Source organism: Pseudoalteromonas obscura (assembly GCF_030135505.1).
Taxonomy (GTDB): Bacteria; Pseudomonadota; Gammaproteobacteria; order Enterobacterales; family Alteromonadaceae; genus Pseudoalteromonas; species Pseudoalteromonas obscura.
Window position 1 is genome coordinate 115,343 of sequence record NZ_JASJUT010000004.1, and the last position, 57,671, is coordinate 173,013.

The window sequence follows — 57,671 nt, forward strand, 5'->3', positions numbered from 1 at the left end:
ATTTAATGAAAAATATCAATAAACTTACCGCTTTTGCTCTGCTCATGCCGACAGTCGTTTTTGCCACAGAGAATAACTTTTCTGGTGACTATCAACTTCATTTAGATACTGTTCATGATGGACAGCTTGTTAACGAAACAACAGTTGATCTGGCCGTGAAGGGCACTAGAGCGCACTTTGTGGCGAGCGAGTCCGAACTGATCCTGTCAGGAGAAGCCAGTGTCAATGCGCTCAATATCAAATTCCAAACCAGTGATTTACTTTCTGGTGAATTGCGCTACTTTGCAGGATCGCTCAGCGACTCTGGTGTTTACCAAGGCAGCTGGCATAGTAATACCGGAGCCAGTGGTGATTGGCGTTTCAATCATAATCCGGCAGCGAGTTTTGAGACTTGCAAGCAAGTTTTAGATGCAGGTTATAGTGTCGGTGATGGTGTGTATAAATTGCTAAATGAGTCTGGTGAGCAACAGTCATTTTATTGTGATATGACCACAGATGGTGGTGGCTGGACATTAGTCGGTAGTTACCCTAAAACTCAGCCCGGTGGTATTGCTCGCATCTCTGATTATGGCACAACACCTGAAACCAGCCCTAATGACCCAAGCTCACTATTTCTCTATCAGCAAGACTTGAGCAAGTTTCGTGATACTAGAGAGCAAGTTGCCTGTGCTGGTGCAAATTGTGTAAGTGGCAAGACTGTTTATGCTGACAATTTATCAACCTATGATTTGAATTTGATCCGAAGTGCGTGGGGCTATTTAGATCGTGTGGAGCATATGCCTAAGGTTGCAGATATTCCAAGTTGCAGAACAGATTACAACGACACAACAACGCTAGTGTCGAGCTGCGTTTTACCTACTTATTTAACGTGGGCAAACAACTCTCATCAAGTTGGCTGGCAGGTTGACCCGCACGGTCCAACTCATTGCTGGGTTGCACGAGGTACCTATGCGTCTGGAGCAATTGGCTCTGGTTTATGTGCAAGTAAAGTGGAGCCAAATGGCACCCGCTTTGCGCTATTGTGGATGAGGTAAGTAATTACCTATGATCAAAGGGGTCAGAGTCATTGATCCCTTCCAATCAATAGGGTCAGAGCTATTCTTTCTGAATAAGTAGCTTTGAAACCCTCATTGGGCTTTATGGTATAGCGACGAATAATGATTATAAAATCTGAACAAAGTGAGGGGTTTTATTGAATGCAGGTGATCGATCCTTATGGCAACTTAGCTGTTTCCATATGGGCTTAGCTTGTATCAATATACTTGTGGAATGTAAGAACAACTCGCCCCTGGGAACAGAGGTATTTGACCTCTGCACCAGTTTTGTCTTACCGACAATGGTTTTTTTGGGGCGTCTAAATGCTATGTGTGATATGAAAAGTAATAAATCACTGCGCCTTGACTTTAATTTCACTTCTGATGGAATGCACTACCATAGAAAGCAATGTTCCACAGGTCAAAGCCCATGCTAAATAGATTAAAGTCTCGTGACTGCTATAAACTAAAATAAGAGATGGGAGTTCAAATACATTTCTCAAGGTGTATTCAATCATCGCAGCAAGGTAAACGAGCGATGTATATAAAAATATCCAGTGAAATATCCCATCAAAATAAGTGAGCTCAACCTTCGCAGACTTTGATATTTTCCTTGATATTTGTACTCGAAATATAAATATTGCTACGGCAGTTAAGCTAATAATCATCTGTATACCATATATGAGTATTCCATGAACGATTTTATTAATGTCGATGGCTTTAAGGCTGATTATTCCATAACCAAATATTATGTATTCAGATAAATTAATTAGTATCAAAAATATTGAAACGTGAATAATGTTGGGGTCTTTTTTAATAAATCCATATAAAAGAGCCGGTAAAATAGTTATTAGATAGATTTCCGTAACTACTTTTGGATTGCCGATCAATGTGTAAAATACTGAAATAGATATAATTGTCAGAACAATTAGTTGCGAAGGCTTCATACTAATTACCTTTTTTCTCCTGTTTTGGTTTTTTGGGAGAGAGAAGATCAGTGCTTATTTTGGCTGAAGAAGGGTCAACTGGCTTCCAAGGGCCGCCACCATGTATTTGCGTACACAATTCTAATTTAAGGGAGGAAAACCGCTGACTGGCTGAACATACCTTTTTGCTCATAATAAAATTTATCATCATTCTTCATCCTGTAACTTTGATTCAGTTTGGCCATTTACTTCATCATGTATCATCTTTATTTGATTTAGCAATGATTTCGAGTCTATCTTACAATACATAAGCCACTTAAAGAAATGCCCAGTCCTAGGTTCTCCAACTCCAAGCTCGTAATTGCTTACCGTTTCTCTGGTGATTTTTAGCTTGTCGGCCATTTCTTTTTGGGTTAGCCCTGCTTTTTTCCTCATCGCCTTGAGGTCATCTCCACTTACCACCGTTTTTTTCCTTGCTAACTTGAAAGCCTTATACACTTCAATTATGTACGATATATTAACAAAAATGCTTCATAAGTAAACAGTGTCATTAGTCCCTTTTTTAGTATTCTTGCCGATTTGATTTTGTCTGCCTTTAAAATTTAGATGTGAAACTCAACAACTGAATAATATGAAAAATTGAATCAATGCGCCTTCCTCCTTTGAAATTTAAGATATTTCTGAAATTTACCTTCAATATTGATAGGAAGAACCTGAAGCACCTAAACGATATGGCTAATAACATGGGGTAAGCATCAAGCAAATTTAAAACGTACTTGAAACGCAACATATTAAAATAAATAGCAAAAACTCACTGGTTGATGGCTAAAGGAGAAGGACTGTTTACTACGCTTTGGGCGTATAGCTGAATACAACTAAATCTAATAGAACCCTGCTAGCCTGGGTAGACTACTATTTGCAATTCTTAAGTAGGTAAGACAAAAAATTTATGCAAGGTGCTGAAATTTATTGCTTTATTTCCCTTTGTTTTTAAGCTGTCGACTAAGAGGAAACCCCTCAATTAGGCTGAGAACCATTCAGTAGTTTTAAATTATTAGAGAACAAAACTAATCGCGAACAGACGGAAAGCCTGCTTTATGCAAGCGGGATGATTTGGCTAACCTTCATGAAATAACAGGGCTATTTTCTTTTTATTGAACCGATAAACGAAATAGTCAGTTACTTAGAGTCTGGTAAAAATTAAAGCAAAATGCTCTGAGTGAAACAAATGAACAGTCAATATCAGTCAAAGGGAGCAGCAGTGCTGATCCCTTTTGTTTAATATATTTAATTCGCCGTTTGTTGTGTATTTGTGGTGGAGGCGAATCGGCTTTCTAGACGTTCTAATTGTTCAGCTAAAGCATTTTGCGTAATTTCAAGCTGGGCAATGCTACTGCCAATCTCTACTTGCTTAGCATTGCTGCCACGCGACTGAGATTTTAATTGATCTAAATCGGTATTAATTGACGTTAACTGATTTTTCAGCGCTTCAGCGGCCTGTAACTGTTCTTCTAAAAGAGATAGTTTGAATACTAAATCCGTTTGACTTTGTGCGAGTGTGTCTACTTTTGCTGCCACGCCTGATTGGGTGTTGACGTGTTTTGTTTGGTTGCTGGCAATGTTGCTCGTCTGTTCTTTTAGCTTTTTGATGTCAGACTGATTTCTTCTCCATGCTGAGGCCCAGAGTTTATCCATTTGAGACCACAGTTCATCGGTACGTTCGCTCAGCGCCTTCAAGTTTGCTTGTATAGCACCTGCGGACAAGCCCATTTCTTCTCCAGTCGCAGATAACGTACGTTCAAGCTCCGCAATTCGCTTGGTTGATTCGAACAATTGCGCCTGCATTGCTTGGTTTTGTTGATAGAGTCCATATATTCCCGCAGTCAATGTGATAATAGCTGCGGTGCCCACCCAAGTCATAACCCCAGCTTTTTTGGTTTGCCCTATTTTGTGTTCAGGGTCTTGCTGTGGCAAAGGCGCTTTATTATTAGATGGATTGAGGGACTGTTTAAAGGTTTCAACCTGATCTAAGTCGGGCGTAATACTGGGTAATTCAGGTTCGATTCTTTTATCCAACGCTCTTTCCTCTTTTGGGTTCTCTATGGAATTGAGGCAGCTTACTTGAAAACAGCTTAGGATGGAATCTACAAATTAGACGTGTGAGACACGTTGATTGATTATTCCGCTCAATGACAAAAAATGAACACCTCTGCGCTGGCAAGGGGGCTTGTGCGTTGACTATTTTGCACAGCTTATGTGAAGGTTCAGGTCCCTAATAAATTATCACTAGTGTGGAGTTATGAATTCATCTAATTGTTGTCAGTGCACTGGTTAAGTATTGAATTAGAATAGAAGTTGTCAATATGAATAATATTAATAACTCCATCTTGCGCTGTACCGAACAATAGAACCGGATTTTCAATCATAATATCTTCTTAAAAGTAGCCCACAGGCCTTGTCATTAAAGCATTTCTTCTCCGTTTTGGGGAGGTCGCAGCAAAAATACAAATGTGAATTTTTTAATAAATACGATTTTTCCAATGTGACTTACTGGCGAGTAATTTTCTTCCTGCTACTTTTTGGTATGAAACAGTAAAAAAATCGTAATGATAATTAATTACACCAAGGATCTGCTCGAACGTATCGGCAGAAGCTTGACTAAACGGACTCTTTTTACAGGCTAGGTACTATGGGGATCTCATACCACAGTTATATTGGTACAACTGTTGACCAGTTGCCACAACTACCGTGTTCGACAATAGGACACCTTTCTCTCAGCACTCCAGTTGGGAGCTGTGTCGACAAATTTGGCCGTGTATGGCTTGCTGACACGGCGCACAATCGCGTGTTGGTATTTGATTCAGACATGGATCAAATATTGGCCAGTTTTGGCACGGTCGGTACTGGGCCTGAGCAATTCAATATGCCCTTTAGGTTACTTGCGCACCCGGATAAAAACTGGGTATATGTGACAGATATTGGTAATTTCAGAGTTCATATACTGGAATACACCGAGCGTTTAGAGATCAAGCCAGTTAAGATATTTGGCGACGAACCAGAAGTTGCACTTCGGGGCCCTAACGGTATTGTTGTCCACGATGGGAAATTGTGTGTTGCTGATGAGTTTTATGAAGGGCAACAAAGTCAATCTCGATTAGTGATCTTTAGCGAAGACGGCAAGTTTGAGCGGTCGATTGAAGAGATTGTGCCAGAAAAAGGAGGAGATCCTGTACATCTTTTGTGGCCTCAGGGGCTGAGTTTAGATAAAGCTGGCAATATTTACATTTCGAACACTGGCTTTGCCACTGTGGTGCGCTGTAACTGGCAAGGCCAAGGTGTGGAATTTAGCGCAACAGGAAAATGTTACATCGATGGCTTGGCTTTGTCACGCGGGGTGTCAGTGATCCAAAATCGCGTGCTTATTCCCGGGGGGTTACCCAATGCTATCTCAGTGTATGATTTAAATGGCCAGTTTATGGGTAGCTTAGATGGTTTTTTTGCGCCAGTTCAAATTACGGAATTTACAGGTACAAACACTTTACTAATTACTGAACCATTTTTGGCATCTCTGCAAAAGCATACGGTGAATTTGGCCACCCTCAAAGGGGGAAAGTCGCGTGCAACCAAAGTGCTTAAGTCTGTGGGTGATGAGCGTGATAACCCCGGGCAGCTGCATTTTGTGACCTCGGTTGTGGGAGATGTGACGAATACGCAATCTAGTTACTCAAGCAATGCGCCCCTTTTTGAGCATTGGGTTGAACACCAACTTGCCCTGCAAGATCAGTTACTAAAAGTGATGCAGCCTCCTGGGTTACCATCATGGCTAAGTATCGCGTTGTCTGCGCAAACGGAATGGGTGCAAAGGTGGCAGCAAACCATGGTGCGTATTTTTCTAAATGATAAGTTTGAAGATCCAGAAGATTTATTGTGGATGATGGACTCAGGAAACTATCAATTGCAAGCCACGGAAGATGGCAAGAGTGATTCCGCTAGGCCTATTAGCTTGCCAATGTTACCAGGTTCGCTGGGGATCGCTTCTTTAACACCATCAAAACCACTGCCAGGACAGTTAGATCCTGAGGTGCCTTTACTGGTAGTAAGCAACTATTTAAGTGGCATTGTCACCATATTGCAGTATAACGACAGGCTTGGAGAGCTGGTGCCATACACCGTTTTTGGTGGGCTGGGCACAGGAGATGAGCAGCTTAACCAACCGCAAGGTATCGCAATAGATCCTACCAATAATGACATTCTAATTGCTGACTCGGGAAACAATCGTATTTGTCGCTGGCGATTGTCTGATACGGGTGGTCCATTTTTAGTCCATACATTTGGTCAATTAGGGTCAGAGCACGGTGAATTTCACACGCCATCAGATATTACCGTCGATGCACAGGGTACGTGTTTTATCACAGACCAAAACAACAATCGAATAGAAGTATATGATCAGCAAGGGAAATGGCTCCGCAGCTTTGGTCAGGAAGGATACGGCACAGACAGCGAAAACTTCTTGCTACCAACCAGTATTGATCATGAAAACGGGTATTTATTTGTTTCGGATTTGGTTAACCGAGCAATCAAGGTTTTCACCTGCTCAGGTGAGTATATGGAATCGTTCAGTGGGTTTGGCGCAGATCGAGAAAAAGGCCAGCTTTGGCTCCCTTATCTGCTACACGTCAAAAATAGTAAGGTTTATTTGCCGGATTGTGCACTGAACAGAGTAAACGTTTATCAATTTAACATTTAACAAGGACTGTACATACGCTATGGCTGGACGTGATAGACAAACATAGCAAAGTGTACAGGAGAGGCCGGGGGAATTATGGATAGTGTATTTAAGCGTGCGCAGGGCAAGAAGCTGTCACATCGCAAATCACAAGATTCAAAAAGGGTCTGCCAAAAGTCTGAAGCGGACTCAAAGCAGTTATTGCAACAGTTTCAAGATGTGATCAAACATGTTGAAGACAATGCTAAAGATGAGGGATCGTGCAAAGATGCGCTGCGTCGCTTATACACCAGCCATGAATCCAGCTTTTCTGCTAAGAAAGTGACTGGTCCGCATGAGTAATGAGGAGGCATCATGAACTTTTCAATTCATAATGCACCAATTAGTACACGTGCTTGGATGATAGTCGTGTTATTTGCAATGGGGCTTTTCGCTAATTCTTTGCTGGATGCTCATAACACCAACAAGCATATGCGTGCTAACTATGAATACGGTGTGCAGCTGATCATTGAGAGCGCACTCGGTGTTATCAACCATTACTATGAACAAAGCAGAAGTGGCGTGCTCAGTGAAGAAGAAGCGAAGCGCTTGGCCTTAGTGGCTATTTCTGCAATGCGCTTTGACAACGGCAACTATATTTTTGTGGCTGATAAGGAAGGGATACAGCTGGCCTCTGGTTTAAAGCACCTGCTTGGTACGAATATTTTGCCGCTCAAAGATGGCAATGGAAAGTTATTTGTGGAAGAGCTTTATGCGACCGGAAAAAGTGGGGGGGGATTTGTTGAATATCTTTGGAAAACCTCACCTGATGCAACGGAATTGACACCAAAAACCAGTTACGCTGACTATTTTCACGAGTGGGATTGGATGATTGGCACTGGTATCAATATTGCAGCGTTAGAGGAAGATATCGAGCAATCTCAGATGATATCCCTGATGAACGTCGTTATGGTGTTGGCGGTGTTATCTACCTTGGTGATTTATTTCATTAGAAGTATAACTAAACCAATTAAAAGCACTGTGTCAGCAATGCGCGATCTTGCGAGTGGTGAAGGGGATTTAACTCAGCGTTTGAAAGAAGAAGGCAGTCAAGAGCTGATCGATTTAGCTCAGTATTTTAATCGCTTTGTGGGTTCTATTCAGGACATTATGCTCAGCGTCAGTGCCGCAGGAACACAGCTGGCTGATTCTGCTACTCGGTTGTCATCGTCCGTTTCAACTGTGGATATGAATTTGAATCAGCAACGCAGTGATACGGAAGAGCTTGCTGGGGCAATGAATGAGATGCTCGCAGCGGTGACTGAAGTATCGGGCAGAACGGTAGACGCATCAGAATTCAGTGTGAAAGCGGCCAAACAAACAGAGCAGAGTTTAGAGATCATTGAGTGTAACATTCAAAAGTCTCAACTTTTGGCAGAAGATATTGGGGAAGCGAGTCAGGTCATTGCTCAACTGGCTGCGGATAGTCGCAATGTCGATACCGTCCTTGAGGTGATCCGAGGTATTGCTGAGCAAACCAACCTGTTGGCATTAAATGCAGCCATTGAAGCTGCACGGGCAGGAGAAGCTGGGAGAGGTTTTGCTGTGGTTGCTGATGAAGTGCGCACTTTGTCATTGCGCACGCAGGAATCAACCATTGAGATTCAAACGATTATTGAGAAGTTACAGGCTGGCGCTGAGCAAGCGGTAGAAGTGATGAGTAAAGGCGCTGAAAAAGCGTCCAATACGTCGGAGATATCGTCATCAGCGGGAGAGGCGCTTAACGAGATAGCGCAAGAGGTTCATGCTATCCAAGGCATGAATCAGCAAATCTCTGCGGCTACGGAACAGCAAACCATGACGGTCAATGGTATCAATCAAAATGTTGCCAATTTGAATGACGGTTCCACTTCGTTGGCTGGTGAATCGACCTTAATGGCGACAGCCAGTGAAGAGCTAAGTCAGGTTTCTGAGGACATGATGAGGATGATAAATCGCTTTAAGTTAGCGTAATGCCGCGAAAAAAATGGGTTGTTAGGTGGATTGACTTGGCACAAGCCTTTGAATAGACCCTAACAACCTAAGCGCATTGAATAAGACGTTTTGTACATTAATGCAGCTTAAACACGGTTACGAGTAGGCCCATTTCCCCACCCTATCACCCTGAATTGGGTCAGGAGACATTACTCGAAACGGTATTTGATCTGGCCAATCCTTTTTATATCAAACTTATACCGACAAAATGCAGTGGCAGTTTCATGACTCGCGACGTAGCTTAATCAAGCACTATCGGCAGTCACCGAGTTGTCCTTCTTGGTTAAGTGCACAATAATGAATTGCACACTATGAGATGACTTTACCTCAGGCATGTTGCAACGCCAAAGTAGCAATTAACGGCAACAAAAAACCAGATAGAGATCTGGTTTTTTGCCATTTCTAGGTATGTGTGTTGATTAAGAAAGCTTACGTTCTTGAGGAGGGGTTAATTTAGGCGCGCAAATTAACATGGTAAGCAGAGCGCCACAGCAGAGCGCCCATGCAATGTAAATCAGTCCTTCAAAATTGTCATAAATCAATGTCCAAGACTTCATATTGAAATAAGACCAAGCAATGTTTTCTAGCAGTGTTAACAAGTTTACAATTGCCATGTAGATGAATAACCAATGAAAAACACCATCAAAATTAGTGAGTTTTATGTTTGTTGAATTGGACAAAAGTCGTGACAATTGCACTCTGAATATTAATACAAGGGCTGTGGTAACAGTAAAAAAGATTTGTACACCATAAATAATGCTACCTTGAAGCAACGTGTTTTCAGCAACTGTCACGTGGTTAATAATACCAGACTCGAAAATGATTATCTCAATCCCAGTTAAAGCTAAAATAAACCCTGCTATATGAATTACATTGATCTCTCTTATGTAGATGCCATAGCCTATACATATAGTTAACAGGCTAATATAAATTGGCGTCACTAGGCGCTGGTCCCATAATTGGATATAAAAAAAAGCCAGAGAGGCGATACTTAGCAAGATTAAATTTGAAAGCTTCATTAGTTATCCTTATTTCAGCTTATCAATCGTGATAGGGATACTACCAAATTGCCGTTGTGCTGTTCTTGGTGCTTTGTAAGCTGTATTGCCTCCCGATATCGAGACGCAAGCACTGATGGTGAGGTGCTGTCCTCCTTTGAATTGAGAGGCGGTAAACTTGTCTTTGATTGAGCTTTCCTTTGATGGGCCATAAGCACCTATTCCATCAGATACCGAGTCACGGCTAGTTAAACCAAGGGTTTGCAGTTTTCGAAGATTTCTAAAAGGGGAGTTCATTGCTGTTTATCCTTTACGTTTTGTATATCAAGCTACCACTGATGTCATAACATATTTCAGCTTACTTAATGTGTCGAGAGGCGTTGGTTTTTTCATGCTTACTCGCCCGTCAGCATTTGACGAGTATGTTCGAAAGAGCTGTCAGGCTTCACCGTAGCAAATGTATCAGTATAAGCATTATCAGGCTGTGATTGTCTGATAGGTTTTACCTCACAGTTTTTGCGGGTTAGGAGGCGATTTTTAACTATCCAAGTAATTGAAGTGTTTAATTTATATAAAAATATACGAGGTAATATTTCGTTCATTCTTCGTCATCCTGTAACTCAGGCCTAGTGAGAGCATTTCTAATGGGCCTTACATGATTAAGTAAAGACTTAGTATTTAGCTTGCAGTGCAATATCTAAAAAGGTTTAAACTTTATCGAATTCATACTCTGCTCATAGTTACCAATTGTTTTTCTACCACATCCTAACTTTTTTGCCATTGGCTTTTGAGATATAACAGCGATTATATTAATTTCTTTCCAGCAACCGCTATAACTCTCGCTTCTACTCTTGCTTTATTGCGATGTGAGGGTTGATATGCATCAATTGAGTACTCTGCATTAACAACTTTGTACCAAAACAGAAACAAGAGTGAGTAAATCATGCTCACGACCACTAAAAGGCGTCGATTTGATAGCCTGATAGGGTTGCGAATTACACGATATTTCTTAATAGTCCAAAGGTCAACATGACGTTTACATTAAACATGTTTTTATTTCGGGTATTCTGAATTTTGATAAATTGAGGCCGCACGATTTACCCTATATATCGCTCTATTTAGGTTGGAATAGCAAAAAGTAGCATAGGTGATTGATATTCTGAATTGGGCAAAAGTCGAGTATCTAGTGCAAAATATGCGTTGTGTATGAAGGCAAAGCGTGCCGCTGAGTTATGTAAGTGAGGTTGAATACGCCTTTGTTTGGTGACCTAGATATGGTGAAAAAATCAACGCTGCATGTCGGCTTTAGCGCTTTGAAATAGGCTTGTGCAAGCGCCACATAAGAGGCGCTTTATAAGTGCGCAAGCGCTAAATAAATGCCGGTACAACTCTTTGGGCTATTTGGTCAAAAATAGTGTCTTCTCTGTCGTATCCGGTGATCACGACAGTTAAATCTAACTCTTTGATAATTATCAGACGTTGACCACCACCGCCCCAGGCGATATTGGCGTTGTAGTTTTTACCTTTCACATTGATATCGGTCTGGTACCAGAAGTAACCATAAGAGTAATGTTTGGGGATCCAGTCTGAAACAGGGCGAATGAGCTTTTGCATCGCCTTATTTAGATAATGCTGGGATATCAACTGCTCCCCTTGCCATTTACCGTTATTTTTAACGAGTTGGGCGAGCTTGAGCATATCTCTTGATGTCATTGATGCTCGCCAGCCACCCTCAGGTAATCCGCTTATCGCGTTAGCCCAAGTAAAGTTTGTAATACCTAACTTGTTTAACAATTCTTTCTTGATAAATTGCTCCGCACCACCTGGCACCACGGCATCTATGACTTGCATGACCAAGGTTGGATTGTAATTGCCGTAGCGATATTGTTGAGACTCATCAGTAATTGGTTGGCTGTGTTCTAAGAGTTCTTGGATAAAGCCCTGACCTTTAAGCTTTTTTAGAGTTTTGCTTGATAGCTCATTTTGATTGCGAGATAACTCCTTGGCTTTATCTTCCGAAATTTGCAGACCACCGCTCATAATCAGTGCTTTGTGCAAAGTGATATTTTGTGCTCCTTGGGTGAACTTCTTTGCATCTAACTCAGGTAAAAAATTGACTAAGGGTTTATGTAAGTCCGTCATGGTTAAATAACCAAGTTGAATGGTCCTGCCCAAGAGTAAGCTGGTGTAGCCTTTCACTGCGGATGCTTGGTCATGGGGTAAATTGACTCTACCGCGCAGAAAGTAAGATTCAAAAACCAGTTTTCCTTGATGTGATATCAACATACTGGTGTAGTCACCATGTTTTTTATTAGCTACCTCTTGTGCGAATTGCATAACCACATCTTGGTTTTTGCTATGTAGGGCCAACTTTCCAACTGGGGTGCCATCTTTCATGTCTTGTGGGGCAGCGCTAATAAAGGCTTTATCGAGCTCTGATAGATCCCAAAATCGCCCTTGAAGTTCTTTTTGTGTGGCGACTGGCGCAGTGTGGTTGAATTGTGAATCATTATTAGCCATTGTCGTGCCGCTTAAACTTAACGCAGTGACTAATACCATCGCTTTTTTTAGATTTATAGAATTGCCCATAACAAGCCTCTTAATTTAACATCATTTGCTCAAACGCTACTAGACAAGAAGTTTTGAGCAACTTAAAACACCTTAAATCTTCTAAAATTACAAATAATGCTTGTTTGATAAAAATATATTCAATACTTTCAGTGGTTTATTTTTTTTGACCATGCTGAAATATCCGAGTTCAGCTGATTTTAAAACGAGTTGAGACTTTGGTTTTGAGGCGAATCGGTGTTAGGTACTACACTTTGGCGTTTATTTTTGATATTTCTTTATGCAATCTGCACAATGTCTGAGGCCCAAAGTATTGTCAATTGTGTTCAGTCTACTTGGCAAAAATTAAAAATAGGATGTCAAAGAGGATCGCTGCTTGCAATTTGAAGTATATTTACCGGGTGGGATTAAAGGGTGAGGCATAGTCAACAGTATCAGCTCGGTCGCTGGCAGGTATGTCCGAAGACCAACAGCATCAAAAACAAATCAGAAACCCGTATGCTCGACAATAAGAGTATGCAAGTACTTGTGCTGTTGATCCAAGAAGCCGGAAAAGTTGTCACTAAAGAGAAAATATTCGAACAAGTCTGGGCAGGTAAATTTGTTGCGGCTGATATTTTGTCGGTGACTATCAGCAAAATTCGCAAAGCGCTTGATGACAGCGCACGCAACCCAATTTTTATTAAAACCATACCGAATGAAGGCTACCTGCTTATTGCAGAGGTCAAGAAGGTGGAGTCACCTTATTTATCGAATATGGCGAGCGCTACACGACAACAACTCGCGGCAATATGTTGTGTACTGCCAATTCTATTTCTGATTTGGTATTTTACTCAGTCGGATGAAATAGCCGATCCTCAGTCGTTAAACGTCCATTCTATAGCGGTATTACCGTTTGAAGACTTAAGCCCATTGCAAGATAGCCAATATTTCGCAGAAGGCTTATCCGACGCCATTATCAATCAATTGTCCCAGGTAAAATCGCTTAAGGTAATTTCACGTTATTCATCATTTTTATATCGAGGTAATGACAGCGCTACTGAGATAGGCAAGGCGCTGCAAGTTGACGCGATCCTAGATGGCCATATACAAAAAATGGGTGAGCAAACGCGTATTCATGTAAGAATAATAGGTACCCATGATGGTCAGCTATTGTGGTCGAAAATCTATACTGGTCAATCCGACAATAGTTTTCAGCTTCAAGATGAAGTGAGCGCTTCCTTATCTGGTGTTATAGATAATACTGAAAAATCCGAAGAAAAGCTGAAGCAAAACATTGATGCGCAAGCGTATGAGTGGTATCTAATGGGGCAATATCACTGGCGTCAAAGGACTCCTGATTCATTAAATAAGGCGGTCACCTATTTTAAGCACAGTCTTGCCCTAGAGCCGGAATACGCAGATGCACATATAGGCCTAGCCATTAGTTATGCGTTTTTACACACCTTTGGTAGCTGGGGTGAAATGGCGGCAATCAATGCTGCGCTTCCACATATTGAAAAGGCATTGGCATTGAAGCCCAACTCGCCTTTAGCACTGGCCACGCAGGGTATGCTGTTATCAGACAAAGCTGCGGCGACAGGCAACTTTGCACTTTATCGTCAAGCTCAAGATGCGATGAGTTTATCGCTGGAGATTGAAAGCAGTGCTACGACACATCTTTGGTATAGCAAATTGCTCAATCGCTTGGGTAAACAATCAGAGGCTGTGGCCCACTTGGAGCAGGCGATAATATTAGATCCACTGTCAGCGCCTCTAAAGCGAGCAATGAGCTTTTTATTAAAATCCATGGGGAAACAGAACTCGGCACAACTTATGTACCAGCAAGCCCTAGAGCTGGATCCTGACTCGGATACTCGTTTATTGGATGCCGCTAAGGTGAGTCGACATACTCAGACGTCTATTTTGACGATGGCAAATTGGCATAGGCAGACTCCAGCACTTTTTGATGCTTGTTCAAGTATTGAAGTGTGCGAACAACAAGTGCTCGCTTACCTTAGCGTTGGCGCAGAGCAGGCCGCTCGAGTACTGTTGGATCGAATGGAGCCTTTACATGGCCACTTTGTACATTCGTTGGACATGATTGCTCTGAGCGAAAGTAAAAACGAGGCGCAGATCTTAGTAAATATACGAAATCGAGTGTTTCGACTTCCCTATAGTGTCGCTGCGAGATTAAAACTGGCTCGCGCGCAATATAGAGCTGCGCAATTTGAAGCCGCGAGAAACACTTTGCTACAAGTGTATCCAAGTTGGCAGCACGACACGCTAGGGCGGATTGAGGTGAGCACAGACAACTACCAGTCAATCATATTGTATGCAGCTTCCCTTATACAACTGAACGACGCTAAACGCGGGCAGCAACTGTTAAGTAAAGTAGAAAATTTACTGGGACAAGGCGAAGTGTTTGATAAGGTGCAAACACAATTTTCGTTGGCTGAAGTAAATGCATTGCAAGGAAATCATCAGCGAGCATTAAATCATTTGGCAAACGCGCTAGAAATGGGTTGGGTGGAGTCACTTAACTCTCAGTGGTGGACGCTACAAAATAATCATATGTTGCAGCCATTACAGCCCTTGCCTGAGTTTCAAACCCTGCTTGCAAAACATCTAGAAACGCGAAAAAAACTGGCTGATCGTATTGATGGTTTGCAGTGATTGTGGGAAGGGCTAATTATTCGGTGAATAAAAAAGGCGACTCTTTAAAAGGTTTATACAAATGGCAAGCAATAAGGGTATACGGCAGGGGTGACTACACTGCCGTTTTTTGAGGTAGTAAACGAAACTTAATCCTCAGGCCCATTCAAGGTAAACACCAAGTGTTTACGCATATCTTTCAGGATCACCCCCTTTTTTACCATGGCTGCACTGAGGCGCTTTTGCCATTTAAGTAACTCTGGTTTTGCCGCTTCCAATGCTTGCTCGCTTTCGAATTGGAAGCACAGTAATAGAGAGCTTGGGAAAAGGTGAAATTCCATATCAAACCAGCATTGCAGCATTCCGGGGATTTCTTCGCGGGCTTGCGCCTCGAGTCTGTCGGCGACGTCTAGTACAAGTGCTTGTTGTTTTTCTTGTACTTTAGAGAGTTTTTTCATGGTTGAGCTCCGAATAAGCTGCGATAAATATCGTGATAGGCGAATTATAACCATGCAATAAACCATACAACAACGCTATGTTGCAGCTCATTCAGCTCCTAGATGACCTACTTTTACCAAAATAAGTGTTGGTTGGTCGACATAGGGGGTATGCTCACTCATATGTGGGCTGCGTAACCATGTACCTGCTGGGTATTTGCCATGTTGGTCAATAAACTCGCCCTCCAAAACGAAAATTTCCTCTCCGCCAAAATGTTTATGGGGCACAAATCGCTCTTTGGCGGGCCACTTTACTAGGGCTGTGTGCTGATGAGCAAAGCTGTGTAGTGGCATAACCTGTAAATTGCCTTGCCCCATTTGCCACCTGGTTTCTCTGGTATTGATCCGCACAGTTTGTGTGTCGTGTTGATCAAATTGGTTGAGTTTTACAAAAATAACGCAGCCATGTTGGCTAAAAGGGGCATGCACACTGTTAGGCGGGTTACGCAAATAGGTGCCTGCGGGGTAGTCTCCATGCTCATCAGAAAATACCCCTTCAAGCACAAATATCTCCTCTCCCATCGGGTGTGGATGCGGTTTAAACTTTGAACCTGCGTCGTACTTTACAATGCTGGTGGTGTGACCTGACTCTTTGTCCTCGCGCTCCAGAGGCTTGCGCCAGACTCCTCTGGCGGGGCTGGCTAACCAAGGTTGCTCGGCAGTATGGATAATGACTTGTTCAGCAAAATTCATGTTTAGCATAATATTCTCGTCTTGATTGGATCCTAGGGAGTGACCTTGCCTAATTTCTACCAGCCATCACTCCGCCATCGACATCCATAATCGTGCCCGTTATCCAGCTCGCCTCGTCGGATAATAAAAATAAGATGCTATGGGCAATATCCAGAGGTTCGCCAACTCGTCCAATTGGGTGAAAATCATTGAATGATGCGAGCACTTTTTGCATATCTTTAGGTGCTATAAACGACTCGTAAATGGGGGTCTGGACTACCGCAGGGGCAACCGCATTGACGCGTATATTGACTTCACCAAGCTCCATGGCTAAATGTTGTGTCAGGGCGTGTAATCCTGCTTTTGCCATGGAATATGCTGAAGAAGGCGTTGCCTTTATTGCTTGTTTTGCCCACATCGAGCCTATATTGACAATATTACCGCCTCCAAAACGTTGCATGTTTTTTACTACTGCCTGAGTCAAGATAAACGTTGCTTTGTTGAGATCATGGTATTTATCGTAGTCTGCAATGGTATGTTCCACAAAAGGGGTAGGTGAAAAATAACCTGCTGCATTGACGAGGTAGCCATAGTGTGTGTCCTTGCTGGCGATGCTATACGCTAGTTGCTCGACCGCCTTGATATCATATAAGTCGATTTGTAGGCCTTTAATCTCACCCAATGTGCTAAGTTCATCAACCGCAGCGTTTAGCTTATTGGGGTTGTTGCCAAGTACTTCAACTTTGACACCTGCTTGCAATAGTTGTTTGGCGGTTTCAAAGCCCATACCGCTTGAACCACCTATGATAAGGGCTGTGCCATTACTGAAAAAAGTCATAATCACGTCTCTTGTTTTTGAAAGTCGTGATAATATTAATTTTAACAAAAGCCCCTGAATAGTAAGTACAATTTGGTTAGGTAGGTACTTTTTGGTACATCTTTATGACTTTACAAGAGAAAAAAATTTCAAGAAAGTTAGCACCGCAATCGAGTGCGAGAATGGTCGAGACTATTTATGGCTGTAAGTGGTCTTTAACTGTCTATCAATTACTAAAAGCTGGGGTTAATCGACCTGGGGAAATGGTGCGGCAAGTTGAAGGGCTATCAACCAAAGTGCTCAATCAATGTCTTAAGCGTAACGTCGAGTTTGGAATTTTAGATAAACATGTGTTCAATGAGCTGCCTCCGCGAGTTGAGTATAAGGTGACGCCATTTGGCGAGAAATTCTTAGCGATTTTAGATCAGCTAGAGGCGCTTCAAAATGATCTAGATGCTTTATAGGCAACCAAGTTGGCATCGAGGCTTCATGGGTGCCACTACAAAATATACACTGTCGCTGTGTACTTACTTTGTCTTAGTCAAAAAAGCAGCAAATCAATAACTCGAAAATATATCTCATTCCGAATCATTCTTTCCAGTAACGCAATAATTTATTACTGTGCGCGCTATGAAAAAATTCCGAACTATCTTCTTTTAGGTTTTCTCTCTTATTGAGCATTCAAAGGTAAATATATGTCCTTCATCGCTATGGTGAGCCTTGCTGTTTTTGCTGCAATTCTCGTTCTTCTATTCCAAACTCAGAAAAAAGGCGCAACGCTTTCTCGACTTGTTTTAATTGGCCTGTCATTGGGCAGTGTTTTTGGTTTCGCTTTGCAGTTTTCGTTGGGGGAAGGGCATCAGGCCATAGAAGAAACCCTAAATTGGACTAATGTTGTTGGCAGCGGTTATGTCGCATTGCTTAAAATGATCATCATGCCATTGGTACTGGTGTCGATGATAGCAGCTGTAGTAAAGCTAGAAAAATCAGGTGCGCTTGGCAAAATAAGCGGCATTACTATTTCAGTGTTAGTCGTCACGACCATGATTGCGGCGCTCATTGGTATCTTTATTACGCAATTATTTGGGTTGAGCGCAGAAGGCTTAACCGAAGGGGCGCGAGAAACATCGCGTATTGCGGTTTTGGCATCTCGAAGTGAAACGGTGAGTGACCTTTCTATTCCGCAGATGTTGCTAAGCTTCATTCCAACTAATATTTTTCAAGATTTGGCATGGGAGCGCTCTACTTCAATTATCGCGGTTGTGATTTTTGGTATTTTAACAGGTATAGCGGCACGTAAAGTGATGGCTGAGCGCGAAGAGTTAGAAACGCCGATCCGTACATTCGTTGAGACTGTACAAGCTGTGGTTATGAGATTAGTTAAAATGGTGATCTCACTAACGCCATACGGTGTAGCGGCATTAATGGCTAAGGTTGTAGCAACATCAAGTCTTGCGGATATCACTAATTTGCTTGGTTTTATCGTGGCATCTTACTTAGCAATCTTTTTGATGTTTGTTGTACATGGTTTGTTAGTGGGTCTGTTTGGTGTAAGCCCTAAACAGTTTTTCCAAAAAATTTGGCCGGTATTGACGTTTGCATTTACATCGCGCAGCAGTGCCGCAACTATCCCTTTGAACGTGGACACGCAAATTAATAAGCTCAATGTACCGCCTGCGATTGCTAACCTATCGGCATCATTTGGCGCGACAATAGGTCAAAATGGCTGTGCAGGGATCTATCCTGCGATGCTGGCAGTGATGGTGGCTCCAAGTATGGGCATTAACCCTATGGATATCTCGTTTATACTGTCTTTGGTGGCGATTGTGGCGATCAGCTCATTTGGTATCGCAGGTGTTGGTGGGGGCGCGACATTTGCAGCGTTAATTGTGTTGCCTGCGATGGGTCTACCAGTGACTATTGCAGCACTACTGATTTCTATTGAGCCACTGATTGATATGGCACGTACTGCTTTGAATGTTTCTGGTTCCATGACAGCAGGTACAATTACACATCGTATTTTAGGTAAACAAGCAGATGTGGAGGCTGTTGAACAGCCAGTTGCACAGTCATAAATAAGTACTTAGGGGCCTGCTTAGCAGGCCTTTTGCCAAACAAGTAACACTCCCTTTCCCTCTTACATTTCAAACTTTGATTACGTTTTGTCATTTGATCGTTTAAGTATTTGTAGCTTTTAGAGTCGTATTTGGCACAGTAGACGCTTGGGCTAGTTAACAAGCAGGACCAGACTATCTTGTTAAATGATATGGAAGATTGTGATTGGCTTAGGCTGCGTTGGTAGTTTATATTGTTGAACACGGAGTGTACCCAAAGCTAAATAACTTTGCCGGTCAGCACTAAAGGTAGCCTGTTTATCGGCTGTATTTATCGGTTAAGTGGCGCTCATTGTGAAATGAGTGAACAGAGGTGAACTATGTTAAAAGCGCTACTGTTTTGTATTCTTGTTTTATCAAATTTTGCTTCTATGGCAGCGCAGTCAAGCAGAAGTAAGATAGAGTCTGTGGTATTTGTCCATTCTTATATAGAAAAAATAGGTGGCGAACTAATCCAAGATGAAAGTTCACTGAGCGGCGTGATGAACGTAGATGAACAATCAAAAACGCTTAAAGAAAGAACTTGGATCATCCCTAATAGATTAGGCACCGGCTTTGAAATTGGTATTGCTTTTTTATCTATCCCTGAGCATGTAAATAACCTTGATGTTCGGATCTCCTACCCAGAAATGATACTCCCTAGTGGGGAGAAAAGATCTCAATTAAATCGGCAAGTAGATATTACAGGGCACAATGGTGAGTATATTTGGGGTTTTGCCTATTACTTTGATTATCCATATGAAGCAACGCCAGGTGATTGGTATATTGAGATTCACGCAAAAGGTAATTTGGTACATAGCTCTAAGTTTACCGTTGTAGAGGATGACAAAGAGTTTGAGTAATTCCCCCGATATTGTTAAGCGTTGGCAGCAGCATCCACACAGGGTATGCCATCTAGTGACTGCTGCTTGGTAATATCCGAAACAAAGTGTAGATGGGCCACTCCCCTTATGTATACTCAGGCTTTTTTTTGCCATTCAATAAGTGACCTAAAAAACGTCCTCGGACTAGAAAGTGGTAGGTTAATAAAGAGCTTGATAAGGTGGCAAGTAGGCTTATTGTAAACTTTGCAAATACAGACAAGTCGAGGTTAATGAGGGGAAACTGGATATAAAGTAGCAGCGGAACATGGACCAAATAAACCCAATACGACGCTTCTGAAAGGTATCGACTTAATCTGTTTGCTCGATTTAAAAAGAGGTAACCTAACTGTAGTACGAGTACAGTCCAACTTACTATGGCAACCGCTTGAATGGCCACTAAGCGCATGTGTCGCCAACCCGTAGGGGTAAAGGAACCTTGTTTCGCTGCTTCAATTACTTGTTCTAATGTTGGTGGTTCAGGCAAATAAGTTAGGTAAAGGCTTACTGATATCAGCGCAATAATTGTTGTTAATATGATTGTCTTGATACTGCATTCTAGCCTGTACGGTTTGTGGTGTAATCCTATGCCCATAACATAAAAAGCCCCGTAAAAGACGAGCCCCCATAATTGAGGCTGGATCTTATCGGGTGCGGGAAACGGCACAGGCTGGCCCAGCAGTGCAGCAAAACTGAGTGTGGCAACAGCTAAACACGCGATAATTGGCTTTGCGAAGACGCTGCATAGGTATTGGCATCGGGTTGAAATATGCATTATCACCCAATGTAATAAACAAAGCTGCATTAATAACCACAAAAACCACAAATGCATGGTGCTAATCTGTGGCGTTTCAATAACTTTAAAGACAGTAAAAATGGCGGGTACAGGATCGGCAATATCTGCACCCCAAGTGAGTACATGCACGAACGAGGCCGCCAATAAAGGGAAGAATATAATAAAGGGGATGAGTATTCGTTTTAGCCTTAATTTGATAAACGCATAAGTACTATTTTGTTGGATAATTAATGCACTACAAAAGCCTGCGATAACAAAAAACAGTGGCATGCGAAATAAATGCAGCCAATTTGAAAGCACATCAAAAAATACCGAGTTACTTGGATCGGCACTAAGCCAAATGTTTTTAAAGTATGGCCCATAAGTGAGGGCTGTATGAAAGATGACGCCCAGTATAAGTGCAGTGCTGCGCAAGTTATCAATGAAGTGAAAGCGTGGTGTGTATTGCATAATAGACTCTCTATTTCTTTCAATACACATATGCTAACCGTCGAAATCAGACCGCCACTAGTCACAAATTGCCTATTTAACCTATGACATCTGTCACTGTTTTTGAACCGACACATTTGCCATAATGGTTAAAAAAACGAAGTAGTACACTATGGGCTCTCAGATCAGACACACAACAGATTGGCGCTTTTCAACTATAGCTTCATGGCTTGGGGTGACCTGTGCCTGTGCATACTATGCCAATTCGTCAACATCCTTGTTGCTGCAGCTACCTGTGAGTGTAGCCATACTGCTGCTATTATTTTATGTAATAAAAAACCCTAATAAACACGTAGTTCTTGTCGCTGTTTGCTATCTTTTACTGATATTGTCATTAGTGCCTCTTTCTACAACAACATTGTTATTTATCCATGCTGTGATGTTTTCTGCGGTATTTAGCCCACACTTTTCGTTTCCCAAGGTCATGCTATTTGTTTCTTTGATAATGTTTGCATATGGCCTGTATCATTTTGAACGTTGGCAAGGTGAGATCCCTTGGATAACTTTTGTTGTCTGGTTCTTTTTTTGCAGTATGAATTGGTTTGTCAGCCGTCGAATAGTTGAAAGTTTAAATATGCACTATGAATCGCGGCAAAACTACAAAGAACTCCAAGCGGCGCAGCATATGATGGCTATTATGTCGGCCGCGCAAACGCGGCAGCATATTTCTCGAGAGCTGCACGACTCACTTGGCCACAAGTTAACCGCTTTGAGCATAAACTTAGACTTTACGAAACGGGTTGCACCTAACGATGTCGCAAAGTCGCTAGAGACATGCCATCAACTTAGCCAAGAGGTGCTCTCGGAAGTACGCGATATCGTCTCTGTGCAACGCAATGACAGTGCTTTACTTGCGCATGCGTTAAAAGAGATTATTGACATGACACCTAGGTTGCGATGTGACTTAGCGTTAGATGTCGATGAAAAAAGGATTTCGCAGCAGCACACTCTGTGCATTGTACGATTTTGCCAAGAGATGATCAGTAATACGTTAAAACATACTCAGGCAAAAGAGTTCTTTTTACACGTCTCGGTAGAAGTAAGAGGGGAGACCGAGCTGTTAGTCGCCAAGGCATGGCACAGCCAAAAAGAGTCCAAGTTGCCCAAAGCGGGTAACGGTTTAGTTGGCTTGACTGAGCGAATGGCACAATTCGGTGGTCACTTTGAGCAATCCCTTGAGAACAGTCAGCTTTTGAATGTTATGACTTTACCCCTTGAGCTAGGAAAAGAGTGATGATTTCATGTCTTTTGGTTGAAGATCAAACTCTAGTTCGGCTGGGGTTGGAAAGTCTACTGAATTTGAGTGAGTGTATTAGAGTCACTGGTGTTGCTCAAAACGGTATTGAAGCATTGGAGCGAATAAAAGAGGCCCAGTTTGATGTAATGTTGTTAGATATGCGCATGCCTGAGTTAGATGGCCTTGGGGTATTAAGCGCAATGCAAAAACTCCCTCAGCCCACACCTCCTGTGCTGATCATCACGACTTTCGAAGATTGTGATACGCTAGTCAATGCCGTCAATTTAGGGGCAAAAGGGTATGTTTTAAAAAGCATTGAGCTTGAAGACCTCATTGAGGCCATTAAACAGGTGGTAGCAGGGCAGCAAGTATTGCAAAAAGCACTCACCGATTACTTACTAAAAAAGCAGTTGGTGCCACAAATGATGCTAACAACAAAAGAGCTTCAGGTTTTGAAATGTTTGACTTTGGGGATGCCCAACAAAGAGATCGCAATCACTTTAAACAACTCAGATGGCACGATCCGCAATCACGTATCGCAGATCCTGGCGAAATTAGACGTTAATGATCGTACTCAGGCGGTATTAAAAGCTTTTGATAAGGGGTTAGTATAAGCGCTGACATCAGTACCGTATTGATATGGGATGACAATTCAAGTTATTCCGTTGGCTTTGCCTTTTCAACACCGCACAAAGTGGGGGACTCTGCCCCCGTTCAATGAGACTATTTTGCTAGCGCGTTATTTTCGCTTTTTGGAGAAAGAGGTGACGTGGGCTTTTTTCCATTTAATAAATGACCTATAAAGCGTCCTCTGATCAAATAATGATAGCTAACCAGTGAGATAACCAAAGTGCCGCTCACACTGAGAATAAACTTAACTGCAGCAGGTAAATCAATATTGGTAAGTGGAAGCTGCATATAAAGCAAAATTGGCACATGCACTAGATATACCCAGTACGATGATTCTGATATGTAACGACTGACTTTACTCTCTTTGTTTAAATAGTTGTAACCAAGAATAAGCGCCAATGCGGTCCAGCTGACAATTGCAATCGCTTGAATTGCCACTAGCAGCGAGTGCTGCGCACCTGATGGCGCAAAGTAGCCCTGTTGTGCGGCTTCAATTACTTGTGTGAGAGTTGGTGATGCGGGTAGCAATAGGAAGTAGTACCCAAGTGATACAGTCGCTACACCAGCGATAACCAAAGTGCTTTTAACTCCTCGGGCGATCACCTGTAGATTGTTATATAAAATAGCGCCTGCAAAGTAAAAAGCACCATAAAAGCCCCATGCCCAAAATTGCGGATACAGCTTGTCTGGGGCGTGGAAAGGGACAGGTTGTGCTAAAAGCGATATAAAGCTACAAACTACGAGTGCGAGCAACAAAACAAGTGGGTTTGTCGTTACTTTCAACAGATATTTGTAAATGCTAGAAAAGCGAGTTAAACACCAATGAAGTATGCAAAGCTGCATTAGGACCCATAAAAACCACAAATGTATGGTGCTGATCTGTGGGTTCTCAATAGCTTGAATGACTCCAAAAAGTGCCGGAACGGGGTTCGCGACCTCTGTGCCCCACATGAAGATATGAAGAAATATAGCAATGATGATTGGATAGAAAACAAGAAAAGGAATTAAGACGCGTTTAAATCGCAATGTGATAAAGGATTGCTCATTTTTTCGAGCAATTAGAAGTGCACTACAAAAACCTGCAATTAAAAAAAATAATGGCATCCTAAACAAATGTAGCCAGTTTGCGAGGTAGTTGAAAAATACACTGGTATTGGGATCTGCGCTAAACCATATATTTTTAAAATAAGGTCCGTAGGCAATCGCTGCATGGAAAATAATTCCAAGTAATAGAGCCATACTGCGTAAATTATCAATGAAGTAAAAACGTGAGTTTTGTTGCATTGTGTTAAGTCCGATTAATTTAAAATCCTTGTATTATTGCGTCTGTGAGTTGCTTTGAGCTGCGCAAATAACTTGTGTCAACTATGGCATTTGGCACCGCTCTAGAATGTAAGTAAGTGTAATTAAGTGTATAGAGCAGATCCCTTCGCAATTGCACTTAGCGCGCGAATGTGAATGACTTTGCATTGTGGGGCCTAGTTCTGTGCACTATTCAATCGCGGCTTGAAACCTGAGAAAATATAATGCCAGAGTAGCTTCAAGTAATTGCGAAAGTGGTGCTAAGTAGTATGTTTGATTGGTGATGCAAAAAGGGCCTAGTGTTGAAGCTCGCTGACCCTTCGCGTTAGGGCTAGAGCAGCTGGTGGCTCTTTAATTGTGTTTCTAGTGCGGCTTGGTTAAAGCCTCGGATCAAGCCATCAGATACCAAAATTAGGGGTAACACTTCACCACCTAATGCCTCAAACTCTTTAAGTGCTTCGGCATCTTGCTCAATATCCACTTTTACGAAGGCAATATTACGTTGTTCTAAATATTGTGCTGTTTTTTTACAAAAAGGGCACCATTGGGTGGTATATATCTTAATGGGTGTCGTTGAATTTACACCGTATGAGCTATAGTCCCCTTTTTCAATTTGCTGGCTTGCAAACAAGCTTTGGATTGCCTGCATACCATAGCCTCCACCAAGCCAACCTAGGCCGAGGGCAAGAGCAAAAATAACCAGATACTTTATTATATTCATTGTTCTACTCACGGGGTTAAAATGAGCGATAGCAGGTACTATCGCTCAGGGTGATTAATTATGCACAGTCGCGCATACATTGTGCTTTAATCGTGCGGCAGTTATATCCAGGTGTTCCGCCCCACTGACACACATAAAACTGGTACCCGCAGTAGTTTTCTAATGTGCCAAAGCTCTGCCAGTTACAGCCATGTGTATAACCATTGCTTGCAGAGACAGCAAGAGAAGTACCTAGTCCCATGGCGATCCCCATGACGGCCATTGCTATTTTTTTATTCATTGTATTTCCTTTATCATTTTAACAGCGAGTAAAAATTACTCACCGCTAAATATGTAATCGCGCTTGGTGGAATGAGTCAATAAATAGTGTGAATTTTGAATTGATTAAAATTCAACCTGCCTTGTGCGCTGCGGGATTTACTGTTCTAGATTGAAAAATATAGGATTTAAAACCTATCTACATTAATAATTTTATATTTTAATGATTGAGTCAGACGTTGAATTTATCAACTTTGTAGCTACAGCTTATCTATTCTGCTTTTTAACTGTGTCTTTTGGGAAAGTTACAGTAAAGTGCGCAGGCACATTAGATATGAATTCATCAAGAAGATATACAAAGCCATATTGCAGGTTCAGTATGGCAACGACAATGCGAGAAAAAAATAGTAGACTCTATGTAAAAGAGCCTACCAACTTTGTTGCCTTATCCGCAATCACTCATACATTGCGCTTTGATGGTACGACAGTCGTAACCCGGTGTATAACCCCACTGACAAACATAAGCTTGAAAACCGCAGTAGTTTTCTAGTGTACCGTGCGATTGCCAGTTACAGCCGTGCGTGTACCCATTACTTGCAAAAACTGCAAGGGAAGTTCCTAGTCCCATAGCCAGTCCCATGACTGCCATTGTCATTTTTTTATTCATCTAATTTCCTTTATCACATTTAAAGTGAACAAAAATTGCTCACAGGTAAATAAAGTAATAGTGCTTTACACTTTGAGTCAATGGTATTGTGTGAATTTTCAGTTGATTAAAATTCACTCGCTTTAGTGGGGTGGAAATCGGACGCGATTAATATGAAAGATATTAAATTTATGCTGTTTTTTGTAATAGAGGCTATCTTGCAAAAAGCGACTCTACTATGAGTCTGTCCGCCAATGGTTTTTTGAGGTGCAGATTTAATCCATTGTTTTTTAAACTTATACTTCTATGCTGAGGTAAATGTAAGGCTCCTTAAACAAAATAAATAACATTTGAATGGCAGCTGTAAGACATTTTTCCATCAACTGTTCATTTGTGTGCTTCACGTAAACGTATTAAATGCAAACTAACTGGCAACATTGTTAGAGTCTGCGAATTTGCCACAAGAGGTCAATGAAGATACTTTTCAGCTATATAAGCCGTAGTAATTAGGGCGGTAAGGGCCTATTTATCATAGCGCCATTAGTAAAAAGCGCCTTCTCTCATCGCTATGAGCTAAGAGGTAGAAGGCGACATTTAAGGTATGTAGGTGCGTTTTTACTTGAAAGTTGTGTTGTTAGTTACAGGGGGAGTGCTAAATAGGCGCCGACAGTTGCTTTGAGTATTTCAACCAATGCATCATCCATAAAATGGTAATCATCTGGTATATCAAGCACCTGGATATTTTTATACAGCAAGAGTTGTGTAAACTTAGCTCGCAAGCGGCACTTATGCTTTTCTTCCATAACAAAAATGATATCTGCCCATTGAATATCCCCTTTGTTTACTGTGCGCTTTGCTTTAGGGCTAGTACCGGCTGAGCGCACCGAGAGGTTTGCGTGGTTTTTCCACACTTGCTCGCCAGTAGGGCTTCGCCATTGGTTGCGACTACAAATAAATAATACGTTTATCTTTGTTGGACCTAACATAGTTAGCTTCACTTCCTAACAGGGGCGAAGTTAACCCCTTTAAACGTTTTAACTGGGTTGCCTCGCTCTACTTCTCGGTGATGTTGCCAACGAGACTTTTGCTGGACGCTTATGTCTGCTTCTTGCTTTGCGGCTAGTTTTTGTAGTAGCAATGCACTGGCAAGTTTTTTATTTGCATGTTGACTACGCTCACTTTCAACTCGAACAGAGAGGCCTGTCTTTACATGGATTGCCCGTACTGCTGAGTCTGTTTTATTGACATGTTGACCGCCAGCACCACTGGCGCGACATGCCTGAAATGTAATTTCACTGTCAACTTGGCGTTCGTTTACTTGATAGACTCGCCCGCTAAAAAACCAGTTTTTGCGTTTTTGCATTGGTCTGAACTGGCTTTCACAGGTCCACAATAAAGCGCCTTGCCAACTGAGTGCAAATTGCTGTGTGACCTCTTGATTGGGTGATGATAGTTTGACGACAACTGACTTATAGCAGCCGACTTTTGAGGCCGGTATAAGCTCTACTACATCACAACAAATACCCCGCTTCTTACTTTCTTTTTGCAATTGAACAAAAGCAAGCGCCACAGCTTTGCAGCATTCGAGAGGACCTAGCCCTGAAGATAGTTGTAACAAGATCACTCTGCGCAGCTCCCATTGGTCTTAAAGGTTAGGACTGGGCGTAACTTTGCGACGACATTGATTAACCTTGCTTCAACGAGATCTGTGATGATGGATTCGCATTTTTTATAAGCTTGAGGTGCTTCATCGTAAAGCAGCTCTTTGTTACCACATATCACGCGACTCCCCAGTTCTGTTCGATATAGATCTTCGCGTTTATATTTGTGACTGAGTCTGCTTTGACACGCGCCGCGCTGCCACTTTCTTCCTGCACCATGGGCGAGAGAAAATAAACTAGCTAATGTGTGTTCATTTGGTACAGCATACGGCTTAACCAAGTAACTATAATCTCCTCGAGAACCCGGAATAACTACGTAGCCTTGGTCACTTGGTGTTGCACCTTTGCGATGCAACCAGCCTTGGGTATCGTCAATTTTTTGCGGTGATACTAAATTGTGGTTGATATCTAATATGCAGTGACCATCGGATCTTATCGCCGCTAAAAATCGCAAAGCGATCAATTCTCGATTAAGCTCAGCCCACCTTAGTGCTTCGTTGTGTGCCGCGATATAAGAAGCAAAGTCGATATCATTGACGTTCAAACCGCTGTGGTTATGTTTGGTGATGTGTTTGACTAAAATAGATTGGCCCAACCCACGAGAACCTGAGTGTACCAATAACTGAAGGTGCTTTTTGTCTATACCCAAGGCATCCAGTGCGGCTTGATCATAGACTTGGTCTATGGCTTGAAACTCGGCAAAATGGTTGCCTCCACCGATGGTGCCAAGAGCGTGATCATAGCTATTTGTCGTAATGCTTTTTTCATTTTTACGTGATTCAATGAACGTATGCCAGCTGTCATCAAGGGGCTGTTCTACATGGTTAAACTTCTTTGCCAGTTTATCTAAATTGAGCTTCGAGATTTTTGCAGATGTTTGCCATAACGACATACCACAGCCAATGTCATTGCCTATCAATGCTGGGTATATCTTGCCAGTGGTAAAAAAGGCCGCACCAATTGGGTAGCCTCTACCTGGGTGTAAGTCCGGCATACCTGCAACACGGTGCATATTTTCAAGTTCAGATGTTTTTATCAGCTGTTGTACAGCAAGCCCTTCAATCCATGTATCTTTAGATGCAATAAGGGCTGTATTTTCAGTAAGTTTTTGGACGCAGTTGCCCATAATACCAATACCTTTATATAGGAATTAAAACGGAAAACGTATTGGCAGGCCATATTTCACAATAAGTGACTGTGGGTAACTTAAAAGGAAGCTATATCAGGAGTTGAGTTTGCTTTCAGCTACTTAGCGGATGAGACCTGCAAAGGATAAATGTGTGTTTGTCATGAATTTTTCTCCTCTACAGTTAGTTGATAGTGCGGCGAGATAATAGCCATAGAAGCCTGCTAAAGCAATTAAAAAATGTGGGAAAATATGTAGTTCGGAGTTATTTAGCGTGAAAAAGATGATGCTTGATAGTGAATAATAATTAATTTTCTGTTGTGTTAAGTATTTTATTTTTAAGGTGTCAAACGCTTGGTTAGACTGGGGTTTTTATTCATCACTTTGTTTTATAGGTTTTTTTGTTTTTGCTTCATTGTTTTTCCTGACGTTTACGGAGAATTAAAATTCAAAATTAAAGAATAAAAATTCTTTAATTTTGAATTTTAATTCTCTATGATGGGGGTTCGTTTTGATAAATTCAATTATTGGCACTTTTAAAAGGTAAATGCTCGTGCGTACGACCGAACTCGTAGATGGTTTTCGTCAATCAACCCCTTATGTGAACGCTCACCGAGGGAAAACTTTTGTTGTGATGCTTGGTGGTGAAGCGGTTGATCAACCTGGATATCGCAGCATTATTAACGATGTGGCGTTGCTGACCAGTCTTGGTATTAAAATTGTGTTGGTATTTGGTGCTAGACCGCAGTTTGATAATGCGTTGTCCAATGCGGGTCTTCACAGTAAATTTCACAATCATATTCGGGTCACTGATGGAGATTCTCTCCACATTATCAAGCAAGTGAGTGGGGCTATGCAGCTTGATATAACAGCCATGTTATCAATGTCTCTAAGTAGCACACCTATGTCGGGAACATCACTCAATGTGGTGAGCGGGAATTTTGTAATTGCACAACCGATAGGAATTGATGAAGGGGTGGATTATCACCACTCTGGTCGTGTGCGACGTGTTGATGTAGAGGGTATTCGTCACCAACTTGATAATAACAGCATTGTCTTACTCGGTCCTATTTCGGCTTCGGTGACAGGCGAGAGTTTTAATTTAACTGCCGAGGAAATTGCAACGCAAGTCGCACTGCGCTTAGATGCAGATAAGATGCTTGGTTTTTGCCATGAAGCCGGTATCTTGGATGAACACGGAGAAGCCATTGCTGAGCTAATGCCCAATGAAGCTGAGCTGCTATTGGCCCGCGGAGAAACTTGTAATGCACCTTGTAAAAGTGCAGCCGTGTTTTTACAGGCCTCAATTGAAGCATGCCGTGGCGGAGTACACCGCTGTCATTTGGTCAGTTATAGAGAAGATGGCGCCTTGTTGCAAGAGCTCTTTTCACTCGATGGGATCGGTACTCAAATTGCACCTCAAAGCTCCGAGCAACTGCGCAGCGCAAGTATCGCCGATATCAATGGTGTGCTCAATTTAATTCGCCCTCTAGAAGAACAAGGCTATCTAGTCAGGCGCTCTCGTGAGCAGTTAGAGATGGAAATAGAGCAATTTACTGTGATAGAGCGTGATGGAGTGATTATTGCGTGCGCTGCGTTTTACCCATTTTCGGAGGATCAGGTCGGTGAATTTGCAAGCCTTGCTGTACACCCACAATACCGGGATGCCGATCGGGGCAGTTTTTTACTGCGTACTGTCATTAATAAAGCGCGTCGGCAAGGCTATAAGGCTTTGTTTGCACTGACAACTCGTAGTATTCATTGGTTTTTAGAGCAAGGTTTTGATTGTGCGGGAATAGAGGACTTACCAGCAAAGAAGAAGTCACTTTATAACTACCAAAGGCGCTCTAAAATTCTTAAGTTAGACTTAACTCGATTGCCTAAAAACCGATAGTTATGCAAATAAAATGGGGCCAAAGGCCCCATTTTTTTATGTCGTGAAATGCATTGCGTTATTGTTCAATAAACATCTCTTCCATTTTTAACCCTGTGAGCTTTTTCAGCGAGTTAATTAGGTAATACAACGCCACAAAAAAGATCACCATAGTGGGCAATACAATAACCGGATAGCTCAATGCTGTCATACGGCCTAATTCATTATTATATGCTTCGGTGCCTGCCGGGCTAACGACAATCATTTTTGCCAGCACATAATTTAGTACGGATGACAAGAAAAAAGACCCTGCAAGGATATTAGACGCAACAATTTGCACTTTGGGTAACTTGTCTAAATTGCCTTTTTCTTTTAGTGCAGAATCAATTTTTGGAATGTCCATGACGTTCTCATTAAACAGCATGGTTTTAAGCAACGGGTACTTGGTATACTGACTGACCACAATTGCAACCCCTATCACTCCGGGGATCAAGGCTTCTTTAATGGCAATATACTTGGCGTCTAACTCGAGTAAGCTAATCCCGCCTGTCAATAAAACTGAGACAATACCAAGGGCGGAAATAAAGTTAAATTTACCCGTTTTTTGGCGTTCCCAAAGGCCAAATCCAACAGGGAATGCCAGTGCGACTACGACTCCAAGAGAAGGCCCCAAGTGCTCTTCTCCAGAAAAGCGCGTCAAAATAATCACTGGAAGAATAATATTAAAAAGCATCTGGCTAAAGAAGCCAGAGGGTTTGTTGTCAGGTTCAGCCATTGATACCTCAAAAAAATAAATGCATTAATGACCAAGAGTGTACGGCAAGAGGGGGCTGTGCGGCAATCCCTATACGTCATTGTTGCAATATTGTAGAGCACGTAGCTGGCAATAGGATTGCGAGATATAATAGAGCCATTAATGTTTATTTTGAGCTCAGTTCATCTCAAAATAGAGTGAAATAAGTCTGTAGAGAGTTAAAAACCATGATCAACGATCAAGAAGAAATCAGCAGTTTAGCTGAATTAGAAGCATTTTTACTGCTAGTGGAAAACGGCGGATTAGGCCTTGAAAACGTGGCGGGAATTGCACTGGCAACCCACAATAGCAATGGTCGTCCATTCGTCGCAGTACTTGACGACAAACATCAACTGCTACTAGGGCGCTGGGTTACCCAAGACGTATTTGAGAACGGTAAAGAGTTGGTGCGTACTGGACCGAAAAAAACACATTGATGGCCTCTGTGAGGATAGACATCTATCCTCAGTAACTCACGAAGCCCTGTTTATGTGTGTTGTCTCACTCCTGTTATGGCTATCATACTAGTTATAATCAACATTATATGAATCCAGCATACACACGTTAATTAGCCCTCAGCTCTTCATAGCACTCTCATCTTTGAAAGATAAAATCTCATCATGTTTGTAACTAGTAATGATTTGCGTTAGCATTTGTGTACATTTGCACTTGGGTATTTAATATGAAAAGAGAACGGCCTACGAATCTGGCAATTCAGACAATGGCGTTACCTATCACGGCGTACGCGTCAATTTTACACCGTGTCAGCGGCGTAATTGTTTGGGCGGCATTGGTTGTTTTATTGCCACTGCTTATCTTCGCAATTCAATCGACGCATAACTTTAGTACATTGACTTCTTTGTTTACCGAAAACTTTTTGATCCAGTTTATTGTTTGGGGTCTGTTGACTGCTTTGGGCTATTACTGCTTGGGTACTATTAAGCATATTGTACAAGAGTTTGGCTACTTCGAGGAACTTGCCAGCGGTTGCATGATTTCTCGGGTTGCTATTGGTCTGGGGATCGTATTGAGTATCGTAATTGGAGTTTGGATATGGTTATAACAGGAGTTGCACGCTCGGGAACAAAACAGTGGGTATTACAGCGTATTGGCAATGCATTGATCGTCGCATACAGCATTATGTTACTTGTATTGCTGTTCAGTGCGCCTGTTACTGATCATCAGAGTTTACGTGATTTTCTTGCGCCAACTTGGTTCAAAGTGGTGTCTACACTGTGTGTGAGTATTTTTGCTTTGAATGGCATGCTTGCCGGGTGGCAAATTGCAGGTGATTACGTTAAAGGCGCTGCTGCAAACAAGGTATTTAACGCACTGTGTGTTGTATTAAGTTTAACAACCATTGCGGCGGTGATTAAACTGCTTTGGTTATCCTGATTGAGTTAACCAGCTTTGTTAGTGCTCTTCTTCTAAGGAGAAGAGCAAGTCTAGCCCAGGCAATAACACACTTACAGCCAGTAGAGCAGCGCATAGCGCCCAAGCATAGTTCAATTCAGTATGCGTCTTTATCAGCCAAGAAACGCTGCTACTTAGCCAAAAAACATTGATCAGCATAATACTAAAATTGGGTCTTAGTAGCTTTGTACAATATTTACAAGTCAGCGGCTCACGATTCAGCAAAGCAATACGTTCAGTTAGTTTAAGTGGTTTATTGCAGCATGGGCAGGTTCGAGTAGCAAAATCTTTAAACATACGCGTAGACTTGAATGATAATTGTTATCATTCAAGTCTACGCGTATTGTGGAGTAATTAAAAGCCCAATGTGAAACTAATTGTGAAGTAAAAAGGTCGCTTTTGTATGTGTCAGTAGGAGGGGAGATTGTGGTTGGTTTTGACTGCGTTAAAACGGGTAAGTAGCGAAGGTGTATTTCCTTCGCTATGCTGATGGCGTTATGCCGCAGTACCTGGGCAGGCAAAAGCGAGTTTGGTTGGCAAAGGCATATCACCTTGTCTACCACCTGCAATGATTGCTGTGGTATGTGGTGAAATCGCCTTGCTATGTTGAGACAAATTCTTAAGTTGCTTTTTATTAATTTTTGTTTTCATAAAATATTCCTTATTTATGTTGTTATTTGAATCAAATATACAATTCCATGTTTGTAATTGAATTGCAAGCCTTTTTAGGCCTTTAAGTACAATAAAAAGTAGCTGAAAATACGAATGAAGACATCCATGTCTACTGCTTGATTAGTTAGACAAGCCCAGTCACGATACCGGCCAATATAAAAGTTAATACCAACCAAATGATGGGGAGCTTGAGTTGTTTCAGTAAGAAGAAGCCCACTAGGACTAGCGCAATATCATAAGCGGTGAAGACCGCGCTGATAAACACAGGCTGGTATAAAGCGGCTATTAACAGTCCCACCACGGCAGCATTAACGCCGATGAGAGCGCCTGCTACACGCGGCTTTTGAGCGAGTGTTTGCCAGTTTTTTAGCACCGCTAACAGCAGTAAAAAGCCAGGTAAAAACACGGCGAATGTTGCAATAAGAGAACCTGCAATCGGGTTGCTTGGTAGTAGTTCATAGCCAATATATGTTGCAAAGGTAAACATTGGGCCGGGTACAGCTTGTGCGGCGGCATAGCCAGTTAAAAAGCTATCTTGACTGAGTTGATCACCTACGATGTTTTGCAATAGAGGCAGAACAACATGACCACCACCAAATACTAAGCTGCCTGCTTGATAAAAATCATTAAACAGGGCGACCGAGGGCATGAGCTGGGCGGCAAAAGGCAGACCAATCAACAGCGCTACGAATAAGAAAAGCGGGGGGTAACTCGGTTTAAAAGCTTGGCTTGTTGGTTTGGGCTGCGTCTGTTTCAAGTAACGTGAACCGATCATAGCTGCAAGTAGTAAGATCCCTATTTGCATTATGATGCTTGGTGCGATGAGTAACATCGTTGCTGTTAAAATACACAAACCAACGGTAAGGGTGCTTTTGCAAAAGTTTTTGTACATACCCCATGCTGCGTCGGCCACTACGACTACAGCAAGCAACTTCAAGCCATGTACAATGCTCTGAAAGAGGTCGTTTTGGGTGATTTGGCTGGCAACCACAGCTAAACCAATCATGATCAATATCGACGGCAGTGTGAACCCTAAAAAGGCAGCCAAAGCGCCGGGCAAGCCTCCTCGTTTATAACCAAGAGCAAAGCCAACTTGGCTTGACCCCGGACCTGGTAAAAATTGGCTGAGAGCAACTATTTGGCCGTACTCTTGATCATCGAGCCATTTGAGTTTTTCAACAAAGGTTTGTCTAAAGTAACCAATATGCGCAGCGGGTCCGCCAAAGCTAACCCAGCCAAGCAAGAAAAAAAGTTTAAATATGGTAAACATGTCGAGTGCTTTTTTGGATGCGAGTTTGATTCATGCCATTAGGTTAAAAAATGCATTATAATTAATCAAATTAATAGTATTGATTATTTCTATGAATTATATGGGATGAATGAGTGAGTTTTAGTGACGTACAGTGGCGTAACGTAGATCTAAATTTATTGGTGGCCTTTGCGTATTTATATCGTTACCAAAGTGTGAGTGTTGCGGCCCAAAAAAGTTGTGTGAGTCAGTCAGCAATGAGTCATAGCCTGTCACGATTACGCTCGCTGTTTAATGATGTGCTATTTGAACGGCAAGGACATAAAATGGTGGCCACTGAGCATGCCCACCTTTTAGCGCCTACAATTACCAAACTACTGGATTGTGTAAGTAGTGACCTTTTGACGAGCGCGCCATTTAATCCGGCAGAGTATACGGGGGTGTGCCGTATCGGGCTAACCGATTATGCGGAGTTTATCTTTGCTCCGGCGATTTTTGATGCCATCCGTAAGCAGGCGCCAATGGCACAAATTAGCTTTATCAATGTGAATCGAAGTAATTACGTTGCTTTGGCAGAACAAGAGAAATTGGATATTGTTATCGGCAGTATCGCTCAACCGGATCCAGCCTTTTGCGCTCATCATCTCTACACCGAACGTCACGTATGTATCGCAGATCCAAGGTATGTTGCATGTGAAGAAAAACTGTCAGCAGCGGAGTTTGCACAGGTTGAACACGCCTTGGTCAGTCCCGATGGACATTTGACAACGGGTGTTGACGACACGTTAAAAGCGGCAGGACTCACGCGTAGAGTTGGTGTAGCTACACGCAACTTTATGACTATCCAGAGTTTATTACAAGGCCGAAAATTACTTGCCATAGTGCCTAAAAAAATGGCTGATATCGCTTTTAAAAACAGTCAATTACATCATTTTGAACCCCCCGTTTTGGTGCCCGATTTCGCGATTGCGATGTTGTGGTTTAACCGCAAAGAGGGGGATGACAAAAATGTGTGGCTCAGAGCCTTATTGCATGACTTGCTAGCAAGCGTATAAATTATAGCCACTGTTTATTAACCGTGGCCATCACATGATCCTACTGCATTAAGGTTATCTTGATAAATCCAATATTTTCTCCACTTGTAAAGTGAACGCCATTTGTAAAGTCTGTGTCAGCGCGTTCACTGCTGAGTAAAGTGATGGTAGCTTGTGGATCTGTGGGCGAATCAGCGGCGCTAAATGTCGTGCCACTGTCACTGCCTGCATCGTACACTTTAAGTTGGATAGTTTGTTCATCTACCCACTGGTTATCATTAAAAAGTAACAGGCTATCGATGCCAATAAACCAATCAGGGCTTGGGGCAACCATAGAAACCACACTCAGATAAGGGAAAGATTGGCTTGCTTCAAATGTCATTGAAACACTTTTGCTGTTACCGGAAATACCCGCTTCATCAATTAAGTAACTCGAGTTACCGAGGTTTTGTATATCGCTTATTTCATTTTTGAGCAGCGTCTTTGAGCCGGTTTCAGCCATGCTAGCAATCCCTGCGCTCGCAGAGGTTTCACGCTGAAAAATCCGCCCTTGTTCATTGTGCGTGAGACCGATAACAGGTGAAAAGTGAGTACCGTTAGGGTAGTTTGTCGGGAAGTTGCTTCGCTCCCAAGTACGAGTAAATGTCAGTTCATAAGTCACTGTATTGGCAGGTGCTGGAGTTGTGGTTGTTGTGGAGCCAGTGGATGTATTCGTGGTAGGCGCTGTGGTTGCGGCTGCTGAGTTTGTTGGAGACGAAGAAGAACTGCCGCCGCAAGCAGTTAAGCCCATAACTATGCACAGTGTTGCCAATTTGAGTGGATTTATCATAATAGAGCCCTCAAGCGAATTAAAGTTGCCAGTCACACAGACCTTAATAACAGCAGTTATATTTCATGTTCGGTGTGCTTTTTTTGTACAGGCTCACTAAATCCTGATCGCATTTTGCATAATGGATCTGCCTTCGGTTTCAACATAAGTGAGGAACACACTGGCAATAGGAGAGAGTGCTTTTCGCTTGGTCCAAGAAAAAGACCATTTGGAGCGAATGGGTAACGACTCGACATTGACCACATTGACATCATGTATCTCGCCAAATGCAAGGGTATGCGACGAGAGTATGGAAACCCCGAGACGTGACAGCACGGAGTGGATAATGGCCTCATTACTGGCTATGGTCATTTTGATATTGGGTGTAACCTCCTTGTTTTTGAAAAAAGCTTCGGTAGCAAAGCGGGTCCCAGAGCCTGACTCTCGGATCAAGAAATCTTCTTGGCAAAACGCCTCTAATGATACGCATTCTTGTTGGCTAAAAGGGTGAGAAGCAGGTGCAATGGCAACCAGATCATTGGACATAAATTCAATCACCTCCAAATCTAACCCTTCTGGTAAATGGCTAAACACATAAAAGTCATCCAATCCTTGCTCAAGACGCTCTATTACTTGTTGTCTGTTAGCAACAGTAAACTGAATATCGATATCTGGATAGCGCTCGCAAAATGGCCCAAGCAAATGGGGGATAAAGTATTTCGCCGTGCTTGCACTGGACAACCTGAGTGTGCCCGCTTTGAGCCCGCGTAAATTGGCAAGGTGCATGTCTAACTCTTCGCAACTTTGCAATATTTTCTTTGCCGTAGAGACCGTTGCCAAACCAGCATCGGTAAATTTCAGCTGTTTTCCTACTTGTTGATACAGAGGGAGGCCGATGGCTTCGGCTAGTTTTTTAAGCTGCATTGAAACTGTTGGTTGGGTTAAATACAGCTTTTCGGATGCCGCTTTAACAGTGCCTCCTTCATGCAAAGCTAGCAGAATTTCGAGTTGTCTAAAGGTGCCGATGTGGGCATGTAATCTGGAAGCCATATATCCTACTTAATTATCAAGTTAGACTTTTGTCTATGATTGTCATAGTAACTATCTATTTTTATCTATGTTTTGACTTTTGTAAAATCTTCAAAAATACAGAGGAGAGAGTTATGGCATTTAAAAGTTTGGTGTTATCCCTTATAACAAGCTTAAGTCTGTTGGCGTTTTCTTATTTGAGCAACCTACTCGGACATGGTGGTACAGGTTTTATTTTATTGGCCGTCATTCTCTTTACGCTGTCAGTTTTTAGCGTGTTAAAACCTTCACCTAACAAAGCTCAAAAATCGCAAAGTACTGCTCAATCATCTTGTTTAGCAGAGGCTAAGTAACCCATGATAGACGCGGTTGTTGCTTTTTTTATACTGGGTATTCTAGCCCAGCTATTGGGTGCAAAACTCTCATTTCCAGATGGTCTGTATAAGACATTAAGCCTTTTTTTGATGGTGGCTATTGGCCTAAAAGGCGGAATAGCATTGCAGCAACATATTGACCCTGCACTGCTGACGATGTCCCTTGCAGTGGTGGCATTTGGATTATTATTGCCATTGGTGGCGTACCCGCTATTACGTTATTTTGGTCAACTAGATAAGATCAACGCTGGTGCGATTGCTGCGCACTATGGTTCGGTCAGCGTAGCAACTTATGCTGTCGCGGTGGCGCTTTTGGAAGCTGCTAACATTGCCTATGAAGCCTATTTCCCACTGTTTGTGGTGTTGCTCGAAATGCCTGCAATTGTGGTTGGTTTAGTACTTGCTAAAGGGAGTTTAAAAGTTATCAACCGCACGTTTGTGAAAAAAGAGCTGATCGCCAACCAGAGCATTCTAATAATGGTAGGGAGCTTAATTATCGGTTTCGTCGGTGGTGAGAGCGTACAAAAACTCACACCTTTTTTTGTCGAGCTATTTTCTGGCGTCTTGGCACTATTCTTATTGAAGATGGGCCTAGTTGCAGGTGAGCAACTGGGCACATTAAAAAAGAACAGTATATTTTTAATTAGCTTCGCGATTTTAATGCCAATGTTAGGTGGCTTAGCTGGGACAGGCCTTGGCGTGATTTTAGGGCTCAGTGCCGGTGGACTTGCACTAATGGCTGTGCTTGGCGCGAGTGCCTCTTATATCGCGGTGCCAGCTGCAATGAAAGAGAGCTTACCAGAGGCCAATGCCGGAATGTCTATTACAGCGTCACTGGGGATCACTTTTCCGTTCAATGTGCTACTTGGTGTGCCTTTTTTCATTGCTTTAGGGCAATACCTCGGTGCTTAGGCTTAGCCAAATGAGTAGTGAAGACGCAAAATCGAGAAAATGATGTTTTATGCTGACGCAGCTTTGGCGTCAATGTAAATTAAGCGCATTGCAATGTGAAAAGTAACCTAGGCCAGTAAGCGTGTCTGAAAAAAATCTATTAAAAGCTGAGCGTGTAGCATATATCTTGGCAGAGCTCCAAGCTCGCTACCCCGAGCCTCCAATTCCCCTTGATCACAAAGATCCGTATACGTTATTGGTTGCGGTTTTATTATCGGCGCAATGTACCGATGAACGTGTCAATCAAGTAACACCCGCACTGTGGCAGTTGGCTGATAATCCGTTTGATATGGCAAAGCAGTCGGTTGAGGATATAAAAGCCATTATCCGCCCATGTGGTTTATCACCACAAAAATCCAAAGCAATTAAAAAATTGTCAGAAATTTTAGTTGCTGATTATGACGGGGTTGTGCCTGAAGATATGGATGCACTGGAAACTCTACCCGGCGTTGGGCACAAAACCGCGGGTGTTGTGATGTCGCAGGCATTTGGTGTGCCCGCTTTTCCTGTTGATACCCACATTCACCGTTTAGCACAGCGCTGGGGTTTAACCAGTGGTAAAAACGTGGCACAGACTGAAAAAGACCTTAAGCGATTATTCGCAAAAGAGCATTGGAATGATCTGCATCTACAATTTATTTATTATGGTCGCGAGTTTTGTACTGCTAGGGGGTGTGATGGCACAGTATGCCCTATGTGCACGACCTGTTACCCAAACCGTAAAAAGCCCAAAGTGGTTAAAAAGCCTTAAGTGCGGTGTTGCAGGTTGTAAAAGGCTATTCCTTCCGCGTTTATAGTGGCATTACCCGAGTTTATCAGCTCAGTTTTAACTAATTTAGTGAGGGTAAGCCATCCACACTGAGGCGTGCTCTTTTGTGTACTTTGTTGAGCAAATATAAGTTTGAAAGAGTCACGCCTGCTTAGCTAATTATTGCTTCCCACTACAGCGTATCGAGTTGCTGATGAATGCTATTGACCAGCTCGCGAGGCAGGCAAAGTTGATTGGCTAGCGCTTGCAAATATTGTAAAGAGACCGTCTGTGTAAGGTCAATGGCGCTTGCGCTGGCTGCGTAGACTTCGATACCCGTTTGTGCATTTGGCACCGCTGACACCAATTCGCTAAGGCCCATTGGCGCTCTTAACTCGTCAAACAACATGGCTTTTTCTTGTACGCTTAAGGTCATGGTTTCTACTTGGGCAAATATCTTTTGCCGTTCAGTTTCATCGATATGGCCGTCGGCATATGCGGCTGCAATCATTGCCCGCATGAGCAACAGTTGCCCTGAACCCGTATCATCTTCGACAACTTGTTCGAAGCTTTGTTCGGGCATACTTGCGGGCTGAAAGTCAAACGTACGATGAGAGTGTGAACGTTTTGCCATTGCCTGTTCATATGCTTGGCTGTCGCGGTGCTGTGATGCCGATTGACTTTGTTCGCTGTACTGTTTGTATGCTTTCCATGCGAGCCCACCGACCGCTGCTAAGGCACCATATTTCACCGCTTTTTTGCCGGTTTTTTTACTTTTTTTACCACTTAATAAGCTGCTGACTCCGCCTCCGGCGACGCCACCTAAAAAGCCGTTCAGTGCACCGGATTTATTCAAGCCACTGACTAACTTTTGTAATTCTTTCATCGCGTTCTCCATTTGCTTTTACTGTTTTAGAGTAGGGGAAAGCACTGTCATTGAAAATAGCAAATTTGTTACAAATCGATTCAGCAATACGACGCTTGTGTTCAAGGGGTCTTTAAATTCATTATGCGTTTTTAGTCGCTGTTTTCCAACGAATACAGACCTAAAACAGGAGCGCATTCACGTTTTGACTCTGACTGGCACTAGAACTGCTTTATTTTGCAGTTAATCGTTGTAGTTTAAATGGGTTGATCGCTCAATAAATCTTTTACTGGGATTTGATAGAAGCGAGCCAGTTCTCGTGCCGTGCGATGGTATACTTTGCAGCCGCATTCAGCGCGCTTGAGGGTTGCAATGGAAACACAGAGTGCTTTCTCTTGGCATGCACATGCGAGTTTTTCCTGACTTAACCCCATGTCACGGCGTAGTTGTTTTAGCATTTTACAATCCAGTTTTACCCTGCCATCCATAATCTGACTCCTTGAAAAAGGGATGTTAAGACTAGCAACGCACGGTGATTTACGCCAATAACAGAGGTTAAGTTGGGTGTGCGAATTAGTGTACAAAGATGTCAAAAATGCTGCACAAATTTACGGCGCTAAATCTGATACCAAAGTGATACTAAAGTGATACTAAAGTGATACTAAAGTGATACCAACAGGCCGTCCAATTGCGCCTAGACTTGTCGCAACTTAATCAACTCCGAGGTATGGAGTACCCCTTTCTTAATGACATAAAAGGATAAGACAATGTCTGAAGCAAATCGTATTTTAGGTGGTTTTGGTCCAATCGTATTGGCGCAGGATTTTGACAAAGAATACATCAATGCATTTGAACACATTAATAAGCGTGAAGGTGTGGATATTAAGCCTTTAGCTGGGCAATCTCAGGTTGTAAATGGCACTAACTATGCGTTTTATTGCTTTGTGTCACCAGTTGTGGCACCAAACGTACCTAAAGTGAACCGCCTTGAGCTGATTGTAGTTAATCAACAAGGTGAACATTTTACTCAACTATCAGATCGCGTATTCAGTGAGCCTGTATTAGTGCCGCCTATTGGTTCGTTTGATTCAGTTGCCTTACGTGATGACTTCAGTGAAGCGGAGCTGCGTGCCGCGCAACAGATCGAATCACTGGAAGGTGTTAATTATATGATTCTGGCTGCACAGCAACAGGTTGTTGCAGGTCTTAACTTTGCGTTTTATTCAGTTGTTATCCCGGTAACACCAAATGCACAGGCTTTCTTCGCGCGGATTGATGCACACCGTGATTTTGATGGTAAGTTAGTTAACACCCAGCTTCATCATATTAACCCATAGTCTTGGCCGCCATGGTGTAATGTGATGCGACACCATGGCTTCTTCCCTTCGCCTTTCTTTATTAGCTACCCAAAGCAACGGGTGCATCGGTTTGTGACTTGATCGCATTTAACACCGTAACCAGCGTGTTGTGCTCGCTCATGGCGTGTGCTTTTAAACTAATTGAAGTTATCTCACCTTGGGCTGCCAATCGTGCAATGTTTACCGCGATGGCGTCAGGGTCTACCTGTTTTTGATTCAAGAAAATACGGTTTCGCTGATCAATGCTAAATTGGGGGGTTAAAGTTTGCGAGAGCGCAACATTTGCCTTATTTGGCCTATCAAGATCAAGGACATGTGCTTTTTGAAAGCTGGCTGTCACAATAAAAAAGATCAGCAGAATGAAAACGATATCGAGCATAGGGTTCATATCAACATCAGTGTTCGAGGGCGCAGCGGTGTGGTTTTTATGCTTCATCTAGTTCACCTTTTTTCTGAGGAATGTGTGTTTATATGTATAACGTTGGGCGCAGAAAAAAGGGGTGATGAATGGGCCCATTTTTTGTAAAAAGTGTGTATTTGGGTGTTTTGCTTGGCTTTTATCATTAATGAGTGAATCGTAATATTCGCGCTATTTAACCTTCAGAGCCCCAATTATTGTGCGCTCAACATAAAGATACTGGATGTGTTTATAGCAACCAATCTGAGTATCAAAATGAAACTAAGCTCTCTATTTCCACTCTGCGCATCTGGATGTTTGTTGGTGCCATCACTGACTCATGCGACGACTTCGTCACTTCAGGCTAAAAATGACCATGCTCCTCAAGTATATGGCCGTGCTCGTTTGTCCTTTAATACAGTCGATTTAGGAGAACAAAGTACGACTGAGGATACCCGCCGACAGTTTATTGCGACGCACGGTTCTAGGTTAGGCGTGAAAGGTAAGCAAAGGGTCGATGAGCAATGGCAAGGGCTATATAAAATTGAGTTTGGTGTTAAGGCGTCAGGCGATGAAGACAGTGAATTTTGGTCGCTGCGCAATACCTATGTAGGGTTAAAGCACCGTGATATTGGGCGGTTCCGAATTGGTAAAATTGATACTGCTTATAAATCAATGACAGGCAAGCTCGATATATTTTCAGGCACTGTGGCAGATTACAATCAAGTCATTGGTGCAGCCAGCGGTGAAAAAGCGTCAAAGCTCTTTAATGTACGGGCCAAGCAAATTGTTGTCTATGACAGAGCCCTGATCAAAGATTTATCCATATCAGCTAGTTACTCACAAAATCAGCTGGCAACTGAGGACGTTGAAGTCGGTGAGCGAGACAATGTATCGTTTGCACTGCGTCATAATAAAGGTGCTTTTACGTTTGTCACAGGGTATGAGCGGCAGCGCTTCGCGGATGCAGCGCTATCTGGCAAAAAAGTTGCGCTGCAATATCGACTGCAAAAGGGCAAATTTAGCTGGATGTATGAAACCATCTCGGATTCTCGCCTTGCCTCAAGTTATTCCCGAGATGCGTTTTTATTCAATGCTCAGTGGCAACACGATCATTTCACCTACCAAGCACAATTGTGGCGAGCGAAAGAAAGTGACGCTGGCAACGATGGGGCAAAAGGTGCGAGCATCGGGGTTATATATCGCTTCTCCAAGCAGTTAAGCACGTCGCTTATTTACTCTGCAATCAATAATGACACTCATGGCCGCTATGGTTTTAATGCTGGAGTTAGTCCCACAGTGACACCTGCCAAGTCTAATATCCTAAGCGATGGGACCGAACAGGGGGCAGATCTTGCCATTGTGTCACTGGGCCTAAATTATCACTTTGGCTATTGAGCAGGTGTAACAACGTATGCTTGATTATTTGATCCGATGCAATCGCTATGTTGGACTGTTGTTACTGATCTTGCTTATTTATTTGGTCCCTCAGTACTTCCAAAATAAAACGCACGTGTTTGAACAAAAAAACACTTTGGCGTATGAAGAGACCCTCTATGCTGCAAAGCATATTGAGCGACAGATTGCGTACCTTATCGAGGTCGGCGACACCATAAAATCTCAATTAAGTGATGAGGATTTTAGCCAGCATGATATGAGTTTAGCGTTAGATACAAAAGTTAAACGCATATTGACTCATACATTGCAGAGCAACAAACACCGTCAAGAAGGGCAGATCTTCGCAGTGGGTGTGTCGCTGGATAAACAGATATTCAATACGCCGGGTGCAATTGCTAGTGATCAGTATGAATTGAAATCTTGGTATGCATTTCAGTCTAATAATCAAATCCAAATTAAACCCAAAAACTATGATTACACGCAAATAGGCAGCAAAAAAACTCAGTGGTACACCAAAGCCGTAGAGCAGGGGCGCGCAATTTGGCAAGAGCCAAAATTCAGCAGCACCAGTGGTGCATACATTATCGGCTACTCTATCCCATTTTTTACCGATGCGAGTCGCTCTCAAGTTGCGGGTGTGATCTCTCTCAATTACTCCCTAACCGAGCTTAAATCCATTATGCGCGCGCGGCACTTTTGGAAAACTGGATATGGCTTTGTGGTGTCTGAGCAGGGCAATCTGATTTATCACCCAAATGAACAGCTGGCCAAACAAGAAGTGGTGCTAACCAATGGTGGAGTGAGTCAGTATGCCAGTAAAAAAGATGTGATTTTAGCGTGTTATCTGCGCGGTGGGGCGTGTTTTACAGAGCGATTAATGCAGCGAGATGCACAAGCAAAAACATTTCAATTGCAAAGTGGCAAAGCAAAAGTGTTCTCTAAACTTATTGCTCACACCAACTGGCAATTGCATGTGGTGTTTATGACCAATGAACTTGGGTATAACGCCAAAGAGTTACATCGCATGTACGTTAACTTGGTATTGGTTTCAACACTATTTGCGATCAACTGCATCATTGGTCTGTATTTTAAAACTAGACATCGAATCACAACACCGAGCTGGTTGCCATCTAGTTGGTTGTTTGTCGGGGCGATTTCCATGAGTTTTATGGTGGGCCTAGCACTGATCGCTAAAGAGGCAAGTGTCCATTTATACGAGCACCAGAGCGACTCTCTTAAGCTCACCGATGAACAAGATGTATCAAAAGCGCGGGCGAGATACCTGAGATACAGTGACCAAATAAAGCAGCACCCAGCCCAATTTGTGAAAACAGGTATATTGGTGCGCTCTATTGAATACCAAAACCTCAATGAGCTGGTGATCAGTGGGTACATTTGGCAAAAGTATGATCTTGATGGTCTTATTGAAGATAAGCAAAAGGGGGTGGTGTTTGCCGATGCCGTAGATGGCAAGTTATTTTATCGCTTCGGTGAGCATCATTATCGGGACATAACACATAACACCGAAACCCTTGGTTGGTATTTTAAAGTCGTCTTGCCATTGGCAATTGACCACAGTTATTACCCATTTGACAGCGGTACAGTTTCATTGCGCTTAAAGCACCTCAACATGGCGAATAACATTGTTTTGGAGCCTGATTTAAATGCTTACCCCTTGGTTTACCACTCTGCTAAACCAGGCCTCAACACCGTTGCTAAATTGACGGGGTGGGATATCGCAAATAGTTACTTCAGTTTGCGCAAAAGCAATTATGAAACGGACTTTGGTATAAGCAATTACATTGATAGATATAACCTCGCTGAGTTGTACTTTAATGTGTCTATCAAGCGCGCCTTTATCAACCCTCTGATCACCCACGTTGCGCCGATGATGATGGTGTTTGTCATTTTATTTTTGCTATTGATTTTATCTACTGCAAATCAGAGCCAAGCGGATGTGTTTGGATTCAATCCCATGGCGGTGATCACAGGCTCCTCAGCTTTGATGTTTTCAACCATGCTGTGGCATAGCACACTCAGAGGCGAATTAAACGATGCGGGGATCAACTATTACGAGAGTTACTATTTTCTCGCCTATTTAGCCTTAGCGCTAGTCACCATTAACAGTGTGTTGTTGTCACGTACAGAGCGCATGTATTTCATCCACCACAAAGATAACTTATTACCCAGACTGTTTTATTGGCCCTTTTTAAGCTGTGCCTTGTTTTTTATTACCTATTTGAAACTAGGTTGATTTCAATTCGATTTAAGTAGCGACAAGCTCGGAACCATATTATGAATGAACAATTATTAGCAAATAAACACAGTGCGCTTGACGGCGCCCACTCAGATGGGGAGGCAAGTCGTGATTTACCTGTATTACAGCGAGATATTGAGCGCCTTAGCCAAACAGAAGAGTTTGACGACTGGAGCCGACAACAGCTCGCGAGATTACTGCCTTATATACAAAAGTATCAAGTCGCCCCCGGTGAAAAGCTTTTTCAACATGGGGAGTCGGCTGAGCAATATTATGTACTGCTAACTGGCAGTGTGCAGCTGACGAGCTCCACTGGGGAATGTCAAACCTTGAGTGAGGGGGTGATAGGCAAAGAGGCGCTACTTGGCGTGAATGGCTACCTCAGTGAGGTCGTTGTTTTAGAGTCTTCGATATTTTTGGCCATTCCCAGTGATAAAGCGCATGAAATTGCGCCTGAGCACACAGCCTCTAAGGACATGTTTCGCAAAGTGTTGCTAGAGCAAGTGCACACGCCTGCGGCGCTGGATGCACAGCAAGAGCTGATAGAAGTCCCCGAGGTTGATACTCAATACAAAGACTGGTTCAAGGCCTTGGGTTGGCTTTTGGTTGTACTGACCCCCGCTTGCATCTTGTATTTTGGAGAACAAGGAGGTGATGCACTGCTTAATTGGCGACAAAAGCAGTTTATTGCTGCATTCAGCGTGACTTTAATTATGTGGGTATTTCAGCTCATCCCTATGTACGCTGCCGGTTTGTTTACACTCATTATTTGCTTAAGCTTGGGCGTGGTGCCCAGCGAGGTTGCGTTGTCGGGCTATGCATCGGGGAGTTTTTTTATGGCGTTGAGCATATTTGGGTTGGGCTCTGTGCTGGTCGCATCAGGCGCTACCTACCGCGTAGTATTATGGATTTTACAACGCTGCCCAAACTCGACCTTCAGTTACAATTTTAGTTTGTTGCTTTTAGGGGTTTTCTTGACGCCTATGATCCCAAGCTCCAATGGCAGAGTGGGGCTATTGTCACCCATGCTAGTAGATATGAGTAAAAGTCTAGGGTTCAAAAATGGCAGTGCGGCAGCAACGCGTTTAAGTCTCTCTATGTTTGCTGGCGTGAGTATTTTTTCAGCCATTTTTATGACCAGTAAATCACTAAATTTATTGGTGTTTAGTTTACTGCCTGTACAGCGTCGAGAAGAGTTTCAATGGATGAATTGGTTTACGGCCGCATCCGTAGCTGGTTTGGTAATGTTGACGCTATTTTTGGTGTGCTCGCATTTTATGTTTAGACATAGTGAAAAACCCAAAATATCGAAGCAAGACATAAAAGATCAACTGGCTATGCTAGGCCCAATAACAAGTTTAGAGTGGTTTGCCTTGTGCGGCGTATTGTTTTTTCTATTGGCCGTAGTCACAGCTTCATTTCATAAAATCCAGCTATCATGGGTGAGTTTAACGGTATTATTTGTTTTTTTAGCTCTGGGTATGATCAGCAACAAGCAAATTAAAAATGACATTGATTGGCGCTTTTTGATTTTGCTTGGCTCTATGATTGGCATGGTGCATATTCTCAACTATACGCAAATTGATATGTTGCTCAGTGAGCGACTCAATCTTGTTGGCGTATTTATGGCTCAGGACTTTGAGTTTTTTGTACTGATATTAATCGGTATTGTTTTTGCACTGCGCTTATTCTTACCGATAAATGCTGCCGGTATGCTCACTGCGGCTATTTTTATACCTTTGGCAGAATCACATGGTATTGATCCTTGGGTGGTGGCATTTATCATTCTCATGCTCGCAGAGTGCTGGCTTTTTCCCTATCAAGCCTCCTATTTTGTGATGTTTCAGGGGGTCGTTCAAAAAAAAGCAAAACTCTACAATCATGCCTCTTTTCTTAAATTTAATGCGTTGTCGGTGCTGTTTCGCATCGCGGCTATCTATTGCACATTGCCGTTTTTTCGCTGGTTAAACATGTTATAAGATAAGGAGCTCATCATGGTTAATCACTTAAATCGATTGATCCCGTTATTATTTATATTTGGGTTTATTGCTTACACCCTTATTGCGGTACAAAACAAACCCAGAGTGCTGGTTCTGCACAGTTACCACATTGGTTATTCTTGGACTGATAGGGTTAATATCGGGATAGCCCAAGTCCTAAAAGATGAGGCATTTTCGGTACGATATCATTATATGGATACCAAGCGTCATTCTGGCAGCGGGTTTAAATCGCGCGCGGGCACACGTGCTCAGAAACTGATTGACAGCTGGGAGCCGCATGTGATCATCGCAGTTGATGACAACGCGCAAAAATATGTGACTAAACACTATTTAAATCACCCCAAGATAAACGTGGTATTTTCTGGCGTAAACGCCAAACCTGAGGCTTATGGTTTTGATCAAGCAGATAATGTAACGGGGATTTTAGAGCGACGGCCACTGCCGATTGTCAAAGAAAGTATCTTAAAAATATTTTTTCCCGATAGCATAAATATCGCCGATTCTGATCCGGTAGATGTGGTTTTCATCACCGATAACTCGACAACTAGTAAGTTAAATATCGAGTTGATCAAGCAATATACTTGGGCGCCAGAAATTAACCTAGATATCATCAAAGTTTGTAGTTACAAACAATGGCAAGAAGCGGTGCTGTTGGCCAATCAGCAATCTGATTTAATTTTATTAAATGGCTACAAAACACTGGTTCCAGACAAAGATGCCGAAGGGAAAGATCCATGTAATAGCAAAGGGAAAGATCGTGTAGCAGTTAAAGAAGTGATCAGGTGGACACAGGAAAGCACCGCTAATGTGCCTGTACTTGGGTTTTCTTCTTCCTATGTCAATGATGGAGGGCAAATTGCTTTTAGTGCATCACCAGTTGAGCAGGGCCATGTTGCCAGCGAAATGGCCATTCAAATTATTCATGGAAAGCGCCCCAGTGAGTTGCCGATAGAAAGTGCGAAGCAGTTTACCTTCTATATGCGTGAGTCACTGTTTGAACGTTACCCAGATATTGAAATTCCTTTTGTATATAAAGCCTTGGCAAGGGCGACGGGCAATTACTATGAGAGTGATAAAAAGTAACTAGGAGGGGGCGCGCGAGTCTTTTAGGCGCTCCAACACATTAATAGCATTGAGGTAATGCTCTTTGGAAGTGGGGGAATGTCCCCCCAGTGAAGCTGATATTTGAAACGTATATTTCATATCATTGAGCATGTCATGTTTTTTCAGTGGTGTCTCGTTCATAGATGAGGGGGCCATTAAGATCATCATTTGGGTGGTATTAATAAAGCCAGCATCGAATAAATCTCGTGACATAGCGCCTGCTTCTACATCTGAGATATTGTGCACATCATATTTGTTGGCAATGGATTGCCATTTAGTATCCGCAATTCTGCCATTTTCGCTTATATGTACCTGCTGTACATCGGTCGCATTGGTCAGGTCGAACCTTGTTGGTTTCGCTGTTGCAGTGTTTGAATAGTTATAAGGGGAGTATGTTACGCTGTTTACATTCATCTTTTGCGTGTCCTTTGCGTATTGTGAGTGTAAACAAATAAGCAGGCTTAATGCCAGAATGTCCAGACAGTTTTATATACTTTGTAACAACAAAGAACACTTTTTCGACAACAAAAGGAGAGCCTAGATGGTTGAATAATGGGCGTATACCAAACCACAAGGAAATTGAGATGAAACCTTCTTTAATTGTTACTGTAATAGCTACGACCTTATCATTGGGTGCCGCCGATGCGGCGGCTAGTGATTCAAAAACTTATAAAAAGGAATATCGTAAAGTACTGCGCAGTGAACTTAGCCACAGTGAACCCGGGGCTGCTGCTTTGATCAGTAAAGACGGTGACGTGATTTTTAAAAAAGCCATTGGCCGTGCCAACTTAGAGTTGAATGTACCCCTAAAAGCCAAAAGTGTTTTTAAAATTGGCTCAATCACCAAGCAGTTTACCGCCGCGGCGATTATGATTTTGCAAGAGCGTGGGAAGTTGTCTGTAACGGATGATATTCATAAATATGTGCCCAACTTCCCTACTGATGGTCATGTGGTCACTATCGAGCACTTATTAACGCATACGTCGGGTATTGCCAATTACACCGAAGACAGAGAGTTGATGCTAAAAGAAGCAACCGCTCCAGCAACCTTGGACGAGATACTTACAAGGGTTGCTCAGCACCCGATGAAATTTCAGCCCGGTGATGGTATGGCCTACTCAAATACAGGGTATCTATTGCTTGGCAAGATCATAGAAGTGGCTAGCGGACAGTCTTATGCGGAGTTTATAGATGAGCATATCTTTCAAAAACTAGATATGAAAAATAGCCACTATGCCGGGCGCAAAGTCATCAAAAATCACGTGTCAGGCTATGATGCTACATCAAATGGTTATATCACTCCTGTCCATGTTGACACGAGTTGGCCTCATGCAGCTGGTGCGCTTTCTTCCAATGTTTTTGACTTAAATACTTGGTTTTATGCGCTTGCAAATGAACAATTAATCAGTGAGCAAAGCTACCAGCAAATGCTGGCACCAGTGACTTTAAATGATGGTCGCATTTCGAATTATGGATATGGCATTGCTGTGACCACATTGGGCGATTACCAAGTGATCACACACAATGGCGGGATCAATGGCTTTGTTTCAGATGCGCTATATGTGCCTGAAGAGGCACTTTATGTTGCTGTGTTGTCAAACAACACCAATATTTCTCCACTTGTCCTTAGCCAGCGCTTGGCAGCAAAAGCGTTAGATATAAATATTCCGAGTTTTAAAGAAGTGTCTCTCTCTGATGAACAACTTCGTGCGTTTGCGGGTGAATACCGCCTACAAAATGGGGCTGTCTATACGGTCGCTTATTATCAAGGTGATTTGTATTTCTTACAAGAGGGCTGGGGGTATCAAGAGTTATATGCGATGTCGCCAAATAGCTTCTTTTTTGAGGACAGTAATATCTACCTCACTTTCACCCAAAATAGCGATGGTCAGGCGATATTGAATCAATACGTGAATTTTTCATCGACACCCATTCAAGCAATAAAACAATAACCTAAAAGGTTCGGGCCAATATGGCCTGAACCTCTTCGCTATATGATTAATTTAGCAGTGTTAATTTGCTCACACTGCGCACACCTGGGTGGCTCATATAATCATTTTTAATGCCTTCGACTCTCAGTCGTTTGCCAATTAACTCAGGGTTGAGCAAAGGGCTGTAGGTATCGCGCTGTGAAGACTCAAGCTTAATATAAAGCTTGTTACCAGCATTGTTTGAGTCCGTCAGTTCAAGCGCATATTTATTGTTAATTGCTGCTGTGATAGTGCCTGATACAACCACAGGTTGACCATTGTTCATTGCTAACACATCAGAGACGCTTAGATCGCTGCCGTGATCTGGGTTGCCGCTATTATCATCTGAAGTCAGTGTAATACTTGAAACTTGGCGTACACCAGGCTGACTCATGTAGCTGTCACGCACCCCTTTGATCACTAAAGTTGCATTGAGTACATCAGGGTTCAATACAGGACTAAACTGCGCGCGCTGGCTGCTTTCTAATTTGATATTGATGGTAAAGCTTGGGTCATTAATGTCTTCTAAAATCAATGCATAAATATTATTTAAAGCAGACTTTACGCGACCCGTTAACTCGATAGACTCACCTTGTGCAGTGGCCAATGCTTGTTCAACTGACATGTATGAAGGCGCTATTTGCAATTCAGTGACATAGCGAATGCCTGGTTCACCCATATAGCTGTTGCGCTTTCCTGTCACAATAATATTTTGATTTAAAATTGCAGGGTTTAGCTGTGGGTTAAAGTCGGCTCTTTGGTTGCTTTCCAGCTTAACAAAAATGTGTGTTGCGGGATTGTTGAGGTCGCTTAGTTGCAATCCGTAAATACCATTGATCGCAGCAGTAACCTTACCGATCACGACTAGAGGTGTATTCTGCTGTGCCGCTAACGCATCGCTGACAGATACAGCATTACCCGGTGTTGGGTTTGGATCCGGGTCAGGATCAGGATTTGTTTGACCGTCTCCATATGGGGCATTAAACGAATTGTTTTTGTAGGTATCTGTGTCCCATGGATTAAAACCGCTAGCTGGCGTGCCCCACGGTTGACCATTGTTGGGATCTGACATTTCTTGAGATGCCATGGGGGTCGGTGTAGCAAACCCGCTGGCATGGCCATTTTGACCATCGAAGTATTGGTAACTTTCAGGGGATGCAAGCCAGTTTATGATATTAACAGCGAGTACAGAAGCATGACCGGGATCTGTCCAACCAGGATAAGTTTTTTTAGTGTTGCCGTTATCTTGGCGACGGTATTTTGGTGTCGCATCTTCTATCGGGGATGAATCACCGATGAAAGCGGCTTTACCGGCACCAGATTTGGCGATAGCAACGTAGGGGCCTTCAGCTTTTCCGCCAAAATATAGTCCGTCATCTTTGGCATGTCGCCATTTGACTGGTGTATCGGATTCTGAGAAGTAAACCAGTCCCTTGGCTTTTTGTGGGTCAACAATTGCGAGGGTTGCGCCAGCGGCCATCAAGATCGGGTCAACACCTTGTGTGATCCCTTCAGTTTGAGCACTAGGCTCTACACCACTCACACCTTGCTTGTAGTCAACACCATTAAAGCGGAATCGGATCCCAAAGTTTTCAACTAGCCATCCTGCATGAGCCGATTTTGGATTGCGCCAGTCGCCATATGCGCCACCCATGTTGTATTTACTCAGATCTGAGCGGTTGTAGCCGTTGAATACTTCGGTCGCGTCCCAAGTATTTAAATTGCGATCCGCATCATAGTGATCGGCAACGAAAAATATGCCTTTGCCACTGGCGACATATTGCTCAAGCGCAGCTTGCTCAGCCAATGTGAATGGTCTATTCGTTTCTGCTAGTACAAATACATCGGCGTCTTTGATTGCATCAAAGGTAATGATGGCTTCATTTGTTTGTGCGCCATTAGTACGATCATCGTAAAAGCGGATACGGCCATCATTGTTTAGGTCAACACCGCGGTATTCTTTGACGGTATAACCTTGTTGAACAAGTGCGTCTGCAAAGTCCGAAAAAGCGCCGTCAATGACCCAGTCAGCATTGCCTTCAACGCCACCATGAGATACGTCAAAATAAACGGTCTTGCCGTTATTATTGGCTGCACTAGGTACTTTAACTGGCGCTGTGTTATTCCAGTCGTAGGCTGCGGCGGTTGTAAAGGTTGAATGGGCAAGTAAACCCGCACTGAGCAAGACTGATAAAGTCAGTTTATTTACAGTCATTTTTCAATTCCCGTTGGTTTGGTTTATTGTTGCAGCCAACTTCCTAAATAGCTGCAAAGGAGGTGAGGTGCACTCTTTTGTGCACCCCGTATGGGTATTTGGGTGTTATTGGTTGTTAAGTTGAGATAAGTTCAGCTGATACAGTGCAAAGCCAGCTTCATTGGTTTTATCAAGCGGCTGAATATGATTGAATTGTTCACTGTATGTTTTAGCGTGTTCACTGTTTGACGTAGTGAACTGAATTTGTGCGTTTTCAATGGCAGTAAATGACCAGTTCATATCGGCAGAAGGATCTAAACCTTTTCCTTCATTAGCTCCGCTTTTGTGGGTGATATAATTGGCAACAACTTGGCGGTTTTCATCAGGTGATGGGTTGATGATTTTATCAGCGCTGATGCCCGGGAAGTTACCACCACCAGAAGCGCGATAGTTATTGGTGACAACTAAAAAAGCTTGTTCGTCGGAAATGGGCTTCCCTTGATATGAAAGCGCTTTGATACGCTGGCCATCAGATACTTTTTCGCCTTTGCTGTTGTAACGCTTGGGTTGAGTGATATCTATTTGGTAAGTGACGCCGTCAATAACATCGAAATTATATGAAGGGAAGTCATCATTGATCAATGACTGCATTTCCATTGAATCAGGGTCAATTTGATTAAACTGCCCAGCCGACATTTCTAGCCACTCTTTTACTTCGGCGCCATTTAACTTCAAGATTGTTAATGTATTTGGGTAGATATATAAATCAGCAACGTTACGGTAAGCAATATCACCAGCAGCGATATAGGTATAGTCGTCGGCACCACCACGTCCAGCTCTAAATGGTGCGCCGGCAGAAAGAATTGGTAGTCCATCATACTCTGAGTTTTGCATTTTCTCTTGCGCATACCAGGTCTGTGCATCGGTCACGATTTGGATGGAAGGGTCATCGTTGACGAGGGCAAAAAAGCTATTTACTTGATTGGTGATTTTTGCAAAAGGTTCATTTACCCAAGTGCGAGTTTCTTCGTGGTCATGGTGCACAGCAGCTTCAATATCGGCATCGTTGTCAGCCAAAGAGGTGACGTTTCTATCTGCATCTTGTTCATATATCGGCATGAGTGTCGATTGCGATCCTGTTACAGCCCAGCCGTCAGCTTGATAGGTGAGAGTTACATCGATAATACCGAGGTGATTGCCCCAAAAGCCAGGCATAACGGCGGCCACGCCATTAACCGTTCCTTTTTTGGTGTCAATTCCTTTGTCTTCCATGCCTTCATAGCGTGGGCCTGGGAAATTGGTATGAGAATGACCAAACATGATGGCATCAATACCGGAAACTTTAGACAGGTGGTAGCTGGCGTTTTCTTGTTTTTCAGTATGTGCGGAGGTATCGATCCCTGAGTGTGGAATGGCAATGATGATATCCGCGCCTTTTGACTTCATCTCTGGCACGTATTTGTTCGCCATCGCGACGATGTCTTTGGCAATGACTTTACCTTCAAGGTTAGCCTTATCCCATTGCATGATTTGCGGAGGCACAAATCCGATATAACCGACTTTGATGGTATGAGTATTACCATCTGTATCTACAAATGCTTTGTCTTGAATAAGATAGGGAGAGAACAGAGGCTCATCATTGCTATCATCATCGTCTCCATCGTATTTAAAGACATTGGCAGAAATATAGGGGAAATTTGCGTCATCAATGGCTTCTTGTAAAAACTCTAAACCGAAATTAAATTCATGGTTACCAATATTGGCAACGTCATAGTCCAAGGTGTTCATCGCTTTATAAACAGGGTGAACTTCACCGTCTTGCAGGGTTTTTATTTTAGCTATGTAGTCACCTAAGGGACTACCTTGGATGAGATCGCCATTGTCGACAAGTACTGAGTTTTGCGCTTCGTTTCTTGCTTTATGGATTAAGGCTGCGGTTTTTACTAGGCCGACTTTGTTGTCTTGCGCATCTGTAAAATAGTTAAAATTAAGCACATTGGCATGTAGATCTGTGGTTTCCATCAGACGCAACTCGATAGCTGTGCCAATCACCACTTCTTGATTTGGGACTTTGGCTTTAACTTCGTTGTCATCTGAATCAAAACAACCCGTTAATAAGGTGGTTGTGCTACATAACAGCGCCAATGGCAGTAATTTTGTTTTCATAATCCTTTCTCATTTATCGGTTTTAGTGACGCTACTATAGAGAGCAAAAAAGACAAATAAGCTAAGAAAAAGTGGCAAGTTGGTTCCAAAAATATGACAAAAATATTGAGTGGAAGAATCGTGTTCGGTTTGTTCTGAAATACTTTTACCTCATTAATTTATATGAAATTATTTATTTTTAGGCTGGGTGAAATGCCTGTGGGTTAGAATTTTTTATTTTTGTTTTAGGCGTATTTTACATCGTTTTTAAAACCGGAGAGGGTCAGATAGATACCTGTGTCGCAGGTGGTAGAGTTTGTCTATATTGGTTTGGTGTTGAACCTGTATAGGCTTTAAAGGCGCGAGTAAATGGACCGACAGAGGCGAAACCGCTTTCAAGTCCAACGACGAGTACCGACCAGTGTTGTTTATCGGCATCACTTAATAACTGCATGGCATGTTGAATACGTTGTTCATTGATATAGTGGTTAAAATTACGGGCGCCCATATGCTCTCGCAATGTTTTGCTGACCTTGTACTCAGAGACATCGAGCTTTCTTGCAATGTCTGCCACTTTTAAATTTGTTTGCAGGTAGCCCTGTTGCTCGATGATAAGGTTGTGAATTTGCTTTGCAAGGGAGTTAGTTTCTTCAGAGCTGGTAGCGTGTGATTTTAAGCTGTGAGCATGAGGCGCGATAGTGCCTTCCTGTGCTTGTTTACGTAAAGTGCTGCGCCAGATAAGTAGTGTTTGTAAGCAAATTAAGATACCTATGGTGAGCAGTGATGTGATCAAAGCCAGTTGCTCTGGGTTACCATTAAGCACATTTTGCGCTGTTTTACTGATCAAAATAGCGCTACCAAAAATGCTCAAAAACACAATGCGCTGTTGTTTATCTATACGAGATGCTTGATTAAAGCCTCTGCATGCCTCCCAGCAAGAGAGCATCAATATACCAGACGACAATAAAATAGTGACCTCTCCCAATGAGCTGAACAACAGGCTTAGCCAAGGGGAGTGCAGCGTCCAGTGTGCAGTGGCAAAGAGGTAACCTTGTTGAAACACGACCAGTACTGCAATTGTAATCGCAACGGCGATGTGCTGCCATGCTATCGGGTTTTTTTCTCGAAAGAGCGCTCTTGCGATCAACCAGAAGCAATTACAAGTTGCACAGGCAAGCATGCCGATGAGGTATTGATAGGGACCAAGGTCTGCGCCGGTAATACGTTTAGCTGCGGTCATTGCAACTGAGCCACAGAAGATTGCAAATAAAATATGTAGTGTCTTTTTATTACGCACACCGAGTTGAGCAAATAGCAAGATAAGGCTAACAGCTAGCAAAATGACATGAATGTATGGCTGTATCATGTGGTGATCCCAAAGCTCGAATACAGGTAAAAAAATCGACATGCTAATCGTACTCAACTGGCCTCAATACCTCAATTTTGCTTTTGTAAGTAAAGATTGCAAAAAACCATGCACCGAATTTCGAATTCGGTGCGACTAATCGCGTTGTTTTTGTCACCTTAGTAATTAAATCAACAGATTACAAAAGGGGCTAAGATGATTTCTTTAACTTTATCACAACTTAAACTACCTACCTTAACCGCTGAAAATACACTCAATGGTGCGACTAAAAGCTGGATGGCGGTGGCATTGGCAGGGCAGTGGGCATTTGCCATCTATATCTTGAGTCTATATGCATTGCCTTTGGCTATGGGCAGTATCGAAAAAGCAGGAGCTATATCTCCAGCGCAAGGGCTCAATAGCAATATTAACTTTCAATCAGCAATGTTTTTTGCGCATGTTTTACCCGCAGCTTTATTGGCATTGAGTGGCTTATTCCAACTGCTCCCCAATGTGCGTAAGCGCTACCCTCGTTTTCACCGCTACAATGGCCGAGTGTTTTTTTTACTAGGTCTATCGGGGGCGTTGACTGGCCTATATCTAACATGGGGAGCAGGCCACCGGCTCAGTGATATAGGATCACTGGGGATTACGCTAAATGGCGTTTTGATCCCTATCACCATTTACTTCGCTTGGCGTTACGCGATTAAAAAGCGTTTTGATGCACATCAACGCATGGCGGTACATAGCTTCTTATTGGTCAATGGAGTTTGGACATTTCGTCTATACCTGATGGGGTGGTATTTAATTAATCAGGGGATGAATGGTAATACGCTAACACTTGATGGTCCTGTTGATATATTTCTTTCGTTCGCCTGCTATCTGTTGCCAATGGCCATGTATGAATTAATTTTATGGGGTAAACGTCATCGACATGTGAGCGTTAGATGGTGTGTTGCTGGGGTAGCT

At 42.7% G+C, this 57,671-nt stretch carries 54 protein-coding genes (1 of these 54 cut by a window edge); 25 read left to right on the forward strand and 29 right to left on the reverse strand.

Annotated features, from left to right (window positions below; genetic code table 11):
- The first annotated feature begins 5 nt into the window (after positions 1 to 5).
- Positions 6 to 1,034, forward strand: coding sequence for a fibrinogen-like YCDxxxxGGGW domain-containing protein (locus tag QNM18_RS11880; RefSeq protein WP_284137348.1), 1,029 nt, complete (start codon positions 6 to 8; stop codon positions 1,032 to 1,034).
- A gap of 353 nt (positions 1,035 to 1,387) precedes the next feature.
- Here QNM18_RS11880 and QNM18_RS11885 read toward each other — a convergent pair whose 3' ends face one another.
- From QNM18_RS11885 to QNM18_RS11895, 3 genes are all read right to left on the reverse strand, one after another.
- Positions 1,388 to 1,981, reverse strand: a complete 594-nt coding sequence (locus QNM18_RS11885) for a hypothetical protein (protein ID WP_284137349.1) — start codon at positions 1,979 to 1,981, stop codon at positions 1,388 to 1,390.
- Between the two features lie 186 nt (positions 1,982 to 2,167).
- The gene (locus QNM18_RS11890; protein WP_023400852.1) at positions 2,168 to 2,422 is read right to left on the reverse strand and encodes a helix-turn-helix domain-containing protein; all 255 of its coding nucleotides are present in this window, start codon (positions 2,420 to 2,422) and stop codon (positions 2,168 to 2,170) included.
- 825 nt (positions 2,423 to 3,247) lie between these two features.
- Positions 3,248 to 4,036 carry a hypothetical protein gene (locus QNM18_RS11895; RefSeq protein WP_284137350.1) on the reverse strand — a complete coding sequence of 263 codons (789 nt, stop codon included), beginning with the start codon at positions 4,034 to 4,036 and terminating at the stop codon, positions 3,248 to 3,250.
- Positions 4,037 to 4,649: 613 nt separating this feature from the next.
- Here QNM18_RS11895 and QNM18_RS11900 point away from each other — a divergent pair.
- From QNM18_RS11900 to QNM18_RS11910, 3 genes are all read left to right on the forward strand, one after another.
- Entirely contained in the window at positions 4,650 to 6,707 is a 2,058-nt protein-coding gene (locus QNM18_RS11900) for an NHL repeat-containing protein (RefSeq protein ID WP_211011367.1), read from the forward strand.
- Between the two features lie 75 nt (positions 6,708 to 6,782).
- Positions 6,783 to 7,028: a hypothetical protein gene (locus QNM18_RS11905; protein ID WP_211011366.1), complete on the forward strand. Its 246-nt coding sequence runs from the start codon at positions 6,783 to 6,785 to the stop codon at positions 7,026 to 7,028.
- 12 nt (positions 7,029 to 7,040) lie between these two features.
- Positions 7,041 to 8,678 carry a methyl-accepting chemotaxis protein gene (locus tag QNM18_RS11910; protein ID WP_284137351.1) on the forward strand — a complete coding sequence of 546 codons (1,638 nt, stop codon included), beginning with the start codon at positions 7,041 to 7,043 and terminating at the stop codon, positions 8,676 to 8,678.
- Between the two features lie 440 nt (positions 8,679 to 9,118).
- Here QNM18_RS11910 and QNM18_RS11915 read toward each other — a convergent pair whose 3' ends face one another.
- The 3 genes from QNM18_RS11915 to QNM18_RS11925 form a co-directional block, all read right to left on the reverse strand.
- Complete coding sequence (locus QNM18_RS11915) at positions 9,119 to 9,718, reverse strand: hypothetical protein (protein ID WP_211011364.1); 600 nt, start codon at positions 9,716 to 9,718, stop codon at positions 9,119 to 9,121.
- Positions 9,719 to 9,727: 9 nt separating this feature from the next.
- Complete coding sequence (locus QNM18_RS11920; RefSeq protein WP_284137352.1) at positions 9,728 to 9,994, reverse strand: hypothetical protein; 267 nt, start codon at positions 9,992 to 9,994, stop codon at positions 9,728 to 9,730.
- 1,071 nt (positions 9,995 to 11,065) lie between these two features.
- A complete protein-coding gene (locus QNM18_RS11925; RefSeq protein ID WP_211011362.1) occupies positions 11,066 to 12,286 on the reverse strand; it encodes a serine hydrolase domain-containing protein in 1,221 nt (406 codons plus the stop codon).
- 393 nt (positions 12,287 to 12,679) lie between these two features.
- Between QNM18_RS11925 and QNM18_RS11930 the strand changes: the two genes are divergently transcribed.
- Complete coding sequence (locus QNM18_RS11930; RefSeq protein WP_284137353.1) at positions 12,680 to 14,920, forward strand: winged helix-turn-helix domain-containing protein; 2,241 nt, start codon at positions 12,680 to 12,682, stop codon at positions 14,918 to 14,920.
- A 128-nt stretch (positions 14,921 to 15,048) separates the two neighbouring features.
- On the opposite strand, the gene QNM18_RS11935 is transcribed toward QNM18_RS11930, so the two are convergent.
- The 3 genes from QNM18_RS11935 to QNM18_RS11945 form a co-directional block, all read right to left on the reverse strand.
- Positions 15,049 to 15,357: a hypothetical protein gene (locus QNM18_RS11935; RefSeq protein WP_211011360.1), complete on the reverse strand. Its 309-nt coding sequence runs from the start codon at positions 15,355 to 15,357 to the stop codon at positions 15,049 to 15,051.
- A gap of 87 nt (positions 15,358 to 15,444) precedes the next feature.
- Entirely contained in the window at positions 15,445 to 16,098 is a 654-nt protein-coding gene (locus tag QNM18_RS11940) for a cupin domain-containing protein (RefSeq protein WP_211011359.1), read from the reverse strand.
- A gap of 40 nt (positions 16,099 to 16,138) precedes the next feature.
- Positions 16,139 to 16,906: an SDR family NAD(P)-dependent oxidoreductase gene (locus QNM18_RS11945; protein ID WP_284137354.1), complete on the reverse strand. Its 768-nt coding sequence runs from the start codon at positions 16,904 to 16,906 to the stop codon at positions 16,139 to 16,141.
- Positions 16,907 to 17,010: 104 nt separating this feature from the next.
- On the opposite strand from QNM18_RS11945, the gene QNM18_RS11950 reads away from it, so the two are divergent.
- From QNM18_RS11950 to QNM18_RS11960, 3 genes are all read left to right on the forward strand, one after another.
- A complete protein-coding gene (locus tag QNM18_RS11950; protein WP_211011357.1) occupies positions 17,011 to 17,349 on the forward strand; it encodes a winged helix-turn-helix transcriptional regulator in 339 nt (112 codons plus the stop codon).
- Between the two features lie 231 nt (positions 17,350 to 17,580).
- A complete protein-coding gene (locus QNM18_RS11955; protein ID WP_211011356.1) occupies positions 17,581 to 18,960 on the forward strand; it encodes an L-cystine transporter in 1,380 nt (459 codons plus the stop codon).
- Positions 18,961 to 19,319: 359 nt separating this feature from the next.
- Positions 19,320 to 19,841 carry a DUF3859 domain-containing protein gene (locus tag QNM18_RS11960; RefSeq protein ID WP_211011355.1) on the forward strand — a complete coding sequence of 174 codons (522 nt, stop codon included), beginning with the start codon at positions 19,320 to 19,322 and terminating at the stop codon, positions 19,839 to 19,841.
- A 106-nt stretch (positions 19,842 to 19,947) separates the two neighbouring features.
- On the opposite strand, the gene QNM18_RS11965 is transcribed toward QNM18_RS11960, so the two are convergent.
- Positions 19,948 to 21,105, reverse strand: a complete 1,158-nt coding sequence (locus tag QNM18_RS11965; RefSeq protein WP_284137355.1) for an acyltransferase family protein — start codon at positions 21,103 to 21,105, stop codon at positions 19,948 to 19,950.
- A 151-nt stretch (positions 21,106 to 21,256) separates the two neighbouring features.
- On the opposite strand from QNM18_RS11965, the gene QNM18_RS11970 reads away from it, so the two are divergent.
- Both QNM18_RS11970 and QNM18_RS11975 read left to right on the forward strand, forming a co-directional pair.
- Positions 21,257 to 22,378 carry a sensor histidine kinase gene (locus QNM18_RS11970; RefSeq protein WP_284137356.1) on the forward strand — a complete coding sequence of 374 codons (1,122 nt, stop codon included), beginning with the start codon at positions 21,257 to 21,259 and terminating at the stop codon, positions 22,376 to 22,378.
- Positions 22,378 to 22,995, forward strand: a complete 618-nt coding sequence (locus QNM18_RS11975) for a response regulator (RefSeq protein ID WP_211011352.1) — start codon at positions 22,378 to 22,380, stop codon at positions 22,993 to 22,995. The genes QNM18_RS11970 and QNM18_RS11975 overlap by 1 nt, the downstream gene beginning before the upstream one ends.
- A gap of 109 nt (positions 22,996 to 23,104) precedes the next feature.
- Here the strand turns inward: QNM18_RS11975 and QNM18_RS11980 are convergent, their stop codons facing one another.
- The 7 genes from QNM18_RS11980 to QNM18_RS12010 form a co-directional block, all read right to left on the reverse strand.
- Entirely contained in the window at positions 23,105 to 24,295 is a 1,191-nt protein-coding gene (locus tag QNM18_RS11980) for an acyltransferase family protein (protein ID WP_284137357.1), read from the reverse strand.
- 349 nt (positions 24,296 to 24,644) lie between these two features.
- Entirely contained in the window at positions 24,645 to 25,034 is a 390-nt protein-coding gene (locus QNM18_RS11985; RefSeq protein WP_211011350.1) for a glutaredoxin family protein, read from the reverse strand.
- Between the two features lie 58 nt (positions 25,035 to 25,092).
- Positions 25,093 to 25,314 (reverse strand): hypothetical protein, encoded by a 222-nt coding sequence (locus QNM18_RS11990; RefSeq protein WP_211011349.1) that lies wholly within the window; start codon positions 25,312 to 25,314, stop codon positions 25,093 to 25,095.
- 423 nt (positions 25,315 to 25,737) lie between these two features.
- Positions 25,738 to 25,959 (reverse strand): hypothetical protein, encoded by a 222-nt coding sequence (locus tag QNM18_RS11995; RefSeq protein WP_211011348.1) that lies wholly within the window; start codon positions 25,957 to 25,959, stop codon positions 25,738 to 25,740.
- A 617-nt stretch (positions 25,960 to 26,576) separates the two neighbouring features.
- Positions 26,577 to 26,924 (reverse strand): low molecular weight protein tyrosine phosphatase family protein, encoded by a 348-nt coding sequence (locus QNM18_RS12000; RefSeq protein WP_284137358.1) that lies wholly within the window; start codon positions 26,922 to 26,924, stop codon positions 26,577 to 26,579.
- A gap of 8 nt (positions 26,925 to 26,932) precedes the next feature.
- Positions 26,933 to 27,562, reverse strand: coding sequence for a peptide chain release factor H (gene prfH, locus QNM18_RS12005; RefSeq protein WP_284137359.1), 630 nt, complete (start codon positions 27,560 to 27,562; stop codon positions 26,933 to 26,935).
- A complete protein-coding gene (locus tag QNM18_RS12010; protein WP_211011345.1) occupies positions 27,559 to 28,725 on the reverse strand; it encodes an RNA ligase RtcB family protein in 1,167 nt (388 codons plus the stop codon). Before QNM18_RS12010 ends, prfH begins: the two co-directional genes overlap by 4 nt.
- A 553-nt stretch (positions 28,726 to 29,278) precedes the next feature.
- On the opposite strand from QNM18_RS12010, the gene argA reads away from it, so the two are divergent.
- Positions 29,279 to 30,619: an amino-acid N-acetyltransferase gene (argA, locus tag QNM18_RS12015; RefSeq protein ID WP_284137360.1), complete on the forward strand. Its 1,341-nt coding sequence runs from the start codon at positions 29,279 to 29,281 to the stop codon at positions 30,617 to 30,619.
- A gap of 58 nt (positions 30,620 to 30,677) precedes the next feature.
- Here the strand turns inward: argA and QNM18_RS12020 are convergent, their stop codons facing one another.
- Positions 30,678 to 31,373, reverse strand: coding sequence for a VC0807 family protein (locus QNM18_RS12020; protein WP_023399642.1), 696 nt, complete (start codon positions 31,371 to 31,373; stop codon positions 30,678 to 30,680).
- Positions 31,374 to 31,579: 206 nt separating this feature from the next.
- Between QNM18_RS12020 and QNM18_RS12025 the strand changes: the two genes are divergently transcribed.
- From QNM18_RS12025 to sdhD, 3 genes are all read left to right on the forward strand, one after another.
- Complete coding sequence (locus QNM18_RS12025; protein ID WP_211011343.1) at positions 31,580 to 31,828, forward strand: hypothetical protein; 249 nt, start codon at positions 31,580 to 31,582, stop codon at positions 31,826 to 31,828.
- Between the two features lie 245 nt (positions 31,829 to 32,073).
- Positions 32,074 to 32,454 carry a succinate dehydrogenase, cytochrome b556 subunit gene (gene sdhC, locus QNM18_RS12030; protein ID WP_211011342.1) on the forward strand — a complete coding sequence of 127 codons (381 nt, stop codon included), beginning with the start codon at positions 32,074 to 32,076 and terminating at the stop codon, positions 32,452 to 32,454.
- The gene (gene sdhD / locus QNM18_RS12035) at positions 32,445 to 32,786 is read left to right on the forward strand and encodes a succinate dehydrogenase, hydrophobic membrane anchor protein (protein ID WP_211011341.1); all 342 of its coding nucleotides are present in this window, start codon (positions 32,445 to 32,447) and stop codon (positions 32,784 to 32,786) included. Before sdhC ends, sdhD begins: the two co-directional genes overlap by 10 nt.
- Positions 32,787 to 33,299: 513 nt before the next feature.
- Here the strand turns inward: sdhD and QNM18_RS12040 are convergent.
- Complete coding sequence (locus tag QNM18_RS12040) at positions 33,300 to 33,455, reverse strand: hypothetical protein (protein WP_211011340.1); 156 nt, start codon at positions 33,453 to 33,455, stop codon at positions 33,300 to 33,302.
- Between the two features lie 145 nt (positions 33,456 to 33,600).
- Entirely contained in the window at positions 33,601 to 34,746 is a 1,146-nt protein-coding gene (gene chrA, locus QNM18_RS12045) for a chromate efflux transporter (protein WP_284137361.1), read from the reverse strand.
- Positions 34,747 to 34,859: 113 nt separating this feature from the next.
- Between chrA and QNM18_RS12050 the strand changes: the two genes are divergently transcribed.
- Positions 34,860 to 35,780, forward strand: coding sequence for a LysR family transcriptional regulator (locus QNM18_RS12050; protein WP_284137362.1), 921 nt, complete (start codon positions 34,860 to 34,862; stop codon positions 35,778 to 35,780).
- A 40-nt stretch (positions 35,781 to 35,820) separates the two neighbouring features.
- Here the strand turns inward: QNM18_RS12050 and QNM18_RS12055 are convergent, their stop codons facing one another.
- Positions 35,821 to 36,588 carry a spondin domain-containing protein gene (locus QNM18_RS12055; RefSeq protein ID WP_284137363.1) on the reverse strand — a complete coding sequence of 256 codons (768 nt, stop codon included), beginning with the start codon at positions 36,586 to 36,588 and terminating at the stop codon, positions 35,821 to 35,823.
- A 96-nt stretch (positions 36,589 to 36,684) separates the two neighbouring features.
- Positions 36,685 to 37,617, reverse strand: a complete 933-nt coding sequence (locus QNM18_RS12060) for a LysR family transcriptional regulator (protein ID WP_284137364.1) — start codon at positions 37,615 to 37,617, stop codon at positions 36,685 to 36,687.
- 113 nt (positions 37,618 to 37,730) lie between these two features.
- Between QNM18_RS12060 and QNM18_RS12065 the strand changes: the two genes are divergently transcribed.
- The 3 genes from QNM18_RS12065 (at position 37,731) to nth (ending at position 39,672) form a co-directional block, all read left to right on the forward strand.
- Positions 37,731 to 37,949, forward strand: a complete 219-nt coding sequence (locus QNM18_RS12065) for a hypothetical protein (RefSeq protein ID WP_284137365.1) — start codon at positions 37,731 to 37,733, stop codon at positions 37,947 to 37,949.
- A gap of 3 nt (positions 37,950 to 37,952) precedes the next feature.
- On the forward strand, positions 37,953 to 38,882 hold the full coding sequence (locus QNM18_RS12070; protein ID WP_284137366.1) for a sodium-dependent bicarbonate transport family permease: 930 nt from the start codon (positions 37,953 to 37,955) through the stop codon (positions 38,880 to 38,882).
- Positions 38,883 to 39,003: 121 nt separating this feature from the next.
- On the forward strand, positions 39,004 to 39,672 hold the full coding sequence (nth, locus tag QNM18_RS12075; protein ID WP_211011333.1) for an endonuclease III: 669 nt from the start codon (positions 39,004 to 39,006) through the stop codon (positions 39,670 to 39,672).
- A gap of 190 nt (positions 39,673 to 39,862) precedes the next feature.
- Here the strand turns inward: nth and QNM18_RS12080 are convergent, their stop codons facing one another.
- The gene (locus QNM18_RS12080) at positions 39,863 to 40,555 is read right to left on the reverse strand and encodes a tellurite resistance TerB family protein (RefSeq protein ID WP_211011331.1); all 693 of its coding nucleotides are present in this window, start codon (positions 40,553 to 40,555) and stop codon (positions 39,863 to 39,865) included.
- Between the two features lie 236 nt (positions 40,556 to 40,791).
- A complete protein-coding gene (locus tag QNM18_RS12085; RefSeq protein ID WP_284137367.1) occupies positions 40,792 to 41,022 on the reverse strand; it encodes a helix-turn-helix domain-containing protein in 231 nt (76 codons plus the stop codon).
- A gap of 279 nt (positions 41,023 to 41,301) precedes the next feature.
- On the opposite strand from QNM18_RS12085, the gene QNM18_RS12090 reads away from it, so the two are divergent.
- Complete coding sequence (locus tag QNM18_RS12090) at positions 41,302 to 41,871, forward strand: hypothetical protein (RefSeq protein ID WP_211011327.1); 570 nt, start codon at positions 41,302 to 41,304, stop codon at positions 41,869 to 41,871.
- A 61-nt stretch (positions 41,872 to 41,932) separates the two neighbouring features.
- On the opposite strand, the gene QNM18_RS12095 is transcribed toward QNM18_RS12090, so the two are convergent.
- Positions 41,933 to 42,328 (reverse strand): ExbD/TolR family protein, encoded by a 396-nt coding sequence (locus QNM18_RS12095; protein ID WP_211011325.1) that lies wholly within the window; start codon positions 42,326 to 42,328, stop codon positions 41,933 to 41,935.
- A 237-nt stretch (positions 42,329 to 42,565) separates the two neighbouring features.
- On the opposite strand from QNM18_RS12095, the gene QNM18_RS12100 reads away from it, so the two are divergent.
- From QNM18_RS12100 to QNM18_RS12115, 4 genes are read left to right on the forward strand one after another with little or no spacing between them, the layout of a single operon-like run.
- Complete coding sequence (locus QNM18_RS12100) at positions 42,566 to 43,687, forward strand: porin (RefSeq protein ID WP_284137368.1); 1,122 nt, start codon at positions 42,566 to 42,568, stop codon at positions 43,685 to 43,687.
- A gap of 16 nt (positions 43,688 to 43,703) precedes the next feature.
- Entirely contained in the window at positions 43,704 to 45,941 is a 2,238-nt protein-coding gene (locus QNM18_RS12105) for a PDC sensor domain-containing protein (RefSeq protein ID WP_284137369.1), read from the forward strand.
- Positions 45,942 to 45,982: 41 nt separating this feature from the next.
- The gene (locus tag QNM18_RS12110) at positions 45,983 to 47,923 is read left to right on the forward strand and encodes an SLC13 family permease (protein WP_284137370.1); all 1,941 of its coding nucleotides are present in this window, start codon (positions 45,983 to 45,985) and stop codon (positions 47,921 to 47,923) included.
- A 15-nt stretch (positions 47,924 to 47,938) separates the two neighbouring features.
- The gene (locus tag QNM18_RS12115) at positions 47,939 to 49,027 is read left to right on the forward strand and encodes an ABC transporter substrate-binding protein (protein ID WP_211011321.1); all 1,089 of its coding nucleotides are present in this window, start codon (positions 47,939 to 47,941) and stop codon (positions 49,025 to 49,027) included.
- Here the strand turns inward: QNM18_RS12115 and QNM18_RS12120 are convergent, their stop codons facing one another.
- A complete protein-coding gene (locus tag QNM18_RS12120) occupies positions 49,028 to 49,462 on the reverse strand; it encodes a hypothetical protein (RefSeq protein WP_284137371.1) in 435 nt (144 codons plus the stop codon).
- Positions 49,463 to 49,632: 170 nt separating this feature from the next.
- Between QNM18_RS12120 and QNM18_RS12125 the strand changes: the two genes are divergently transcribed.
- Entirely contained in the window at positions 49,633 to 51,000 is a 1,368-nt protein-coding gene (locus QNM18_RS12125) for a serine hydrolase domain-containing protein (protein WP_284137372.1), read from the forward strand.
- Between the two features lie 46 nt (positions 51,001 to 51,046).
- Here the strand turns inward: QNM18_RS12125 and QNM18_RS12130 are convergent, their stop codons facing one another.
- The 3 genes from QNM18_RS12130 to QNM18_RS12140 form a co-directional block, all read right to left on the reverse strand.
- Positions 51,047 to 53,233, reverse strand: a complete 2,187-nt coding sequence (locus QNM18_RS12130; protein WP_284137373.1) for a DUF6359 domain-containing protein — start codon at positions 53,231 to 53,233, stop codon at positions 51,047 to 51,049.
- Between the two features lie 105 nt (positions 53,234 to 53,338).
- Positions 53,339 to 55,378 (reverse strand): bifunctional 2',3'-cyclic-nucleotide 2'-phosphodiesterase/3'-nucleotidase, encoded by a 2,040-nt coding sequence (locus QNM18_RS12135; RefSeq protein WP_284137374.1) that lies wholly within the window; start codon positions 55,376 to 55,378, stop codon positions 53,339 to 53,341.
- Between the two features lie 262 nt (positions 55,379 to 55,640).
- Entirely contained in the window at positions 55,641 to 56,723 is a 1,083-nt protein-coding gene (locus QNM18_RS12140; RefSeq protein ID WP_284137375.1) for a helix-turn-helix transcriptional regulator, read from the reverse strand.
- Positions 56,724 to 56,918: 195 nt separating this feature from the next.
- On the opposite strand from QNM18_RS12140, the gene QNM18_RS12145 reads away from it, so the two are divergent.
- Positions 56,919 to 57,671, forward strand: partial view of a DUF2306 domain-containing protein gene (locus QNM18_RS12145; RefSeq protein ID WP_284137376.1) — the 5' portion only. The gene runs 96 nt beyond the window's last position; 753 of the gene's 849 nt are visible here — the first part of the coding sequence; the start codon lies at positions 56,919 to 56,921; its stop codon lies beyond the right edge, outside the window.

Coding starts and splice junctions, on each gene's coding strand:
- QNM18_RS11880 (WP_284137348.1), top strand. CDS start 6: ATGAAAAATATCAATAAACTTACCGCTTTTGCTCTGCTCATGCCGACA.
- QNM18_RS11885 (WP_284137349.1), bottom strand. CDS start 1,981: ATGAAGCCTTCGCAACTAATTGTTCTGACAATTATATCTATTTCAGTA.
- QNM18_RS11900 (WP_211011367.1), top strand. CDS start 4,650: ATGGGGATCTCATACCACAGTTATATTGGTACAACTGTTGACCAGTTG.
- QNM18_RS11905 (WP_211011366.1), top strand. CDS start 6,783: ATGGATAGTGTATTTAAGCGTGCGCAGGGCAAGAAGCTGTCACATCGC.
- QNM18_RS11910 (WP_284137351.1), top strand. CDS start 7,041: ATGAACTTTTCAATTCATAATGCACCAATTAGTACACGTGCTTGGATG.
- QNM18_RS11915 (WP_211011364.1), bottom strand. CDS start 9,718: ATGAAGCTTTCAAATTTAATCTTGCTAAGTATCGCCTCTCTGGCTTTT.
- QNM18_RS11920 (WP_284137352.1), bottom strand. CDS start 9,994: ATGAACTCCCCTTTTAGAAATCTTCGAAAACTGCAAACCCTTGGTTTA.
- QNM18_RS11925 (WP_211011362.1), bottom strand. CDS start 12,286: ATGGGCAATTCTATAAATCTAAAAAAAGCGATGGTATTAGTCACTGCG.
- QNM18_RS11935 (WP_211011360.1), bottom strand. CDS start 15,357: ATGAAAAAACTCTCTAAAGTACAAGAAAAACAACAAGCACTTGTACTA.
- QNM18_RS11940 (WP_211011359.1), bottom strand. CDS start 16,098: ATGCTAAACATGAATTTTGCTGAACAAGTCATTATCCATACTGCCGAG.
- QNM18_RS11945 (WP_284137354.1), bottom strand. CDS start 16,906: ATGACTTTTTTCAGTAATGGCACAGCCCTTATCATAGGTGGTTCAAGC.
- QNM18_RS11950 (WP_211011357.1), top strand. CDS start 17,011: ATGACTTTACAAGAGAAAAAAATTTCAAGAAAGTTAGCACCGCAATCG.
- QNM18_RS11955 (WP_211011356.1), top strand. CDS start 17,581: ATGTCCTTCATCGCTATGGTGAGCCTTGCTGTTTTTGCTGCAATTCTC.
- QNM18_RS11960 (WP_211011355.1), top strand. CDS start 19,320: ATGTTAAAAGCGCTACTGTTTTGTATTCTTGTTTTATCAAATTTTGCT.
- QNM18_RS11965 (WP_284137355.1), bottom strand. CDS start 21,105: ATGCAATACACACCACGCTTTCACTTCATTGATAACTTGCGCAGCACT.
- QNM18_RS11970 (WP_284137356.1), top strand. CDS start 21,257: ATGGGCTCTCAGATCAGACACACAACAGATTGGCGCTTTTCAACTATA.
- QNM18_RS11975 (WP_211011352.1), top strand. CDS start 22,378: ATGATTTCATGTCTTTTGGTTGAAGATCAAACTCTAGTTCGGCTGGGG.
- QNM18_RS11980 (WP_284137357.1), bottom strand. CDS start 24,295: ATGCAACAAAACTCACGTTTTTACTTCATTGATAATTTACGCAGTATG.
- QNM18_RS11985 (WP_211011350.1), bottom strand. CDS start 25,034: ATGAATATAATAAAGTATCTGGTTATTTTTGCTCTTGCCCTCGGCCTA.
- QNM18_RS11990 (WP_211011349.1), bottom strand. CDS start 25,314: ATGAATAAAAAAATAGCAATGGCCGTCATGGGGATCGCCATGGGACTA.
- QNM18_RS11995 (WP_211011348.1), bottom strand. CDS start 25,959: ATGAATAAAAAAATGACAATGGCAGTCATGGGACTGGCTATGGGACTA.
- QNM18_RS12000 (WP_284137358.1), bottom strand. CDS start 26,924: ATGTTAGGTCCAACAAAGATAAACGTATTATTTATTTGTAGTCGCAAC.
- QNM18_RS12010 (WP_211011345.1), bottom strand. CDS start 28,725: ATGGGCAACTGCGTCCAAAAACTTACTGAAAATACAGCCCTTATTGCA.
- QNM18_RS12020 (WP_023399642.1), bottom strand. CDS start 31,373: ATGGCTGAACCTGACAACAAACCCTCTGGCTTCTTTAGCCAGATGCTT.
- QNM18_RS12025 (WP_211011343.1), top strand. CDS start 31,580: ATGATCAACGATCAAGAAGAAATCAGCAGTTTAGCTGAATTAGAAGCA.
- sdhC (WP_211011342.1), top strand. CDS start 32,074: ATGAAAAGAGAACGGCCTACGAATCTGGCAATTCAGACAATGGCGTTA.
- sdhD (WP_211011341.1), top strand. CDS start 32,445: ATGGTTATAACAGGAGTTGCACGCTCGGGAACAAAACAGTGGGTATTA.
- QNM18_RS12040 (WP_211011340.1), bottom strand. CDS start 33,455: ATGAAAACAAAAATTAATAAAAAGCAACTTAAGAATTTGTCTCAACAT.
- chrA (WP_284137361.1), bottom strand. CDS start 34,746: ATGTTTACCATATTTAAACTTTTTTTCTTGCTTGGCTGGGTTAGCTTT.
- QNM18_RS12055 (WP_284137363.1), bottom strand. CDS start 36,588: ATGATAAATCCACTCAAATTGGCAACACTGTGCATAGTTATGGGCTTA.
- QNM18_RS12060 (WP_284137364.1), bottom strand. CDS start 37,617: ATGGCTTCCAGATTACATGCCCACATCGGCACCTTTAGACAACTCGAA.
- QNM18_RS12065 (WP_284137365.1), top strand. CDS start 37,731: ATGGCATTTAAAAGTTTGGTGTTATCCCTTATAACAAGCTTAAGTCTG.
- QNM18_RS12070 (WP_284137366.1), top strand. CDS start 37,953: ATGATAGACGCGGTTGTTGCTTTTTTTATACTGGGTATTCTAGCCCAG.
- QNM18_RS12080 (WP_211011331.1), bottom strand. CDS start 40,555: ATGAAAGAATTACAAAAGTTAGTCAGTGGCTTGAATAAATCCGGTGCA.
- QNM18_RS12085 (WP_284137367.1), bottom strand. CDS start 41,022: ATGGATGGCAGGGTAAAACTGGATTGTAAAATGCTAAAACAACTACGC.
- QNM18_RS12090 (WP_211011327.1), top strand. CDS start 41,302: ATGTCTGAAGCAAATCGTATTTTAGGTGGTTTTGGTCCAATCGTATTG.
- QNM18_RS12095 (WP_211011325.1), bottom strand. CDS start 42,328: ATGAAGCATAAAAACCACACCGCTGCGCCCTCGAACACTGATGTTGAT.
- QNM18_RS12100 (WP_284137368.1), top strand. CDS start 42,566: ATGAAACTAAGCTCTCTATTTCCACTCTGCGCATCTGGATGTTTGTTG.
- QNM18_RS12105 (WP_284137369.1), top strand. CDS start 43,704: ATGCTTGATTATTTGATCCGATGCAATCGCTATGTTGGACTGTTGTTA.
- QNM18_RS12110 (WP_284137370.1), top strand. CDS start 45,983: ATGAATGAACAATTATTAGCAAATAAACACAGTGCGCTTGACGGCGCC.
- QNM18_RS12115 (WP_211011321.1), top strand. CDS start 47,939: ATGGTTAATCACTTAAATCGATTGATCCCGTTATTATTTATATTTGGG.
- QNM18_RS12120 (WP_284137371.1), bottom strand. CDS start 49,462: ATGAATGTAAACAGCGTAACATACTCCCCTTATAACTATTCAAACACT.
- QNM18_RS12125 (WP_284137372.1), top strand. CDS start 49,633: ATGAAACCTTCTTTAATTGTTACTGTAATAGCTACGACCTTATCATTG.
- QNM18_RS12130 (WP_284137373.1), bottom strand. CDS start 53,233: ATGACTGTAAATAAACTGACTTTATCAGTCTTGCTCAGTGCGGGTTTA.
- QNM18_RS12135 (WP_284137374.1), bottom strand. CDS start 55,378: ATGAAAACAAAATTACTGCCATTGGCGCTGTTATGTAGCACAACCACC.
- QNM18_RS12140 (WP_284137375.1), bottom strand. CDS start 56,723: ATGATACAGCCATACATTCATGTCATTTTGCTAGCTGTTAGCCTTATC.